The organism is Algoriphagus machipongonensis (assembly GCF_000166275.1).
GTDB lineage: Bacteria > Bacteroidota > Bacteroidia > Cytophagales > Cyclobacteriaceae > Algoriphagus > Algoriphagus machipongonensis.
Window position 1 is genome coordinate 2595415 of sequence record NZ_CM001023.1, and the last position, 57671, is coordinate 2653085.

Below are 57671 nucleotides of genomic sequence, written 5' to 3' on the forward strand. Positions count from 1 at the left end.
TTGGTTCAAAGTGATTCGGTATTAACAGTAGGCTATAGCCCAGCCCAACTAGAAAGTCCCAATTCCAGAATTGGTATTGAATCCGTGCAAGATCCTAATTGGCAAGCGAGTGCCTTAAAAGTATTAGATCGGGTTCAAGAGACCTTGGATTTAAACCAGAGTCCAAATGCCAGACAGGTGATAATGGATTCACAAATTCATGAGGATTTGCCTTATCTAGAGGTCAAAGTTAGTAGCCTGGAAGTGCTTGTTAATTTGAGGGAAATGGCTGAGGTTAGGTACTTCGAACCATTGAGTTATGAGTTCGACTACCAACTTTTGAATCAAGGTCAGGACGCACGGTATTTCTCAGATTCTGGCTGTTCAAATGATCCAGAGCCCAATTTACCTAGTTCCGACTATTCTATTGTTTCACCAAACGCCAAAGCATCTTGGGATTATCCTCAAATGGGAATTTCTCAAGCCTGGACCCAAAGTACAGGAGATAATATCACCATTGGCTTAATTGATACTGGGGTAAGCCCGAATCAGAGCTTATTGGGTTCAGGCTTTGAAAGTGGGGAATCAGCCAATAGAACGATTCAGAAATTCGGGACTTATAAAACCGGCTTTTGGTGGTGGAAGAAGTACGATGGCCCTAATGATCAATGTGGTCATGGAACTGCTATGGCTGGAGTAATTGCATCACCAAGAAACAGTGTTGGGAATATGTTGGGCGTTGCTTATGATGCCAACCTTATATCTGTTCGTGGCACCAGTGATGTCATTGTGAATTCCGGTAATGAAAAAGATGGGGTGGCCGAGGCATTGGTATTATTAGGTAAGAGATCAGATGTAAAAATAATTAGCATGTCTGTAGGTGATGTATTCTCTAATTCCAAAGTTGCGGATGCCATTCGATATGCCTACAACCGTGGAAAATTAATTATGGCGGCTGCTGGAACATCCACTTCTTTTACCAATTGGTATGGAGTAATCTTTCCAGCTAATATGAATGAAACAGTGGCTATCACTGGAGTGAAAGAAGGAGCAGGATATCAGCGTTGCAATACTTGTCATTCCGGTTCCCAAGTGGATTTTACAGTCATTATGGAAAGAGCTGGTTCAGAGAATAAGCCATTGAGTTTGGCATTTTCTGGTAATGACCCTTCCACCGTCGGTGGTTCTTCTGTAGCCACTGCCACTGCCTCTGGAATTGCTGCATTACTATGGTCTCAAAATCCTGGATGGAGTAGAGCCCAGATTTTGGATAGGTTGACTTCAACTGCTGATTTATACCCCAACAAAAATTCTCAGTATGGATGGGGGAATCTGGACGCTGGAGCGGCATTGGGGGTTTATTAACAAAGATAACGTCTATCTCGCTGAAGGCATATTTCAGCGACCGAAGGAAGCTGTATCTCGCGAAACCTAAAAGAATAAAGAAAGATAGCTCCGCAGATATATAAGATATTGGTAAAGCCAAGATAGGTTCTATCTCGCCGAAGGCATATCTCAGCGACCGAAGGAAGCTGTATTTCAGCGAAGCAATTTTTAAAAATAAAAAAGCCCTGAATCAACCGATGATTCAGGGCTTTCCATTAAAATTTAGACCTTAAAGAGTCTTCGTTATTTTATCAATTTTTTTTGAAAGGGAAGTAATTGCTTTTGCATAGCGAGAATCCCATTCATCTAATTTCTCAGTTCTATTGATTGCCACCTCATATTGGATACCGGGAAGAATCCAGGAAGCATAGCCAGAGAAAGGATCATTACAAACGTATAGGGACTTATACCATTCTCCATAATACATTCCTTTTGGATCTATCCAGCTTTTCTCCAAGCCAATCAATTCTTCATTGATTTTCTCCAAATCTTTATCTGAAACATTACCACTAATCATGGCAGCATCCAAAGCTTTTTGATATTCCATGGAGCTGGCCTCTAACATTTCCAAGGCTTTACTAGACTTTTCAAATTTCTCAAAATCTGGTGCAATGGTCTGAACCTTTTTCAATGCATTTTCGAAGTGACCTTCCAGATCCTGCGCATATCGAGGAACATCGTAAGGGATCACATCTCCATTGGCTAATCTCAAGGCTACCAAGCCAAATACTTGCGCTACGGTTCCTCCCAATTTAAAACTTGGTTCTACAAACTTGCTGTAATAATGGAAGTTGTCATAGTTAGAATGGTAAGCGGTCAAACCACCTGTTCCGCCACCTAAACTAGGAACACCAACATGCATGTAAAAGGCAATATGATCTGATCCACCGCCTAGATTACCCATTCTTGGTTCATCATTTTTACCTGCCCAAACCTCATAGACGGTTTTAGATGAATCTGGAAAAGCAACATCTTTTGCAGCATCCATGATGATCTTTTTCAAAGTTGGAGCTGCAGAAGCGCCAAAGTTTCTACCATTCACCCCTCCGTCAAAGTTCATATAAGCAATAGCATTTGCTTTTAACTCATCTCTCATATGTTCTACCCATTCAGTAGAACCAATTACTCCTTGTTCCTCGGCATCCCAATGACCGATCATTATAGATCTCTCAGGGGCTTTTCCTTCCTTCACCAATTTACCAATAGCCTCAGATAGGGTAAGTAGCATGGCTGTTCCAGAATTTGGGTCAGTAGCACCAAAACTCCAAGCATCAAAATGGGCACCTAAAATGATCCATTCGTCAGGGTATTTGGAACCTTTGAAAGTACCCACCACATTATTGGCACGGATAAAATCAACTGGCTGATCTACCATTACTCTTACTTGAAGGTCTTCTCCACCTTCGATTTTATAGTCGAAAGACAATCCACCTTGCCATTCTTCAGGAACGTCCTGTCCTTTCATTCTAGAAAGAATCTCTTTTGCTGCACCATATCCAATAGGAGTTACTGGGATGGTATGAAAGTCTACATCTTTAGGATCTAGTCTATCTACCTTTACAGGCCCGTCTAAAGGCAATGCAGGCTCATTGGGTGTCAAGGGATCTCCTGTCCAATCCAAGGTCAACATGGACCCTCTTTGGATGGTAGTTTCATTGTAATAAGGTCCATCAGGATAAACATCACCTCTGGTGTAGCCATTGTCTTTAGGATCGGTATAAACTACCAATCCAATTGCTCCTGCTTCTTCAGCATACTTTGCTTTATAACCACGGAAATTACCTCCGTAACGAGCGATAGCCACTTTTCCAGTAAGATCAACGCCCATTTCCTTGAGTTTTGCAAAGTCTTCTCGGGTACCATAGTTAACATAAACAACTTCTGCTGTCACATCACCAGATCCTGAGAATGCATTGAATCCTAAATACAATCTATCATCCGCAGAAAAGGGATCTTCCTCCAATATGGCTTCCTGCTGTGATAAGGTCATTTTTACAGGAGAAACAATTTCCAGATGCGATTCACCCGGGTGATTGGGAAGATATACATCATAAGGATATAGCTTCACATCCATTCCTGCCTCAGACATGATTTTGGACATGTATTGCTGTACCAGTTCGTTTTCTGGAGTCCCAGCAATGTGAGGGTTTTTAGTGATTTCTTTCAGGTGTACTTTGAAACTACTAAAATCTACAGCCTCTAGAAATTCACTTTCCAAAGCTTTTTGCTTCTCCTGATTTTTCTGGAAAAAGCCATCCTGAGCTTGGGCTGTAAACGCCAAAGCCAAGGTCCCAAAGACGAGGGATCTTTTAAGGTTGAAATTTAGTTTAATCATTTTTTAAAAGTTCTGAGACGGAAATTACTCCATCTGATTGATTGTTGATGATTCGTTTGGTTCTTAGGTATCGATTGAGTTCATACTCATCGAAATTGGGGCTATTTGGGTCAAAACTTGAAATTCGTACTCTTCCTCGGCTATGGATAAATTCACCATTTCCTATCCACATACCTACATGGACTACGCGCTCTTTTTTCTCTTCTGTGCCTTTCACTCCGAAGAATAAAAGATCTCCCACCTCAAGCTTATCCCAGTTTTTGTCTACATCTATCAGTTCTCCTTCATTTACCTGTTGGGAGGCATCTCTAGGGATTATTTTTCCATTGAGGTAATAGATCGTCTTGGTAAAACCACTACAATCTACTCCTTTTATAGATGTTCCACCCCATAAGTAGGGCACACCCATCATTTGCTTGGCAGTGGAAATTAATGCTTCTGGTTGGGTGCTTCTGGTTTCATTCCAGTGCTCCCAAGTATCTAAGTTGGAATTGTCTACCCACCCAGATCTACCATCAGGAAGGGTTACATGAGTCATTTCTTTATGGATTTCTCCCACTACCAATATATCTCCGGCAACTAGATCTGAAACCATTTCAGATTTGCTTTCATCTTTCCATACATGGCCTGTCAGAGAGGTGAAAACTACTTTGGGAAGAGTGTACCAAGTCTCTAATTCAGCTTCTGTCATTTGATGGATTCCAGCTCTATCCACCCAAGAAAGGTATCCATCTGGTGTTTGTACCAAAAACCATCCATCATCTTCCTTCAGGACTTTTAAGGGTGTTCCCATTAAGGCTTGGGTACCTAGCTCAGCAGAATGTCTGGGATTACTTCGGATATTGGCAACGGAAATAGTGACTAAGGCTCGGGTTTGATCTCCCAACTCTGCCTCGGGCATTTGTTCTACAGCATTCGTGTAGGAAACTCCCTTTTCATTGAGCTCAGCTAAAAAGTTAGCAAGCCCAACAATTTGATCAGTTTCTCCTTTTAAGGAGTCGTTTTCAAATGTAAGGTCCCATCGTGCCACTCTACGGTCTGGAGCAAGTTCAGCCCTATAGTTTTCAATTAATTGGGTTACTTCTTCATTGTGCTTTTCCTGGCAGGCGAAACCTAGATAGAGTAGGGGGATGATCAGTATATAACTCTTCTTCATGCTGAAATATACTTCAAAAGAAAACCACAAGAAACCCCAACATGATAATGTGAGGCTTCCTGTGGTTTATTTGGTTTTATTCTTATTTATTTATGCTCTTCTAAACCAGGAGATCTATCCAAAAACTCCTGATATAATCTGATGTGTCTGTTTGACATTGGGATTCTATATCCGCTAATGAAAACATGGATGATGTCAGACTTGGTCTCGAAAGGATCACCTGTTGCCACAATTAGGTTGGCTACTTTCCCTTCTTCAATTGATCCATACATATCAGATACACCGAAGATTTCAGCGGGATTGATCGTCACTGCCTTCCAAGCTTCTTCTTTGCCCATGCCATAAGCAGCAGCAAATGCAGCGTGGAAAGGTAAGTTTCTTACATTCTCCTCTTCATTGGTTCGGATGGCAACTTTCACACCAGCTTTCGCCAGTTTTCCAGGGTTTGCATATGCCGCATCGTATCGATCCGACTCACGAGTAGGTAGTTCCTGAACAGGACCGGCAATCACAGGAATACCAGCTTCTGCGATTTCATCAGCTACTCTCCATCCTTCAGCAACACCAGAGAAGATAAATTTACCTTCTTTACCCTCAACCCACTTAATGGCGTTTTGGATATCTCCAGCAGCATTAACTTCAATCATTAATGGTAGTTCACCTGAAGTCACCTTGGCCATTTGTTCGATTTCTGGATAGTACTCTAGCTCCGCACCATTTTCTTTCAACTTGGCGAAAGTCTTCGCTTTTTCCCAAACATCATTTGCCTCTTTCAAGGCCTTTTCATTATCCTTTTTGATGTCATCATCTGATCTTCTATCCCATCTACCTCTTCTGGCAGAAGAAGGAAAGTTCATCACTACAGCTTTGAAACCACCGTACATTTGATCTGGAGTATAACCCAAAAGGTTGATCAAAGCAGCTGTTCCTGGGAATAAACCTCCTGAAGGAACCGTCATTACAGTAGTAACACCAGAAACTCGAGTTACAGGAATTTCCTGTGAGTTGGGGTTAACTGCAGTAAGTGCCTGCATATTAGGAGTGATATTGCCCACTTCAGCATAATCATTCGTCTCTGCAACAGAGCTTACTTCTACCAAACCTAGACGGGTACCACCATCAATCATCCCAGGGTAAATAAATAGTCCTGAGCAATCAATTACCTCAGCACCATCAGCGCTGACATTGGTTCCCACCTGAATGATTTTTCCATTTTCCAATAAAACGGATGCATTCTCCAAAGTGCCTTTAGTGATAGTCACCACCGTAGCATTTTGAAGTAAAAACTTTCCTGTTCGAGGTTTTACAAATTCCCCGTCAATTTGAGCCATTGCCATGAAGGGCAAAAAGGCCATCAGGAAGGCGAAAAAGGCTTTTGTTATTCTTTTCATGTCTTCTTTTGATTAGGGGAATTAATAATTGGTATTGAATAAAGTTTCAGAAATGTCAGAGAAATTCAACTCAACACCCTGCAAACATCTATGATCTTCTTCAGATAAGAATATAGGCTCTACCATATCTGTAGGGCTTACTTTCAATCGCTGATCATCCTTATCTTCTTCTATATCAAAGTATTTTACACCATCAACATAGGTCTGTTGAGGAATCGCATATACAGAAAGTGGATGACCTTCAAAAATCACCAAGTCGGCCTGCTTACCTTCTTCAATAGAACCTACGATATCTGAAATACCCAATTGACGGGCTGGATTCATAGTAATCATAGAAAGTGCTTCTTCATCAGTCATTCCACCATATCGTTGCGTTTTAGCAGCTTCATGGTATAGGTGACGGATCAATTCAGCTGAATCAGAGTTGATAGAAGTGATTGCACCATTTTTTGTCAAAATAGCTGCGTTGTATGCAGTAGAATAGTACACCTCAAATTTATAAGCCCACCAGTCTGCAAATACAGATGCTCCCATGGTGTACTCAGCGATTTCCGGAGCCACTTTGAATCCTTCATTGGTATGTTGGAATACTAGTTTACTGATACCGAAATCACGTGCTACATTGATCAACATATAAATCTCATCTGCACGATAGGAGTGACAGTGAATGATGATCTTTCCATCTAAAATATCCACCAAAGTCTGTAGTCTTTCGTCATATTCAGGAGCCTCAGCAGTACTTCCTTTTTGAGAAGAGGCAGAATTATAATCTTCCCAAGCTTTCTTATACTGAAGTGCTTCACTGAAGCCATTTCTTAGAATTGCTTCAACACCCATTCTAGTTCTTGGCTGAACGCCTTTTCCTCTACCATGAACACGTGTTGGGTTTTCACCCAATGCAAACTTGATAGTTCTTGGAGCATCTTGCATGATGATATCAGCAGGATTAGATGATCCATAGCGGTGCTTCAACGTTACATTTTGACCACCTACTACATTGGCAGATCCGTGCATCGCGTGAGAAATAGTTACACCACCTGCCAAAGCTCGGTAGAGACCAATTTCATATGGATTTACCATGTCGCGCATTCTTACTTCTGCTACGATAGGAGCAGTCGCTTCATTTACTACATCCAATGCTACGTGAGAGTGTGCATCAATAATACCTGGCATTAAGAATTTGCCTGTGGCATCCACCGTTTCCACTCCAGAAGGAGCAGATATATCTTGACCGATTTTTTTGATGATACCATCTTCAACCAAAACATCAGAGTTTTCTAAGGTTCCGTTGGTAACAGTTAAAACCGTTGCATTTTTTATCAAAACGCTACCCTTTGGCGTTTGAGCTGAAGCAAAGCTAAAACTCAATCCCAAGAAAGCAGCTAGAAAATATTTGAGCTTTTTCATGTCTTTACTTGTTTGCGATTAGGGTTGGGTTAAGTGTAGCGCTGAATGGGAAAGTCCCAAATTGACCTACATTCATGTTGCCTTCAAAACTGCTTCCATCTACTTCTCCAGAAACAGTTACTGTTAATGACATGCCTCCAGCGGCCACATCAAAATCAAAAGATAGGTTTGAACCATCAACAGTTACATTTTTAATGTCTGACTTGGCAGTTCCATTTCCTGAAGGGTCATCATAGGTGATTGATCCGGTAAAATCGGAGCCATCTTGACTGATTTCTAAAACTCCTCCTGATTTTCCAGCAGGAGATTCAGATGTATAGTCCCAGTTTCCGGCTACTTCTACCTTATCACCATCACTGCTATTCTTTTTCTTCTTTGCTTTAGTTTCATAATCATAAACATAGCCATCCACAACGACATGTTTCACTTGACTGTCTTCGCTAAATAATGAATCAGTAGTGATAACCAGATTTGCCAATTTACCTTTCTCTATACTTCCAGCAATTCTATTGATACCTAAGATAGAAGCAGGATTAGTGGTCAATGCTGCCAATGCAGCTTCTTCAGATAGCCCATTTTCTATTAGGGAAGCCAAAGTCTTTTTCACATCTCCAGCTTTCGTGTTTACCACAGAGAAACCAAATGCGATACCTGCTTCTTCTAATAATGAAGCCTGCTTTAATGCACCTTCGTATGCTTCTTTTACTCTAGCATATTCTTCTTTTACAGACTCCTTAGCATCCTCTTTTTGAGCTTTGATTGCTTTATCATCAGGAACTTCAAGGCTGATCAATACTGGGACATTTGCTTCTTTCAAAACATCTATCACGGCAGAATAATCATCTAAACCTGTAAGAATCAATTTAAAACCCAGTTCTTTCTGAAGGCTAATTGCTCTTCTCACTTCCAGGTCATTAGATGCCTCAAACATCACTGGTACTTCACTGTTGATGACATCCATCATAGCAGAGTAAGTAGAAGTTTGCTCTGGGCGTGTTGAACCTGATACAGTCTGGAATTGATCAGCTCGTTGTTTGGTAAGCTTGGTGTTTTGATACACATCTCTAAACTTAGCCATCACACCGACAGCAGTACCTGGATAAACACCTCTTGCGCCACTAAAATTTGCAGCTAAGGCAGAATTTGTTTTTAGGACATTGGTAGAATATTCAGAACCCAATAGAACAATAGCGGCTTTACCAGCTAACATCCCACCATCAGGTAGAATTTGAGCAATTGTAAAGCCTGCCTTTCTAAAATCTTCTACTTGGCTGGATTCAGCTGAATACTGATCTAAAGCCGATCTCCAAGGTGTAACTCCTGCAAAAACATCGGCAGGGTCAGTAGGATTAAAATCTTTGGGTCTTTCAGGGTCATCTGGCCTGGTGATACCAGCTTCACTTGCCCCTGCAATAAACCCTGGGTAAATAAACAAGGAGTCTCCGGGAACCACTTGTGCTTCCATAGGTAAGCTTAAGTTGGATCCTACTCCTGCTATTACTCCGTCCTTGATTAAGACGGTAGCTTTGGTTCCTGCTTTACCGGGTGCGGTAATAACAGTAGCATTGATTATGGCATAAGTACTAGTTACTCGTTTCTTTCCACTGGGGTCGCTTTGTGCAAACAAAGAACCTGTAGAAATCCATCCAGTAACCATTAAGCCAAGAACACATGCCTTTAGTAGTGTTTTTTTCATAAAGTTGATGGTTTTTCCTTGTAGCTAAGCTAACAAATGGCTCATCACAATCCTTTGAGAATTATTTTTTATAAGTATTTTTTTGATCAATGGCTAGTAAAGAGGGGTGAAGGACTTTTTTGAGTGTAGGAAATACAAAGTGCAATGAAAAAAATTATGTGGTTGGTAAATCCTTGTTGTATTTATAACTAGTATATTAACTTTAAGCACGAGTTCACCCTTAGAATATGAAAAAAATCCTGATTATTGAGGATGATTTATTGATTTCCAGTCTTGTCCAATTCCGTCTTAAAAAAGACGGTTATGAGACCCTTCTTGTCCAAGATGGAAATGAAGGTGCGAAGGCTATTGGAAATTATGATCCTGATCTTATTATTACAGATGTGATGATGCCTTTTAAAAGTGGAATCGAGATTATTCACTTTGCCAAAAAGACTAAGCCGGATACCCCTATCATAGTCCTTAGTTCTCTTGGTGAGGAGGAAAAAGTAGTATTGGAAGCTTTTAATTTGGGAGTTGCAGATTTTATCCCAAAGCCATTTAATCCTAATGAGTTGGCGATTAGAGTAAAACGTGTACTGAAATAATACTGCATGGCAAAAACCTTTACCAAATCAATTCTATTTGTGTGGTTTATTATTGGCTTCGAAGTAAATAGCTTCGGTCAAGACAGTTTGCCTTATTCTGACTCCACAAGTTTTTTTCAATTTCTGAAACTGCAGGATAATATACCTTCCTTAAAATTCAGATATAAACTCAATCCTAATTCTGATACATCAGAAATATTGGGGGATTCTACCTTAAATTTTACGGAGGATGGAAATGGAAATTGGACTTCTGCTGCCTTTGAAAATTATTCGAATTGGTATCAGGCAGGGGAGGAATATTTAGAAAGGGATTCTGCTCAATTAACTCCTGACTTTTTAATCTATGAGGAGCCCTCCAATTTAGAGGCAACACAGGATTATGTCGATAACCTTTGGAGGAATAAAGATATTTTCATTCCTGAAGAAGATCTTGAAATAGGGAATAGTTTAGTCTTGTTGGCAAATGAAATACCCTACAAGCCAATTATTGATCAGTTTAGGTTTTTTACTGATTATAAGCTAGTTATAGTAATTAGTTTAATAGGTATTTTCCTTGTATTAGCTACAGTAATGATCCTATTTATGATCATTATCAAAACCCAACAATCCAATAGGGAAACAAGAATTTCAGCTTTTGAAAATCAAATTATAGGACCACTTTCGGAATTACTTTTTGAAAAATCTATTGAGGAAATAGAGCAGATGAGTACAGAAGAAATTTACCAGATTTTTCCTGAAAAAGACTTCAAAAGAAAGCTTTTCAAACAAGCTCTGATTGTTAAAATAATTTCTTTAAATAAAAAGATGAAAGGGGAGTTTAAGGAAAAATTAAAAGCTCTTTATAAAAAGTTTGGCTTGGATGTCGTATCCATTAATAAGCTTAAAAGTCGTCAGTGGGCAGAGGTTACAAAGGGCCTTGTCCAAACAAATGAAATGGATTTAATTGAGGCATTACCCTTGATAAAGAATCTCACAAACTCATCAAATTTTTATATCCGGTCACAGGCTATCGCAACTCAGCTCAGTTTATCAGAGAAAGTAGATTTAACTACGCTGAAAAACCAAACTTACCCTTTATCAAGATGGCAACAGATGAATTATTTAAGAATCATCAAGTATTTGCACATCCAAAAATCGCTAAAGATTGAAACTTTGTTTGAGAGTGAAAATCAATCTATCAGACTATTTTCCTATAAGCTAATCAGACTTTTAGGGAGGATTGATTTGCTGGAAAAATTGGCTTCATTAGCTCCTGAAGTAGATGATGTAGAAAAAATTGAAATTTTAAAGACCTATCAAATAATAGGCTTTCACAATGAGTCGGCCTTTGTCAACCAATGTCTTCGATCTGAAAACCCTGATTTAAGGAAAGCTGCAGCTAATGCAGCCGGAATAATTGGAGACCAGGCTTCTGCTCATATTTTGATAGAATTACTTCAGGATACGTCTAGTTTCCATCTGAAAATGCTTTATCTAGATAATCTACAAAAGATAGATTCAGAGCTTTTCCAGCAAGTGGTAGGCCAATCTCCTGATGAAGATTACAAGCGAATTCATACACATTTATTAGACCCTCTATTGCAAAATGTATAGTTTCTTGTTCTATTTTCTGATGGAGGCATTAGGCATCTTTTTCCTTCTCATCAGCTTTACAGTGATCATCATCTATTTCGTGACGATGATTCTTAGTGCTTTGGAGCTACGGGATCACTTGAGAAAAAATCAATTTGCCGATTATCAAGATATAATTACCTCTCCTATAGCACCAGGAGTGTCTATCATTGCTCCAGCATATAATGAAGGTCAAAGTATTGTCCAAAATGCAAAGAGTCTTATGTCTTTACATTATGGGAAATTTGAAGTGATCATTATTAATGATGGTTCAAAGGACGATACTCTACAAAAACTATTAGAGGCATTTGAGCTGGAGAAAACCGAATTCGCTTACGATTATCAGATTGATTGTAAGCAGGTTAGAGGTGTTTACAAATCTAAAAACAGGTCCTACAGTAAGTTAGTTGTAGTGGATAAGGAAAATGGGGGGAAAGCAGATGCTCTCAATTCTGGAATCAATCTAGCCTCATTAGAAATTATTGCCTGTATTGATGTGGATTGTATTTTATCTCATGATTCCATCACGAGAATGGTTCGACCTTTTATGGAGGAAACCAACAGGAAAGTAATTGCAGTAGGAGGTGCTATCGGAATTGCCAACAACTGTGATGTTCAGGATGGAACAGTGACCAAATATAGATTGCCTACAAGCCTTTTAGGTAGGTTTCAGGTAATTGAATATTTCAGGGCTTTTTTGATGGGAAGAATGGCCTGGACACGCGTAAATGGGTTGATGTTGATTTCTGGAGCTTTTGGCTTTTTCAACAAAGATCTGGTGTTGAAAGTAGGAGGTTATTTTCCAAAGACCGTAGGTGAAGACATGGAGCTGGTGGTAAGGATGCGAAGATATATGGAGGAACAAAAAATCCCTTATCGTGTAGGATTTGTTCCAGACCCCTTATGCTGGACTGAAGTTCCTGAAGATGAATCCGTTTTAGCAAGGCAGCGAAATCGTTGGATTCGTGGAACCATAGAGACGCTACAACTTCATAGACCGATCAGGTTCAATCCCAAGTATGGAATTTTAGGAATGTTGGCTTATCCATTCTGGAATGTCTTCGAAAAGATGGCTCCATTGATTGAATTGTTAGGTATTCTATATACGCTAACTTTAATTGTATTAGGTGATTTTAGTGCTTTCTATTTCTTCGCCTTATATACCATGCTGTATTTATTATCGCTATTGGTGTCTTCATTTAGCATTTTATATGAGCAAGTAGCCTACCATAATTATAAGGATAAAAAGGACCTTCATAAGCTTATTTACATTGTATTGATCGAGCCATTTGTCATTCACCCCAAAGTCGTGTTTTGGGGAATTAAAGGTCATATAGATTTTATTAAAGGTATTGGCGGATGGGGTCAAATGATCCGTGTTGGCTTTAAAAAATCTGAGGACAGGAAAAAATTAGAACCAGAAATGAAACCCTGAGTTATGAAAAAGATAGGTTTATTAATTCTTTTTGGCTTGGTCTACATCTCGCCATCGTTGGCTCAGGATTCATTTGATCCAGATGAATTACTGGTGGAAGCCAGAAATTTAATTTTTGATGATAAATACCAAGAAGGAAGAAAGGTCGCTTTCCGTGCCTTAGAGAAATATCCTGACTATGCAGATATTCTGATTTTAGTAGGTAGAAGCTATGCTTGGGAAGGTAAAAATGATTCTGCATCCATTTATTTGGAAAGAGCCATAGTAGCCTCTCCAACTTATGCAGATGGTTATTCTGCGTATCTGGATAATTTGATGTGGGCGGACCAATATGAAAAGGCAGATGAGATTGTTTCTAGAGCTAAATCTAATTTTGGAGAGGATTTTCCAGATGCCTTACGATACAAGGAATCCAGGCTTTATTACTTTCAGGACTCCTATGATGAAGCTTACGAAATAGCAGAAGAATTGTACGATGAAGGCTATGATCAAGATGGGATTTTAGGTTATATCAATACCCTACAGCGGTTTAGGCGAACCAATGCGGTGGGTTTAACCTATGACAATGATTACTTTTTTGGAGATATAGCACCTTGGAATACCTTTTCATTGTATGGCCGAACAAGGACTAATCTCACAGGGTCTTTGATTGCAAGAGTAACGCAATCCTCCAGATTTGATTCAAAAGGAACTCTCTTTGAAATTGACGCTTACCCTTCTTTAGGCGAGAACGCTTATGCCTATGTTAATATTGGGGGATCTGGAGCTAGCTTCTTTCCAAAATTAAGATTTGGTACATCTATTTATTACAGCTTGCCCAAGGCTTGGGAAGTTGAGGGGGGATATAGGTATCTAGGCTTTTCAGAAGTGACACATATTTTCACGGCCTCGGTTGGTAAATATGTAGGAAACTGGTGGCTAAATCTTCGAGCAAATGTGATCCCAGATGAAGGCTCCGTAAGTACTTCAGCAAATTTCCAGGCTAGGTATTATTTCAAAACAGCAGAAGACTACTTTAGTCTGCAATTGAGCTCGGGAGTTTCTCCTGATGAGGAAAATAGAGATCAAACGCAGTTGCTGAATTCTTATAGAGCTAGAATTGGCTACCAACAACTATTGACCAGTAGATTTATGATTTATGCTTATACGGGTTATAGCCGAGACGAGCTTTCTGCCACCAATATTAGAAATGACCTCAATTTCACATTGGGTGTAGAGTATAGATTTTAAACAAATGCCCCATGTTATCTGAAGAGTTAAAAATCTTACTCCGCCGTTTTTTTCCTATTTTGGCATTCTTCATTTTGGCGCCCTTACTAAGTTATGGGATTTGGTGGGTTTACCCGGAGAAAGAATTGAAGGTTCTTATAATGGATAAGACTGTTTTAGGTCCAGATTTGGTGGAACACAGCAGTATTTTTTGGGTATTGAATCACTTAAAAATTGTCAAAGAAGATCAATCATTTTACCATAGAGAAAGCGATTATTTAGGCTATTATCCTGCTGAAAGTACTGCTGAAGCAAAAATCAAAGATCTTTCATCTTTTTCCCAAGAGGATATTAAAAAACAGGTTGAAGGGCTTGATTTGGTGTATTATACAGATACCTATGGGGTAATGGCTACTTTGAATGAAAACTCTGCAACTGAGCTAATCCCAAATAAGATTTATGGTGGTTTAGATCAGAATGATCTTGCATTAATCAGGGAAGTTAAAGAACAGGAAAAAACCTTGGTTGCAGAATTTAATACAATGGCGAGCCCAACGTCCAAATCGGTTCGAACAGAATTCGAAAATTTAATGGGATTGCAATGGACGGGTTGGATTGGTAGATACTTTGACGATTTCGATACTTTGTCAAACCAGGGGATTCCAACATGGGTTAGGACTCAATACAAAAAACAACATGAGGGTGAATGGCTTCCAAATGGACCTGGCTTACTATTTATCCATGAAGATGGTAAGATAGAGGGACTTAGTTTTGAAAGCGACTACCTCAATAAAATCCCATTGATTCGTACCCAAAGAATCAATCCAATAGGAGAGAACCTGCCCGAAATTGTTCCTTATCCAGACTGGTTTGATGTGGTGTTGATCGAGAGAAATTATAATGTGATTTCATATTATGACATATCACCTACGCCCGAAGGTTTGGAAAAGCTACGTGAAATGGGCCTTCCCAGATTTTTTCCAGCGGCTGTAGTTAAGGATAATGGAAAAGGAAAAATGTATTATCTCTCAGGAGACTTTTCAGATCTTCGTACAAATTTAGGATCCCATAAATTCACTGGGTTACCCTTTTTTTGGAAAGGGTTACACCTAGCTTCTGATCATACTGATCGGGAAAGCTTCTTCTGGAATTATTATTATCCATTAACCTCCAAAATTCTTCAAATTAGCTCTAAATCAACGGATTAATAATTTATCAATTTTCAGGGAGTAGCTTTTTAGTCTGAATCACATAGTTGTTCTTGTTCTTAAATTCTTCAAATTCTCCTACCATCCGATTGAGGTTTTGAGTATCGCTGATCGGGTCTATATTCAAGCCATCGGTCACTAAGAACAATTGATCCTGAGAAAGAAAATATTCTCCATGGATGTAATCCAACAATTGATTTTTATTCCTCATTAATGGCATGGCAATATTTGACTGGAAAACCTGAGAAGTATCCATAACCTGTCCTTGCCAGATAGTTTCCTCCGGAAGACTGATACCTACTTGATTTTGAAGAAATGACAATAGGGAAGGTGTAATTTCAAAATGTGAGGTAACTCCTTTAAAACTTTCAGGTCTGTTTAGCATAGGAGAATAAACAATCAGAGGAACCCAAAACCTATCTAGCCTTGAGGCCATCGGGATTTCTGGTAGTCTATGGTCGCCGGTGATAATGAAAATAGTATTCTCAAATTCAGGTCTTTTTTTATACTCCTGTATGAACTCTTTAATCGCATCATCGGCATACAGAATGGTCATATAAATGTCCTCATAGGACAAATAATCTTCAACTTCGTCACTACTAAGACCTAGCACATTGGAAAGGTGATTTCTGAGTTTGGGTTTGTAAACGTCTGGTTGAGGGACAATGTAAGGGTCATGAGAAGTTTGTGTTTGAAATATCCTTACTTGAGGTAGTGAGTCAGATGGAGGTAATTTTTGTAATCCATTTTGAAACATGGCCTTATCTGGATATCCCCAAGAAAAACCTGTGGTAGAAGGTGTTTTCTCGAACTCAGAACTATATTCCCTCATATCCACAATTTGATCCGTATTTTGGTATTCTAAGAAGCTTCCTTCATTGTCAAAATTCTTATCTGAGCCAATAAAAAAATCAACCTCATAGTCATTGTCCTTTAATACACTTAATAAGGATTCATGATTAGGGTAATCAGGTGCGAAATCCAAAAATCCATTTTGCCCAAAGGGTAAGCCTCCAAATACTCCCGGCAATAAACCAAATGTTCTACCGGTGGAAGAAATAGCATTTTCCCAAACAAGACTGGATTCCGCCAAAGAGTCTAAAAAAGGAGTGAAGCTCCCTAAATAAGCACCTTCACCTGAATATCCACGGCCTAAACTTTCTACCAAAATGAATACAATATCAGGCTTTCTTGAAAGGCTATCGAAGAATGGGCTTAATACATCTGGATATCTAGCTTGATGCAAAAATGGGTAGGAATCATCTGTAAAATCCTTTTTAACCAATAGATCATTTCCTGATGGCCTTAGGTAAAAATCAAAGTAATAATTATCATCAAACATGAGATAATTAAAAGTTGCTTGACCGATAAAATGAGTTTTATTGATTTCAACATTGCTTTCATTTTCACTTGCGGTAGACGTATCTACAATAGGGAAAAAAGTGTATGCAATAATGAATAAATAGGTAATCCCTGAAATCGTCAAATAAGCTTTTAAAGGTAGGTTAATAAACCTAATCCCTAGGTGTAGTATTGCTCCTAGTAAAATTGCTCCCAATACTCCACCAAGAATTACTGGAAAACTGAGATCCACAGAAGCTCTGACAGTTTGTTCAAGATCCTTCCAACTATAGCCAAATACATCGCTTCCCAATGGGAGCAGAGTTTTCATGAAATAGGAAACTAAACCTATTTGAAGGATTACGGCTAATACAAAAAGGATCAAGCTCACCCATTTTGCCAATGGAATAGAAATGATGCTAAAAAGGAGATGGAAAACGAGAATCAGCCCAATAAAATAGAAATACCAGCCTATGTCCTCAAAAAGACTAGGGATAATCACATCTTGTAATCCAAAATTGAGCGTATGATTGTCGAAAATTAATTTTAATTCTAAAATCCTGATTATCAACATCAAGAAAAGAAAGACTATAGCAATTCCCCAGAAATTTCTCAGGACTGCATGGACTTTTACTGGAAGAGCTGATCTGATTTCAGCTTTTTGGGCCATATTTTATCGATAACTTTTTAAGTGAAGACTCAAAAGATAGGGCAAAATCGGGTATCTTCAAGCTGTTAAACCCATAATATGAGTAAATCAGATCTCTTATTTGAATTATATTCCAATTTGAGCACAACAGGTGCGCTTACTTTTAGTTCAAAGTCATTAGTCAATAAAATGCTTTCTTATTCTGACCTTTCTCAAGCGAAAGTAGTCGTAGAATTAGGAGGAGGTGATGGAAGCATTACCAAAGGTATCGTAGATAAACTAGCTCCCGATGCCAAGTTATTAGTCTTTGAAATAAGTGAATCTTTCTGCAAAGCAATGGAAAAGAAATTTTCGCAGGATAATGTGCAAATCATTAATGATTCTGCTGAAAACATCCATAAATACCTAGACGGCGAAAAAGTGGATTATATATTCTCATCCTTGCCCTTTAGTTTTATTGCTCCGGATATTCAAGATGAAATTTTAAAGCAAAGTAAAATTTCCTTAGGCCAAACAGGCTTTTTTATTCAGATCTGCTATTCTTATCTGTTGAGAAAACTTTTTAAAAAGCATTTCAGCTCCGTAGACACCAGTTTTACGCTTAAAAACTTACCTCCGGCTTTTGTGATGGTTTGTAAATAAAGCTTGCCATGAATATCCTGAAAACAGCCATTTTGGACATGTGTAGAAGGAATAAAAATTCATTCTTTCCGGCAGTGAACGTGATCCGTCAAATGTTTCCAATGGACTGGAAAGCCTTTATTCCCGAGCTTCAGGAGGTTTTGATCAGCATGCATAAAGATGGTGAACTTGAAATGGATCAAACAATCGATCAAGGCATATTAACAGAAGACATTAAAATTCGATGTCTTTCTAAACCTAAATCTTGATTTTACTGTTACTGTAGCTTTAAAACGGAATGATATGAATGAGGAATTAAAATTACCAGTAACTACCACCCAAATTCCCGAAGGCTTAGAGCTTATTACTCTAGGAGGCGGTTGTTTTTGGTGTACAGAAGCTGTATTTCAACATTTAGAAGGTGTTGAAAAGGTGATATCGGGATATTCTAATGGATATGTTGAAAATCCGTCTTATCGTGAAATTTGTTCAGGAACTACAGGTCATGCTGAGGTTGTACAGGTTTTCTTTGATCCAGATAAAATCTCCCTCAGAAAAATCTTGGAAGTCTTTTTTGCCACTCATGACCCAACTACGGTAAATCGTCAGGGAAATGACACAGGACCTCAATATCGTTCAGCTATTTTTTATACTACCGTGAGCCAGGAGAATATTGCGATGGATTTAATCAATGGATTAAATAATCAGGATATCTACGATAAAAAAATTGTCACTGAAGTAGCCGAACTACAAAATTTTTATCCAGCAGATGACTATCACCAAGATTACTATAATTTAAACGGACATCAACCTTATTGTCAGTTTGTAATCAAACCAAAAGTCAATAAGTTGGAAAAGTACTTTAAGGATTTGATGAAAGAATAATCAATTTAATATGCTAACAAAAAAGCGAACCAGAGCTCAGGAATCGAGAGCGGCCATTGAGAGAATGTACATCACCATGCGCCATCTATTCACCAGAGGAACATATAAACCAATGGGAATATCTGGAGAAAGCTTGGTGAGCGCACTAATGGTCTTGAGTCCGGAAATTTATGGTTCGGTCACAGATACTGAAAAATTGGAGTTGGATGGTCTTCTTTATGTGATGGAACGACTTCCAAGAGGAATAGAAGAGTGCCGTTACATTCGTTTGATCAGCAGAGAGGGATATGAAACTTCGCATCTTAAACCAATTATCCCAGCCAAAAGAAAGAGAAATTGCTATCGTTTAGACGAGCAGGTCATGTATGTGGAAATGACCAGAGGAAGATCAGATATATATGATATCCTGACGCATTTAACTTTTCTGTACATAGAATCCCGAAAAATCCTGAATAACAGCACTGATCCCAAAGGGAAAATATCTCAAAACTGGATCATGTTAGAGGAGTTGGTAAAAAAAGAAGCGTCAGGAGAGCCTTTTGAAAAGGAGGCTGCAAGTGCCTATTTAAGTCATATAATTGGAAGAACTTTCGAAGAAACTGTCGCTGCAGTGGAGAAGTTTGAGCAATCAAAAAACTCCAATAGTCTCTATTCAATCGTTTATCATTTAGGTCGATTAACCCTAGATGAGCATACAAAGAATTTAGATCGGGAAATCTCTTTTTCCGCAACCCTTAGAGAAAGAATAGGACATCATGTTTATGGTGAATTATGGGCTAGAAGGATTAAACTGGCGCTTGAAGAACATAGCTTGATAAAGCGCCCTATCCATGTGGTTTCTGCCAATCTGCATTCCGTATTGAATACCATTTATGGCTATCAATTATTGAATTATAAGGACTTTGATGAGCTTGAGAAGATCGTTCAGGATATCAGTGTCAAAGCCAAAGGAAACAAGGGGAAGGCTATCTATGATCATGCTTTAAAACATGGTTTTATCGACTTACCAGATGAATCAGGAACCAATATTGGTGTACAGGTCATCGATACGGCAAAACTCAAAAAGGATGCATTAATTCCTGGGGTGGTCTTACCAAAAGAAAAGGAAAAAAGACCCGTATTTGTAGTAATGGATTATGCATTTGGGGAACAGGCGTATGAATGTTTTGATGAGTTATTGAAGCCTTTTAAGAAGGTAGAAAATGATATTCCTCTCAATGTAGTGTCTACCAGTATTATGGGGAAGGCAGGTATTTTGTATGGAGGGAAGGGAGATCTAATGATCCCTAATTCGCATATTTTCGAAGGAACCGCAGATAATTATCCTTTCAAAAATGAATTGAAGAAAGCTGATTTTGAAGGTTTTGGCTTAGGAGTTTATCAAGGTTCTATGATCACAGTTTTAGGTACATCCTTACAGAACAGAGATATACTAACCTATTTTATGGAGTCAAGCTGGAAAGCTGTAGGATTGGAAATGGAAGGTGCACACTATCAAAAAGCTATTCAATCGGCTTCCAAAATACGAAGGAGTATTCGTCACAATGTAAAGGTATTGTATGCCTATTATGCCTCTGACAACCCCTTAGAAACGGGAAGCACTTTAGCCTCAGGAGCATTAGGTATGGAAGGAGTAAAGCCGACTTACTTGATTACCTATAAAATTCTGGAGAAATTATTTTCCTAAAAAAGCCTGGCAGCTTTTTAACAGCTCACATTATTTTTGCGTCATTTTATTGAATTCAAAATTGATCAATGATGCATAGAAATTTTGTTCACCTACTTTTTATTGGTGCTTTTATCCTAGGTACTCAAAGCTGTGGAGATTTGCAGGATCTCGATAAAACCGAAGTTTATTGGGATCAAACTGGCTGTGCAGATCCGTGGAATCTTTCCAACAACTCTTCAGATGAGGAATTAAAATCTGCTATTCTGGACTATTTAAAGGTTGAAGGAATCAAGAAAGCTAGGATTACAAGAATTTCTAATGAAGCGGAAGCTCAAGTGTGTTATGCCTGCTTTTGTACGACTGGAAAGCGATTTCATTTAGAAGTACCAATAAATCAAAAAAGTAAATTACTATCACTTGGATTTAAAGAATCTTAAGGAAACATTTAAAATAACAAAAGCCACCCAATCCCGGGTGGCTTCTACTTTTATTGTAAGTTGGATTTGATTGGGGGAGGTCCTGGAGGAACCATCCCTTTGTATACATAATCACCTAAGTTTTCTTTAAAATCAGCTTTTACTGCTTCAACTAATTCAGGGTTTTCGAATAGATCCACCATGGTCATGGATAGTGCTTTTGCTGCGTAAGCCATTCCTTTATGACCTATAGACATGCCGCCGGCAGCTACTACAGCCCAAGAATGCCAAGGCGTTCCGTTTGGAGCCGTGGTGGCAGATAGACGAATCGTAGGAACCACATAACTCACATCTCCCACATCGGTACTTCCTCCCATGCTATGTACAGCAGTTTCTTCCATGGGTTCTATTTTAGAAACCAAACCGTTTTCAGGTTTGCCGGTAGCTTCCTGAATTTTTTTGGCAAATTCCTGCTCTTCCTCTGTGTAAGAAATTGGGCCTAAAGTTTCCAGGTTTTTCTGTAAAGCCGCAGAACCGGTTCTATTGACCAATACTTCATGAATACCAGAAATAAGGTTTACCTCATAATCTACATTAGCCAATATTGCTGCACCTTCAGCCATTTCCTGAACACGCTCATATACTGGCATTAGACCCTCCCGGCTGCTGTCTCTTACTCGAACCCATATTCTACTATAGTCAGGGACCACATTGACCACTTGTCCTGCATCTTGGATATGGTAATGAATTCTAACGGTGGGCTTGATATGCTCTCTGTAATAATTAATTCCGGAAGTATAAAGCTCCAAAGCATCAGAAGCTGATCTTCCATTCCAAGGATCTGCCGCAGCATGTGCCGCTTGACCTTTGAACTCCACCTGAAAATCTACCAAGGCCAAACCTTTTTGTACGGCTGCTTTGGTTTCAGCTGCTGGATGCCAATCCATGACCACATCTACATCTTCAAACAAGCCGGCACGAACCATCCATAGTTTACCAAAGAATTTCTCTTCTGCTGGTGTTCCATAGAAACGTACAGTTCCTTTAATTTTACCCTCTTCAATTAGATCTTTGATGGCAGAGGCAGCTCCCAAAGAAGCCACTCCGAAAAGGTTATGCCCGCAACCATGTCCTGGAGCATCTTCATGCAAAGGACTCTTGTAAGGAACTTTATTTTGAGAGAGGCCTGGCAAGGCATCAAACTCTCCTAAGATTCCTATTACAGGCGATCCTGAACCATACTCAGCAACAAATGCAGTAGGGATTTCAGCGACTCCCCGAGTTACTTTAAAACCTAAACTCTCTGCATAATCCGAAAGTGCAGCTGCGGATTGTGTTTCCTGGAAAGCAATCTCCTCAAAAGACCAGATTTGATCACTCAAATTGGTTAAATCTGAATACCGGTTTTCAATAGATTGAATCGCATCCTCTTTTAAAGGATTTGGTTTGTTTTTTTTCTGTCCATAAACAGACGCACTTACCAATAAAATTGGAATCAGTAAGAGGTTTAAATACTTTTTTTTCACTTTGTAAAGGTTGATTGGTTAATATTTCTTGAAGGGTTATTTTGGGTTAAGTTGATTACCAAGCGATTCCATAATCATCTCCATAATCGCTGGAACCTCCCCAGAAACTACCATGTTTCCAGTCAAACCAGATCGCATTAAGCGGCCCAGAAGTTTTATTCCAAAGTTCAATTTGATAGCCTCGGTCCACAAGCTCTTTATTCACCCAAGCCGGAGTATCTTTTCTTAATACAATTGCCCCAGGACGTACCTCATGATTCCCAAAAGAACTTTGCATTTGGTAGGAATTGATGTTAGCTGCTTCTGTTGCTTCCTGAACATCCATCCCAAATTCTACCATATTTAAAAAGAGTTGTAATAAATTTTGGTCCTGAGAATCACCTCCCTGTACCGCAAATGCCAACATAGGTTTTCCGTCTTTTAATGCCAAGCTAGGAGTAAGGGTTACTCTTGGACGTTTTCCTGGTTCAGGAAGATTATATGGGTTCAAATTTTCATCTAAGACAAAACTTTGCATACGTTGAGATAACCCAACTCCTGTGTTCCCAGCAACTACAGCCGGAATCCATCCGCCACTAGGTGTGACAGAGACCACCCATCCTTCAGCATCCGCTGTTTCTACAGAAGTGGTTCCACTTTGGAAAGCTTCTATAAATGCTGGATCTAAAGATGAATTGAGTTGGTCAGCAGGTAGACTAGCTAAAGCTTCTTTATTTTGATTGAGAATATCAGAGTATGGATTGGTTCCTCCTTGAAAAGGGTAGGGGTCTCCAGGTCCAATTTTCGGGTCATTAATTTCTTTGATTAGTTTAGCTCTCTCTTTTGCATATTCCTTAGAAAGTAAACCTTCCATAGGTGAATCTACAAATGCAGGATCCCCATAATAAAAGTCCCTATCTGCAAAAGCCAAACTCATGGCCTGATATAAGGTGTGGATATAATTAGCAGAATTATAGCCCATTGACTTCAAGTCAAAGTTCTCAAGAATATTTAAAGATTGTAACAAAGCCGGACCTTGAGTCCACTCTTGAAGTTTGTATACATCTATTCCTTTGTAATTGACATGAAGTGGTTCCTCAATTTTTACTTTCCAATTTGCCAGATCACTTTCAGTAAAGAGTCCTCCTTGTTCACGAGTACCTCTTACAATCTCCTTTGCTATATCTCCTTTGTAAAACCTGTCGTAAGCGGCGTATATAGCTTCCTTTCTAGATTTTCCTTCGGCTAAGGCATTTTTCTCTGCTTCTACGAGTTTGGAAAGTGTTTCATACAAATCCTCTTGAACAAAGATTTCCCCTACTTCTGGTGCTTCTCTTTCCTCTCCTAAGTGTGGCAAAAAGATCTTTTTGGAATAAGGCCATTGCTTAATTCTCGCTTTTTGAGCTTCCATCGCATTGGCAGTTTGAGCTTCCAGAGGGTAACCTTTAGCTAGATCCATAGAAGGTTTAAGGATTTGTTCTAAGCTCATGGTTCCGTACTCTGCCAACATGGTCATGATACCACCGGGAGTTCCGGGTGTAGTCGCTGCCAATGGACCATACTGCGGAGGGTAATCCATCCCTTGAGATTTATAGAAATCTACGGTGGCACCTGTAGGAGCATATCCTAAGGCATTAATGGCAATCACTTTTTTGGTATGGGGATTATAAATAAGTGCTTGTGTTTCCCCTCCCCAGGAAAGTACATCCCACATGGTGGATGTGGCAGCAATCATGGCACATGCAGCATCTACGGCATTACCACCCTGATTGAAAATGGTAGCTCCAGCGGAAGCACCTAAAGGTTTACCGGTGATCGCTACCCAACTTTTACCATGAAGAATGGGTTTGTTATTCGGAGTTGTTCCAGCGCCAAGACCGGGTAATCCTTGACCTTGGAGATTCCATGAGAGAAGTACTAAGACAAAAATGTAAAGTTTTTTCATAAGGTATGGTGGTTGATTTAATTGGTTTCATCTAGTAACTGGCTAATAATTGGCCTAAAACCAGGGAATTGTGCGTTGTAATGGGTGAATAGCTGAAATAGTCCACTGGGATCCTTAAGATCTATGCTATTTTCATTTGTATAAGCTTCCATTTCTTCTGCCTGATCTTCAAAAATTGCAAAGATTTTCTTTCTCCTAGAAGGCAACTCAATAATATCTTTATCCTCAAGGTAATAGTAGGTATTTCTTTTTATGATTTTATCGTTTCTTTCTCCTACCATTAAGGCTTCATTGTAATTGGATTCCTTAAATACTGCTTTCGTTCTACGCATTAAAGGAAGTTCTCCATCTACTAAAACCTCAAAAAAGCCAGAAATAGGAGCTCCTTCTTCTTTAAAGTCCATTCCATTGACAAAATACCTTGGGACTTTATAGGTAGAATCAACCCATACAAAATTCTGAATTCTTAACCCTGGCATTACAGAAACCATATTATTTTCTGGCTCCATCAATTCAAACATATTGGAAACTATATTGTATCGAACCCGAAACCCTTCCAGTAGTTGCTGGTCTCTATAAAGTAACAAAGAGGCAGTGTTCCACTTGGTGTCCAAATAATTATTGCCTTCCACTTTTTTGGCTTCTGGCGGAATTCCATAAACCATATTTCCCCCAATCATATTGGGGCGATCATTGAATAAATTTGTGATGTTATTGGCTCGAATCGTTTTTTGGAGTGCAGCGCCAGTTCCTTCAGCCCCAAATTTGACGAGAAAAATATCTCCTAGATCCAAGTCACCATTAAGTCTTACAACTTGCTCATACTTATTATATCCAGGCAAGGTGAGGCTCAATGTATATTTATCTTCTAAAACCCTTTCGATTTCAAAATTTCCACCTCCTTTGGTAACTTCTCCAAAGGCTGTCCCTTTTAAGGTTACACTTACCCCATTTAAGAATTCTTTGGAACCGGAATCTAATACCCTTCCCTTTAATTGAAATGTTTGTGAATAGCTGAGTTGGCCATAAAAGACAAAAACGATTGTCAGAAGCCAGGTAAAGTATTTAACATGGTTTTTAAACATCTCTTGCCTTTTTTTTAGTTTCAATAGAAATATAACCCAATTGGCTGAATGTTTCCAATATTAAATAGGATACTGGATCAATTGCCAGATTATTCACCTGAAAAAGCCAATTTTTGGGTTTATGAGTGAATATGATCTATATTTGGTTAAACAAACTGTTTGTTTACCAGTTTTTTACCATTTGAAAATCACACCAACCATTGGATTTCTCTTCTTTTAACTTCGAAACTTCATTACAGGAAGGTCTTGATGCAATGGGTTTTGAACAACCCACGCCCATTCAGGAAAAAGCAATACCCGTAATATTAGATAATAAAGACTTAATCGCTTGTGCTCAGACCGGTACAGGAAAAACAGCCGCTTTTATCCTGCCTGTATTAAATAAGATCTCTAAATCAGGATCAGACAAATTAAATACCCTAGTACTAGCTCCTACGAGAGAGTTGGCCATTCAAATTGACCAGCAAATTCAAGGCTTTTCTTACTTCTTGGGAATCAGTTCCATCCCTATTTATGGAGGTGGAGACGGAATCGTATGGGAGCAACAGAAGAAAGCATTGGAAACTGGTGCTGAGATCGTTGTGGCTACCCCAGGAAGATTGATTGCTTTGCTCGCTGGAGGAAAAATGGACTTATCTTCTCTTGAGCACTTGATTTTAGATGAAGCCGACCGCATGATGGACATGGGCTTTTCTGATGATATTTTAAAGATTGTCAACTACCTGCCAAAAGAAAGGCAAACTATCTTGTTTTCTGCGACAATGCCTTCTAAAATCAGGCAGTTTAGCATGAAAATCTTAAAGAATCCGCAAGAGATATCTATTGCCATCGGTAAAACTGCCGCGGGAGTAACCCAGGCTATGTACTCGGTTTACGATGGTCAAAAGGAAGATTTGGTAAAAAATATTCTTTCTCAAAAAGCCTATGAGGCAGTGATTATTTTTGCTTCTACAAAAGAAAAGGTAAAAGGTTTATATAAAAAGCTAAGGAAGGACTTTGAAGTTGAGGCATTTCACTCCGATTTAGAACAGATTGAGAGGGAGAAAATAATGTCCGGGTTTAAAAATAAGTCCATCAAGATTCTTATTGGTACAGATATTATCTCCCGAGGGATTGATGTTGTAGGGATTGAATTGGTAATCAATTTTGATACGCCAAGTGACCCAGAAGATTATGTGCACCGAGTTGGGCGAACAGCCCGTGCAGATAAAGAGGGCGAGGCAATTACATTTGTCAATCCAAAAGATCAATACAAATTCGCCAGAATTGAAAAGTTGATTGGAATGGAAATCACTCAAATTCCATTACCTGATGGGTTTGATGAGGGACCAGTTTATCAAGGTGAAAAGCCTAAATCTTCTTCTGGTAAATCTAAAGGCAAATCAGGAGGGCATAAAAATAACTCAAAAGGAAACTATAAATCCTCTGGTAAAAAGAAGTTTCCTCCAAGACAATAGACTGACGCTCCAAACACAAATCCAAAGCAATCTCACCAAGAAAATAAGCCTGTGACTCCAAAAAATGACCCAGGAAAGGCTTCTAATAATGCTGAGAAAAGCAACAAAGCGGGTAAATTTGGTCCAAGAAAAAATGTTGTAGACTCATAAAGTCAATTGCATCTTAAGTTGTTATTCCAAAGTACTTCAAGTAAATTGAAGTACTTTTTATTTTTAAACAACCTTTTATGCAGTTTGTAAAATACAGATCAAGGGGAGCTGCTGTATCATTTTTACAGGAACTATTAAACAAAGTAGGCTATTCTTTAAATCCATCCGGATACTTTGACTTAACAACCGATGCTGCTGTTAAAGACTTCCAACAAAAACATGATTTGGTTGTAGATGGCAAAGTAGGGGTTAAAACCTGGACTATATTAATCTCGAAAACCAACCCAGCAGGGACCATAGGTAATAAGTTTTTGAGTGAACAGGACTTAATCGATTTTTCCATTAAATACGAACTTGAACTAGCAGCAGTAAAAGCTGTAAATGAGGTGGAAAGTAGTGGAATTGGTTTTTTAGTGAATGGGAAGCCCAAAATTCTATTTGAAGGACATGTCTTTTGGAGACAGTTGAAATCCAGAGGAATAGATCCTAACCAATTAATGCATGAGTCTAATGCAACGATACTCTACAGGAAATGGACAAAAAAGCATTATTTATCAGGAGTTTCTGAATATGAGCGATTAGACCAGGCTTGTAGGTTAGGAAATGACCCTAGAATTAAGGAGGCTGCATTAGCTTCTGCTTCATGGGGAAGCTACCAGATTATGGGTTATCATGCTACCAACCTAGGATATCCATCTGTTCCAGACTTTGTAGAAAAGATGCATGAAAATGAAAGGCAGCATCTTATGGCATTTGGGAGGTTTATTAAGACTTACGGCTGTTTGGCTGCCCTTCAGAATAAGGAATGGGCAAATTTTGCTCAATGCTATAATGGCTCAGGATTTGCAGAAAATAAATATGATTTAAAAATGAAATCGGCATATCAAAAGTATTTAGAATAAAACCCAAATTTTAGAATGTTATTACGTGAATTGATTACTCTATTTGAAAGGGATATCGATCGATTATATAATGAAATTGAATCCTACACCGATGAATCTGTCCTGTGGAAAACTGAGGGACATATTAGCAATTCGGCTGGAAACCTTTGTTTACACTTATTAGGTAACCTTCAGGCATTTGTAGGCCATGAATTAGGTGGTTTTGAATATACCCGAAATAGAGAGTTTGAGTTTGAAGGCAAGAATGTTCCAAAAACTCAGCTATTGCTAGAAATAAATAATCTGAAGCGTATAGTGATCAGCAGTTTGGAAGGTCTGGACGAATCCATGATTCCTAAGGATTATCCTAAAGAAGTTTTTGGTAAACCTATGAGCAATGAATACTTTCTGATTCATCTATATGGGCATTTTAATTACCACTTAGGTCAAATAAATTACCATAGAAGGTTACTGCATCCATAAAAAAAGAGGCTGTCTCAAAAACCTGTAATTTATCATCTCTTGCATCCATGAAAAGGATTTGGATAGAAGGATTGATTTAGTCTATCAAACCACATTTCGTCTTCCAACCTTCCTTCAGTCTGGTACTCAATCCGACAAACTGCTTTTTTAAGACAGCCTCTAACTATTTTAGTATAAGGTTCTGAACCTTATAGTACCCGGAATATTTTTCAATGCATCTATTGCATCAGGAGAATAAGCTTTGTCAATATCAGTAATTACATATCCGATTTTCTCATTGGTTTTCAAGTACTGCCCAACGATATTGATTTCATAATTAGCCAACACTTGATTAATTCTAGCTAGCACTCCAGGTTCATTTAAGTGAATATGAATTAATCGATGCGCATCATTAAGGAATGGCAACTGAATGTTAGGGAAGTTGACAGAATTGTAGGTATTACCTGTATTGATATACTCCATGATTTTTCCTGGCACAAACCGAGCGATATTTTCCTGAGCTTCCAAAGTACTGCCTCCAATATGTGGAGTTAATATAGTATTTGGTAATCCTATCAGATCAGAAACGAAGGGCTCGGAATTGTTTTTAGGTTCTTCTGGAAATACATCCACTGCACAACCAGCTAAATGACCCGATAGAATCGCTTCTTTCAATGCAGGGATTTCCACGACATGGCCACGGCTAAGGTTGACCAAAATGGCACCCTTTTTCATCTTCCCGATACGTTCTTTATTGATCAGGTTTTTGTTGTCTTTCCTACCATCTACGTGAAGTGACACGATATCACAGGTACTAAGAAGTTCATCCAATGATTCGAGCTTAGTCACGTTTCCTAATGCCAAACGCTCGATTACATCGTAATAAAAAACGTTCATCCCCATATTTTCCGCTAAAACAGATAATTGGGCGCCGATATTTCCATATCCTACAATACCGAGTTTTTTACCTCTCACCTCAAAACTTCCAGAAGCTGATTTCTCCCAACTTCCTTTGTGCATAGCCATCGTTTTATCAGGAAAGCTTCGCATAAGGAAAATGATCTCTGCAATAGCCATTTCCACAACGGAACGAGTATTACTAAAAGGCGCATTAAAAACTGCAATTCCTTTTTCCTGGCAGGTTTCCAAATCAATTTGATTCGTACCAATACAGAAAGCCCCAACGGCGATTAACCTATTGGCATTCTCCAATACCTTTTTAGTAACGTTGGTCTTTGAGCGAATTCCTAAAATGGATACTTGCTTGATTTTTTCACAAAGCTCTTCTTCATTCATGGCTGAGCTTACCACTTCTACATCATAGCCTTCTTCCTTCAGCAATTCTACCCCGATAGGGTGCACATTTTCCAAAAGCAAAACTTTAATTCTGCTCTTTGGATAAGAAAATTTCTTGTTCAACTTATTGATATATAGTATTTCATCTAAACTCGGAGCTATGTGATCCGCTTGTTTGGTAACTCTAGGTCTAGAAACATTTTCAGTAAAAGCATAAAACTTATTTGCAAGACCAGAGGCTTTGATTTCATAATCGGTATAGCCATCACCAATCACATAAATGTCTCCATCCAGATTGATTTTCTTGATGGTTTCAGCTTTCCCATTGTTGGAGGAAAGTGGATTTTCCCTATTGAAATCTACAATATTTCCATTTTCATCATAAACGAATTCATTCCCAAAGACATTCTCCTTTTTGATTCCATAATCTGCTACAATAGGTATGATGAAGTCTTTAAATCCATTGGAAATAATGTAAATATCATTCGCGTTTTCCTGAAGGAATTCTTTGTTTCTCTCGAATGACTTGGAGACTTTCTTCTTAAGTGCAGCAATTAAGTCATCAATCTGAGCTTGGCTCGCCTGAAGGATTTCTAGGCGTTGTTCTAGACTTTCTCTAAAAGTCAAAGAACCTTCCATTCCCTGGTCAGTAATGTCCTTAATAGCTTGAAGTTTAGTATCTCTTTTTGGGTCGTTTTCCAGACTGATTTCGCCTAGAATATCCAGTGCTTCTACTTGTGTAAAAGTACTGTCAAAATCAATGATAAATTTTTTGGTTTGAGGCATGAGTAGGGTCTATTTTACGAATTGCTCATAAAATTAACGGATTGTTAATGAATTGGAAGGTTTGTTGCCAAAATTGTTTTGAAAAGTTTTGTGAATCAATTTTTTCGCAATCGATTGTGTGTGCTATCTAATTCTGAAAGGCGATTTTTATTTTAAAATTTCAAGGTGAAAATATTTCTATTGAGCATTGCTAAAGCTATTTTTATGAAAAATTACAGAGATGAAAAGATCAACACTACTTTATACCCTTCTCATATCAGGAACTTGCCTATTCTCTTGTGCAAGTAAGGATGATTCAAAATATGCAGATTTAGCAAGTCATGAAATGGGAAAAGTGGTCGGTGAAGCCGAAACTGTTCCAGGGATCTATGGTGAGAAGTTAGCTGATAACATCAACTTCACCCAATTGCCAGAAATGGTGGAGAAAGTGGAAGCAAATGGTTCCTTTGAAGCCACTATTCAGGGTGAAATTAAAGAAGTATGTACTAATAAAGGTTGTTGGTTGACCATGGATTTGCCTAATGGCAAAAGCATGAGAGTGACCTTTAAAGATTACGGCTTTTTTGTTCCAACAAATAGCCAAGGATTTCCAATCATTCTTGAAGGTGTAGCCACTCTTTCTGAGACAGATGTAGAAACACTCCGTCATTATGCAGAAGATGAAGGATTATCCAAAGAAGAGGTTGAGGCTATCACCGAACCAAAAAAGGAGATCACATTTGAAGCTACGGGAGTAATCATTCCAGGAAAAGCATAAAATATGGCGATTGCATTAGATAACCTTCGTGTTGGAAGTGTTTACAAAATGGTAAACATGGGGGAAACGAGGAAATTGCAAGTGGTTGACAGATTAAGCAGGGAAGATTTCAAAGTGAAAGACCTGGATACTTTGGAGTATTATACCATTTTTGAATTGCTTCAATGGGGTAAAGGCAAGGATTATGATTTAGATGAATTGAGGTAAATCATACTTTTTGTGATCATGTGATTTTGGGCACAAAATACTTGTGCAATAGATTTTAGCTTTCCAAAAAAAGATTAATGAGTAAAATTAGTAGCGTTCAGTCCATATTAAAAGCGAAATGTCCACAATGTAGAGAGGGTCATTTATTCCCCGTTTCAGTTTTTAGTTTTAAGAAATTATCTGCGATCAACCATAATTGCTCTGTTTGTCAGGCAAATCTTAATCCTGAACCTGATTTTTATTATGGAGCCATGTATATCAGCTATGCCTTCTCGGTAGCACTTGTCATCACTGCATTAACAGCTATTAATATCCTGATTGAGGAGCCTGAGCTATGGATGTATTTAACTACGGTCCTTGTAGGAAACTTAATTTTGTTTCCGGCTATGCTACGCTATTCTAAAGTTCTCTATCTATATGCCTTAGGTAAATTAAAATATAGAGGATACTAGAAAGCATTTGTAAATGCTGTTTTCAATTTATTTCAACAATCTGAGCGTTAAAAGTATTTTTTTAGAATAAATAGGCTTAAGAGCAGTCGATTGTTTACAAATCATGTTTTTTTATGTAAATCAAACAATTAGGACAGGGTTGTGTTTCCTTAAGAATTACCTAAAAATCAATAGAATAGTATCTTCAGGTTAATTTTGTGAATATTACTAACAAAAGTAGAAGCTTTACTAAACAAAGTAAAAATTCTCTCGTAGAGTAAATACTCTAGCAAAAAAAATGGAATACATTCTAAAACATTTGAAAGTTGAGGTGAGCGACCAGCTCTACATCAAGGAACCCTTTAGTTCTGAATTGGGAACTGCGATTGTCAAGGAAGGTTCTAAACTTTTACTTGAATTGGGGATGGAACATTTTACTTTCAAGAAACTTTCTGAAAAAATAGGAGGGACGGAGCCTGCCATTTACAGATACTTTGAAAACAAACATAAGTTTCTGTTATATCTCACGGCATGGTATTGGGCTTGGATGGAGCATAATTTGGTCTTGGCTACGGCAAACTTAGAAGATCCTTATGAGCGATTAGGAATTGCCATCAGACTATTGGTTAATGGCCCCTTGAAACTTCAGAATGATTATTTAAACCCAAATGAATTAAGACAAATAGTTATTAATGAATCATTAAAAGGTTATTTAACCAAAAGTGTGGATTTGGAACATGAAAGTGGGGTCTTTTCTCAATTATATCACTTTAGTGATCGTATCTCTGCGATTATTACGGAAATAAGCCCTACCTATAAACATCCAAAAACATTGGTTTCTACAGTAATGGAAGCAAGCCTTTTACAGGCATTTCATATATTACACTTACCTAATATGACCGAGTTTAGCCTAGAGAGTAATGGGAAATTCCAATTCTTTTACCAAATGGTCACCAAAACGATAGTAAATGATTAGTAAAGGTATTTTTACACCCCTGAATAGGTTTTTTAACCTTCTGAAGGAAGAGAAAAATCAAGTATATGGTATTTATTTTTATGCCATATTAAATGGTCTTGTAGCCTTAACATTACCATTGGGAATTCAAGCTATACTGAATTTCATTCTAGGGGGAAGAGTTACCACCTCCTGGATTCTTTTGGTGATTGTAGTAGCCTTAGGTGTAGCCTTTGGAGGATTTCTTCAGATTTCTCAATTACAGATTACGGAGAAATTACAACAACGTATTTTCTCAAAATCAGGCTTGTCACTTGCCTATCGCTTACCAAGGGTTAAAACAGAGAATTTACATGGTGAGTATGGTCCAGAGATCGTCAATAGATTTTTTGATACGATCAACTTGCAAAAGGGGATTTCAAAACTTCTAGTGGATTTTACCACTGCTTTACTACAAATGATTTTTGGTCTACTTCTATTATCATTTTACCATCCTACCTTTATTCTATTCGGTATTATCTTATTTGGTCTTTTAGCGATCATCTTTTATTACACCAGCCCAAAGGGAATGGAAACAGCACTAAAAGAATCTACTTATAAGTACCAAACTGCCTATTGGCTTCAGGAAATTGGTAGGACGCTGAACACATTCAAATTGGTAGGAAATACCAGGTTACCTATCCTTAGAGCAGATAAGTTAATCCAGCGATATGTAGATTTTAGAACGAAGCACTTTTCTGTTCTTATTTTTCAGTATAAGATCATGATTGTTTTTAAAGTACTGATTGTAACAAGTTTGCTTGTTGCCGGTAGCTTTTTGTTAATCAATGAACAGATCAGTATTGGCCAGTTTGTGGCAGCGGAAGTGGTAATCATTTTGGTAGTAAATTCAGTGGAGAAGCTGATCTTATCATTAGAAACTGTTTATGATACACTTGTTGCAGTGGAAAAATTGGGGGTGGTGATGGACTTGGATTTAGAGCGTAGTGAAGGGACAGACAAAGTAGTGGTTTCCAAACCGGAAGGATTGAAGTTTGGGATGCAAAATGTGGTTTTTCATCCTCAGGATTCCAACAGTCCTATCATTCGTGATATTTCATTAGAAATTCCAGCAGGCAAAAAAGTGGCCGTTACAGGGAGAAGTGGTAGTGGGAAAAGTGCCTTATTAGCACTACTATCTGGTCTTTATGAAGATTATAAGGGTACTATTGAAGTCAATGACCTTTCTATAGATATGATCCAATTAGAAAAATATAGATCCATGCTAGGTGACTGCTTAGAAGTTGGTGAGATTTTTCAAGGGACAATAAAGGAAAATATTCTGGTAGGGAGAGATGTAGAACCAAGCCATTTTGATTTCATTTTGGATTTGGTTGGGTTGAGAGATTATATCTACCAACTACCACAAGATCTTGACTCTGAACTCCAACCCGAAGGTAAGGGATTGCCAAAATATTTGGCCCAAAGTATTTTAGTAGCCAGAAGTCTGGTGGGAGGCCCTAAAGCAATCATGATGGAAAATGCACTTCGCTATGTTCATCCAGAAAATAAAGAAAGGCTGGTCAATTACTTAATGAATGGTAATTGGACTTTGTTAATGATTACAGAGGATCCAGCAATTCTGGAAAAAGCCGAAGAGGTATTAGTGATGGATAAAGGAAAGGTTTTGTTCCAGGGACCTTATAAATCCTATTTAGAATTTAGAAATAAGAATAATTAAGCCATGCTGAATATTTCCAGCAATAAAATCAAAGACAAAATTCCTTTTAGTGGAGCAAAAAGTCTCATGATGACTTTGCCAGAAAAGGAAAGCCAGAAGAGAATCAAACTGCTGGCTTGGTTGATTGCGATCGTATTTATTTCCTTGTTTCTACCTTGGACACAGAGTATTCGTTCCAAAGGGTATGTGACGGCAGTGAAACCTGAACAGAGAGCACAAACTATTCACTCTATCATTGCAGGTAGAATAGAAAAATGGTATGTCTCAGAGGGCGCATTTGTGAGTAGAGGAGATACTATTTTGAGAATATCTGAGATTAAGGATGAGTATTTTGATTCCATGCTTTTACCCAGAACACAAATGCAGGTTGATGCAAAATCACTTTCCGTGGAAGCATATAAAGAGAAAGTAGGAGCACTTCAAGCGCAATTACAAGCATTGAGAGAAAACAATGTTCTTAAGATTCAGCAAGCTGAGAATAAACTTAAAATGGCTGAATTGAAGGTTCAATCCGATAGCATTAAGTTTCAACAAGCAAAGGTGAATTTTGATATTGGACAAAAACAGTTGGATAGAGCTGAACAATTATATGCCGAAGGTCTACGGTCTTTGACAGATTTGGAATCAAGGAGACTAAAATTTCAAGATGTTCAAGCTAAATTATTATCTGTTGAAAACGACTATTTGATTAGTCAAAACGAGATGATTACAGCTAGAATTGATTTGAATACTATTGATAATGAGTTTAGGGATAAAATAGCAAAGACTCGATCTGAAATATACACTGCTATGTCATCCCAATATGATGCAGAAGCCAGTACCACAAAGCTAGAGAACCAATATTCCAATTATGAAGCTAGAACGGGTTTTAGATACATTCTAGCACCTCAAGATGGTTACTTGGCCAAAGCAATACAAGTCGGAATTGGAGAGACAATCAAAGAAGGTGAACAAATTTTAAATATTATTCCTTCTGAAACAGATTTAGCTGTTGAAATGTATGTGCAGCCGGTAGATTTACCTTTGATAAAAACTGGAAATAAGGTCCGATTTATCTTCGATGGATGGCCAGCAATTGTTTTTTCTGGATGGCCTAAAATTTCCAATGGTACTTTTGGCGGAGTAGTTATTGCAATTGACCAATACGCTGGCACCAATAATCAATACAGAGTTTTAGTAGCTCAAGATCCTGAAGAGGAACCTTGGCCTGAAATGCTAAGAATGGGTTCTGGGGCTGATGGTATTGCCTTGCTGAATGATGTTCCAGTTTGGTATGAGTTATGGCGTCAGTTAAATGGTTTCCCTGCTGACTATTATACCCGAGATGAAAAAGAAGCTGCCGCAAATAAGAAATAATGAGATCAATTTTAATCACTTTACTTCTTTGTGGATTTTTCTTTAATTCCAAAGCTCAGGAAATTGACACCTTGGCTTATGATTCCTTCATGGAATGGGTGCTAGAGTATCATCCAATGGCTACCCAGGCAGAATTGAATACTGTCATGGGAGATATGGAAGTGAGAACGGCGAGAGGAGGGTTTGATCCCATGATATATGGAAACCTGGATAAAAAATCCTACAATGAAACTCTTTACTACGATAAGAGAGAGGCTGGAATCAGTATTCCAACATGGGCAGGAATTGAATTGAATGGATCTTATGAACAGAATACTGGGAAATATTTAAACCCGGAAAGCAATGTCCCTAATGATGGGTTGTTCACTGCTGGTGCCTCCGTAAATTTAGGCCAAGGCCTTATTTTAGATCAAAGAAGAGCCGCTTTAAGACAAGCGCAACTGTACCAACAATCAACAGAGTCTCAAAGAAGGCAGATGCTGAATTCACTTTACCTTCAGGCAACTGATATGTATTGGAGATGGGCGCTAGCCTATTCAAATCAAGAAGTATTAAAGGAGGGGGTAGAATTAGCTGAAATTCGTTATAGAGCTGTCAAATCCAGTTTTAAGTTTGGTGATGTGGCAGCAATCGATACGGTAGAGGCTTTTTCTCAATTACTCAACAGACAATATAAACTTCAGGCAGCCCAGAATACACTTTTCGCCACTACGCAGGAGCTAAACACATATTTATGGGATGAGGAAGGAAATCCAATCAATCTAAATGAGGAGATTTATCCTGAAAGGCTAGAGGCTGATTTCACGACTATTGTAAATAAAGAAGAGTTAAGAACCATGGTGGCCTCACATCCGGAACTCCAAATTGCAGATTTCGAGTTGGCAAGTTTGGATGTGGAGAGAAAGTTAAAAGCTCAACAGATTATTCCCGTGGTAAAATTGAAGTACAATTTCCTGACAGAAAGTTTAAATGACTTCGACAATGCAGGATTTTTTGAGAATAATTATAAATGGGGGATCTCTGTTTATACTCCCTTGTTTTTAAGGAAATCTCGAGGATCATTAGGATTGGCAAAAGCAAAAATTGATTTCAAACAAAATTCTAGAGACATTAAAGAAATTCAATTGAGGACGAAACTCGAGAGTGAATTAAATAATCTGGAAAACCTAAACTCTCAAATTCTAACTTTTGAGCAGAATGTCTTTAGTTTGGAAGCTTTACTTCAAGGAGAGGTGAGAAGGTTTGAAATAGGAGAGAGTAGTCTATTTTTAGTCAATGCAAGAGAAGTATCAGTATTTGACTCTAAATTGACTTTGAATGAATTGATCTCAAAAAGAAAGATCGCCAATGCCAAAACCAGGTATGCTGCAGGTTTGGGTTTCAATAATTAAAACACTAAAAATCAATTTATTATGCCGGCTTATGTTTTAGTAGAAGTGGATATACATGACCAGGATATTTACGAGGAGTATAAGAAGCATACACCTGAATCAATAGCAGAATATGGTGGGAAATTCATAATTCGAGGTAACCCAATTCAAGTTTTGGAAGGAGAGTGGAATCATGATAGGCTAGTGATGCTTGAATTCAAAGATCGGGAGACTGCAGAAAAATGGTACTATTCTGAGAAATACACCAAAGCAAGAGAAATCCGTTCCAAAGGATCGAAAGCAAACTTTTTTATTGTTGATTTGAAATAATTGGCATTTAATTTGGTATAAAAAGCGTATTATTGCCCATAAGGTTTTGAAATCACCCAAATCACACCCTTTTCAAAACTGGTTGGAAAAAATAATTATGTTTTACCCACAACCAACCTTAATAAAAATATGAAAAATTTTATGTTTAAAAGACTTAGTTTTCTAGGTCTTACAGGACTTCTATTTGCCTCTTCTTGTATGAGTGATCTTCAGGAACCAAATCAAATTGAGGCTTCTAAATCACAAAATGAAGTCGCTTTTGCAGAAGCTAATGTTTCTGATGTCAATGCAAGGAAAGCAGTAGAAAGAAATTATTTTGAACGCTTTACCAACCAAATCAGTCTTATACCTGTAGAAGGTTTTATTCCAGATTATGGTGCTCCAGCTTATTATCCAGGTGCCGGCTTAGGAAACTCTTCTCATATGGGGAAAGCTTATTCTTTCTTGAACCAATTTGCAACAGTAGGAGCAGAAGGTTTAGAAACGAAAGGTAGACCTGTTACCCAATTCTATGGAGAGGAACTTGCAGCTTTAGGCTTAACAAATATTCCTGATGAAGTAAGCTCAATTACAACAGATGGAAAAGGAAACTCTGTTTGGTTCAAAAATATTAATAACCAGGTAAGTCCTGTAGGTCCCGATAGAATGGAATTTGTAGCAGAAGTTGAAATAATTAATGGTACAGGTAAATTTGAAGGAGCAACCGGAACTGCAACCGTGAAAGGTCATTTTAACCCTTTGAATGGGAAAGGAATGAGTACTATTTCGGGACGTATAATCTACTAAACTTGTTATTCAACTTTCATTAGTTTGAAATTTATTTAAATCAAAAGAGCGCTTTCCATAAGGTAAGCGCTCTTTTTTTGAGGTTATAGCTTAGCTTTTTCTTTATAAAGATACTCCTCGTTTCCAAGGGATAAAGTCATAGTTCTTTTTCTGCTCTGCTTTGGTTTTTACTCTACCTGAAGCCACATCAACAATTAATTCCAATAGCTTATCTCCAGCAGATTCTATTGTTTCTTCTCCAGAAATAATTCCACCTGTATTAAAATCAATGATATCTGGCATTCTTGCTGCTAGTTTGTCATTTGTAGAAACTTTGATTACAGGACAAACAGGATTTCCAGTTGGAGTACCTAAACCTGTTGAAAACAAAATAACATTGGCTCCACTACCTGCCAATCCTGTGGTGCTTTCCACATCATTCCCAGGTGTGCATAATAAGTTCAAGCCTTTTTCTTTGATATACTCAGTATAATCAAGAACATCAGAAACAGGAGCAGTTCCTCCTTTTTTCGCGGCTCCGCAAGACTTGATGGCATCAGTCAATAAGCCATCTTTGATATTGCCAGGACTTGGATTCATATCAAAACCACTTCCCACATTTTCTGCTGCTCTGGCATATTCATCCATTAATCGAATGAATTTATCTGAAATCTCTGGGGTTTTGCATCGGTCAATAAGTGTTTGCTCTGCACCACATAATTCAGGAAACTCAGATAATATGGCTGCACCCCCTAAAGAGATCACCATATCCGAAACCTGTCCTAATGTTGGATTGGCTGAAATTCCAGAAAAACCATCAGATCCACCACATTCAAGGCCAATAACCAATTTAGATAGGGGAGCAGGTGTTCTAGGGATTTTATTTGCTTCTACTAAACCTGCAAAAGTTTCCTTCACTGCTTTTTCTAATAATACCTTCGTGGTTCCTTCTTCTTGTTGGTCACAGACAATAACAGGCTTAGAAGCACCTTTTTGAATTTTACTTAAGCTCTCTTTCAAAATGGAAACCTGGGCATTTTGACAGCCCAAACTTAAAATAGTAGCACCTGCCACATTCGGATGGTTGATATAACCTGCTAATAAAGCGCAAAGTGTATCAGAGTCTCTACGGGTGCCGCCGCAGCCTCCTTCATGGGTTAAGAAGCGAACCCCATCAATATTTTCAAATACTTTTGAGTTGGTATCTTGTAATGGAGCCGAAACCGATTCCGTAAATTTTTCCTGTTGATAGGCAGCAACTAAGTTTCTAACCTGGTTTTCGTAAGGATTATCTACTGCAAACCCCAAAGCCTTTTCAAAGGCATCCTGCAATAATTTAACATTGGTGTTTTCACAAAATACCATTGGCATAACAAGCCAGTAATTTGCTGTACCTACCTGACCATCAGCTCTTTCATAACCCATGAAAGTTTTATCACTCCATCTTTTTACATCAAGAGAAGACCATTCGTAAGTAGCTCCAGATTCCTTAAAGTCTCTGATTTTATGCTTAATATTTGCAAGGGTAACAGCCTCTCCGGCTTTGATTTCCTGAGTAGTTTCACCGACAATTGTCCCATACATCAAAATATCTTCACCTACGGATAAATCCTCTAATGCAAACTTATGTTTAGAAGATACTTCACTGATAATTTGACCTTTAGCCCCATTTAAAGCATAGCTATCACCAGGTTTAAGATCAGTTAATGCCACCCCTACATTATCAGCAGGGTCTAAACAAAGTGCTTTGTTTATCATATGTTAAATTGCTTATCTTAGTTTTCAGCTTTGAAATTATAGAAAATAAATTCTTCCATGAAAAAAATTGTTTCTTTAGGCGAAGTAATGCTTCGTCTATCACCGCCATCCAATGAGCGATTTTTTCAAACTCACCAGCTTCAAATGGAATTTGGAGGATCTGAGGCAAATGTAGGAACTGCTTTGGCATTTTGGGAACATCATGTGATTCATTTAACAACTTTTCCAAATCATGAAATTGGAAAAGCTGCCGCAGCTTGTTTAAGAAAAAATGGAATTGACACCCAGTTTATTCAATTCGAAGAAGGTAGAATAGGGGTGTATTTCCTTGAGCAGGGAGCCATCCAAAGAAGTTCTAAAATATTATATGATAGAGCTGATTCAGTATTTACTAAAGTCGATTACAAAAATTTTAATTGGGAAGAGATTTTAGAGGGTACGGATGCTGTTCATTGGTCTGGTATTACTCCAGCTTTATCGCAAGAATGTGCTGACTTTACTCTGCATGTTCTCAAGGAAGCAAATAAGAGAAATATCACTGTTTTTGGTGATTTGAATTATCGAAGCAATCTCTGGAATTATGGCAAAAAGCCACATGAAATCATGCCTAATCTCATGGCCTTGACTCATGTAATGATTGCAAGTGATAGAGACTTTAATAATTGTTTAAATACAGAATTTGATGATTTTGAGTCAGCTAAGGCTGGAGCTTTTAATAAGTTTGAAAACCTTAAATACATCACCAAAACCAACCGCACCTCTATTAGCTCCTCTCATAATAGGATCTCTGCAAGCCTAAGTAGCAGAGAAAATATTTATCATTCGCGAGAGTATGATCTTACTCCAATTGTGGATAGAGTTGGCACGGGCGATGCCTTTGCCGGAGGTTTAATTCATGGTTTATTAACTAATGAACCTCAGTTTGCCATAGAATTTGGGATGGCAGCAGGAGCATTAAAACATAGTGTGCCAGGTGATGTTTTGCTTTGTTCAGAAGAAGAAATACTAGAAATTGTAGCCGGAGAATCCATCGGAAAAATCAAAAGATAAAAATGAGAAACCCAACACCCTTTATTAAAAGAATGTATAGTGCCGGTGTGATGCCGATTTTTTTCAACCCAGATGAAGCCAAATGCCTTAAAATGCTTGAGATTGCCTATGAAGGTGGTATTAGAGTCATAGAAATGGTAGATAGAGGCGCTGAGGCTAAATCCATTTTCCCGGCCTTAAGAAAAGCGGCAGATCAAATGCCAGGTTTATACCTTGGAGTAGGGACCATATATACGCCAGCACAGGCTGAGGTATTTTTAGATATGGGTGCTGAATTTATAGTCGCACCTGTTATGAATCCCAAATTGGGAGAATATTGTAAGAAGCTAGATATTCCTTGGATTCCAGGTTGTGGTTCAGTTTCGGAAGTATATTTCGCTCAGGAACATGGAGCAGAATTGGTTAAGATTTATCCTGCCAATATTTTGGGAACTGACTTTGTCAAAGCAGTTCATGCGGTATTGCCTACGGTGGAATTAATTCCTACTGGTGGTGTCGAGCCTAAGATTGAAAATTTGAAGTCCTGGTTTGATTCTGGAGTGTGTTGTGTCGGAATGGGCTCTCAATTATTCCGGAAGGATTTAGTCGAAGCTGGAGAATTTGGGAAATTGAAAGAGACGATCAAACATACCATGGATTTGGTCGAATCGTTAAAAGCATAAAAAAAGCGGGTTAGAAATTCTAACCCGCTTTTTTTATAAGTCTGGTTGTGGTGTAGTTCTCAAATAAGGTTTGACCACTTTATGTCCTTTCGGGAACTTAGAAGGGATTTCCTCATTAGAAATTGCAGGTGCAATAACCACATCTTCTCCTTGTTTCCAATTCGCTGGAGTTGCTACTGAATAATTTGCAGTTAATTGTAAAGAATCAATAACTCTTAGTAATTCATCAAAATTTCTTCCAGTACTTGCTGGATAAGTGATGATTAGCTTGATTTTTTTATCATTACCTATCACAAAAACAGAACGAACTGTAAATTTCTCATTGGAATTGGGGTGAATCATATCATAAAGAGACGATACCTTTTTATCCTCATCTGCGATGATAGGGAAGTTAACCGTACAATTTTGGGTTTCATTGATGTCTGAGATCCATCCTTTATGGCTTTCCAGCCCATCCACACTTAGTGCTAAGACTTTTGTGTTTCTTTTTGCAAACTCATCCTTAAGTTTTGCGACTGTTCCAAGTTCAGTGGTACAAACTGGGGTATAATCGGCAGGGTGAGAAAAAAGGACTCCCCATCCGTCGCCCAGATACTCATAAAAATCAATTTTCCCTTCTGAAGTTTCTGCTGTAAAGTTTGGAGCAACATCTCCTAGTCGTAAAGCCATTTTATTATTATTTAAAGTCTATAGATTATGTAGGTTAAAACGATACTAAAAACTTTCAGTTCCATTTTTTTCGAATAATTAAACTGAATTATGCACAAAAAATTTCTAAGGCTAAGAAAATGAATGGATTAATAAATTGAGATCCATTTTACAGGGTTGATCACAAATAAATTACGAAAAATGTCGCAACACATTAGTCTACTTATTCATGAACTATCGTAAATATTTTAACATATTGTAAATGCCTTAATCCAAATATTAAAACGAAACATTCTTAATGAAACAAGGAATAATAATATTCCAAAAAAATGCTGTCCTAGGAAAGGTCAAAACTCGATTAGCTGCAAGTTTGGGAGATGAAATGGCTTTATCCATTTATAAAAAGTTACTAAAAAGGACCCATCAACACCTAGAATCACTTCCCATTGATAGAATAGTTTATTATTCTGATTATTTAGAAAATGAGCCGAAAGACAGTAATCAGAAATACTTTGTTCAACCGGCTGGGAATCTAGGTCAAAGAATGAATAAAGCCTTTCAAGAGCAGTTTAACCAAGGATATGATCAACTATTGATCATTGGAACAGATTGTCCTGATATCACCTCAGAACTTGTAGAAAAAGCATTTTCTGCATTGAAGAAGAATAACTTTGTAATAGGTCCAGCCGAAGATGGAGGGTACTATTTATTGGGAATGAATAAATTTTCACCAGAGTTGTTCGTTGATATCCCTTGGAGTAGTGCTGCAGTTTGTGAAATGACAAAAAAAGCAATTTTAAAGCTAAATAAAACCTACGAGACATTGCCCGTTTTATCAGATGTGGACAATGAAGAAGATTGGGAAAAAGTAAAAGACAAATTTTAAAACTACAGGAAAAGAGTTAAATGGTAGAGAAATCTATTTACTAATTCCTAACTTTAACTATATGACATTAAAGCATTTATTTTCATTAATTTATCTCTTCTTATTATTGGCAATATCATCCAATAGTTATGCACAGGAGCAAAGCATTACCCAAGGATATGATATCGTGGTAGCTGGCTTTAGAATAGGGGATATGACTGCACAGAAGAAGGTCAATGGTACCCAAAAAAGTTATGAGATAAACAGCTTGGTTGAATTTTGGTTTTTCGGTAAAGTCCATGTGGAGTTTATCCAATCTGCTGATTATGAAAATGGACAATTGATGGAGGCTTATACCCATTCCATTTCCAACCGGGGGGATTTTGAAACATTTGTTAATTGGGAAACTGATCACTATGAGGTAAATGCCAATACTTACAAGTTTGAAAACAAAGAGCCTATAAACCAAAAAGTATATTCCAGTCCAGCTACCTTATATTTTGAAGAACCTAAAGATGGAGATGTGCTTATTTCAGAAAACTTTGGCATGTTGACGCAGGTCGTTGAAGAGGAACCTGGGGTTTACGCAATTGATGTTAATGGCAACACTAATACATTCTATTATGAGAATGGGGTTTTACAAAAAGTGGTCTTGGAAAATTCAATCAAAAATTATGTGATTAGGCGTAAGGATGATTGAAAAACCATCCATATCGATCATTATTCCCACTCTAAACGAAGAAGAAAACCTCAAAACGCTCATTTCCCATATTCAACAATTTTCTTCTGATCATGTTGAAGAAATCATTGTCTCAGACGGTGGGAGTACGGATCAAAGTATTCAGGTGGCAAAATCACTTGGTGCTACTGTTATTATTTCTCCCAAAAAAGGAAGGGCAGCCCAGATGAATTATGCTGCAAGTCATGCCAAATCCTCTATTTTTTATTTTATCCATGCAGATGTGAAACCGGTCAAAGGATTTGACCTAGATATCATCAAAAATTGTAAAATGGGGAAAGTTGCTGGTTGTTACCGATATAGGTTCGATAAGTCTAATTCTTACTTAAAGCTTAATTCTTGGTTTACTCGATTTAATGGAATTTTTACTGGTGGTGGAGATCAAACCCTTTATATTACGAGAAGATTTTTTGAAGAATTGGACGGATTTGATGAAAAGTATAGCATTATGGAAGATTTTGATTTGGTCAGAAGAATCAGAAAAACTTCGCAGTTTCATATAATCCCAAGAGAAATCACAGTTTCTTCAAGGAAATATGAATCCAATAGCTGGTTGAGAGTGCAAGTTGCAAATTTGGCCGCTTTTATACTTTTTTTAATGAAATCAAATCCCAATTCGATCAAAAGTCTATATTGTAATCTCATTAATAAAAAGAAGGCTGTTAGTAAATAAATCGGAATGAACAAAGCAACCATTAATGGTATCCAGCAAGTAGGGATAGGAGTAAAGGATGCCAACGAAGCTTGGAAGTGGTATAGGAAAATATTTAAGATGGATGTTCCGATTTTTCAAGATAGTGCAGAAGCAGCGCTGATGACGCGCTACACTGCAGGAAAAGTTGAAAAACGGCATGCAATCCTAGCAATGAACATGCAAGGCGGAGGAGGTTTCGAAATCTGGCAATTCACCTCTCGCACCCCAACAGGCCCCACTCAGAATGTTACTTGGGGTGACTTAGGAATTTTGGCTGTGAAAATTCGTTGCAAAGATATCCAGTCAACGTATTCTTTTATGGAGTCTGAAGGTGTGGAACTGCTTGGTAAACCTTCCAAAAACCCGATTGATGTTTGGCATTTTTATTTAAAAGATCCATACGGTAATATTTTTGAAATAGAGGAAAACAAATCCTGGTTTTCTCAGAATAATGACCTCACCGGCGGTGTTTCAGGTGTTGTAATAGGTGTTTCTGATACTCAAAAATCAATTCCCCTTTACCAAAGTAATTTTCAACATTCTGAGCTTTTATATGACGGTTCGGATGTATGGGAAGACTTTTCGCCTTTATTGGCAGAAAATGAAGCCATGTCACGGGTCATTTTGCAAAGTTCGAATAAAAGAACAGGTGCATTTGGACGCTTACTATGTCAAACGACTGTAGAACTAATTGCAGTTAAAGATTCCAAAAGAGAGAAAATCTATGATGGAAGGCTTTGGGGGGATTTAGGTTTTATCCATGTTTGTTTTGATGTGAGTGGAATGAAAAACCTTCAATCATGCCTACAGGATAGCGGCTTTCCATTTACAGTGGATAGTAACAATGGATTTGATATGGGGAAAGCTGCAGGACATTTTGCCTACATAGAGGATCCAGACGGAACATTGGTGGAAATGGTAGAAACCCACAAAATTCCAATTATGGAAAAATGGGGTTGGTATCTGAATCTAAAAAACCGCAAGCAAGAGAAAACACTTCCAAATTTCATCGTGAAAATGCTTTCTCTCAATCGGGTAAAATCCTGATCAGTTATCCAAAACTTTCATAGCAAGATTTAGAAGTCGGTTAGAATAACCTGCTTCATTATCATACCAGCCAATTACTTTAACCATATTTCCTTTGGAAGAAGTTAATTGGCTGTCTATGATGCAAGAATGTGGATTACCTATGATATCAATCGACACGATTGGATTATCTTCTACCTCTAAAAATCCTTTTAGATAAGTGCCAGCAGCTTTATTAAAGGCATTATTTATTTCATCCAGACTTACTTCCCTATTCAATTCCACAATAAGATCTGTTAAAGATCCATCTGGAACGGGAACTCGCATGGCCGAGGCCTCAATTTTTCCTGCGATTTCAGGCATTACAATGTCCAAAGCTTTGCCAGCATTCGTTGTCGTAGGGATAATAGAGTAGGCCGCAGCTCTCGCACGTCTTAGATCACGATGAGGAGCGTCATGTAAGTTTTGATCGTTGGTATAGGAGTGCACAGTCGATGCATAGCCTTTTTTCAAGCCAAATTCATTATCCAGGACCTTGACCATAGGTGCAAGGCAATTCGTGGTACAGGAGGCATTAGAAATGATTTTCTCTTCTCCGGAAAGAATATGATCATTCACTCCCAAAACAATCATTTTGATACTGGGGTCCTGAGAAGGGGCTGAGATTATTACTTTCTTGGCTCCAGCAGTTAAATGTTTTTCTGCTCCCAAACGATCGGTAAATCTTCCCGTACATTCAATCACCAAATCAACATCCCATTCTTTCCAAGGCAATTTTTCTGGGTCAGAACATCCAAACAACTGAATTTCCTGATCTCCCACTTTCAAATTACCGTCCACCAAGCCTACAGATTCTTTAGATTTTCGATGGATAGAGTCATATTTCAAAAGATGAGCAATTGCTGAAGGCTCTGCTAAATCATTGATTGCTACAAGGTTTAGATGCTTGTTTTCTAAGATTAATTTAGCGGTATATCTGCCTATTCTTCCAAAACCATTAATGGCGATTCTTTTTCCAGAAGTAGAGTTCATTGTATTCAATTGGTTATTGGAGTCAAAATTATGCAAAAGACTTGGGATAGCAGAATAGAAAATTTTATTCCTTTTGACTCAGTCATTTAGCAAAAAACCAAAGAAATTTTGGCGCTCGGATTGGTATTCTAAAATGTACCTTCTATATTTGCACAACCATTTGAAAAAGCAAGTTTTCAACAGCGCAAAATGGTCCGTTCGTCTAGGGGTTAGGACGCATCCCTTTCACGGATGAAACACGGGTTCGATTCCCGTACGGACTACAAAATGGCTGATTATTAGTTAGTTAGCTATTTATTTGAAAATGTAGTGCCCCCAAGGTCCGTTCGTCTAGGGGTTAGGACGCATCCCTTTCACGGATGAAACACGGGTTCGATTCCCGTACGGACTACAAAGACTCAAAGCTCAATCACCGCTTAGTCTTATTACATTTTTGTTTTATGGTTGTTAGTGGTTAAAGTGAACAAAATCCCGATCCTTGATCGGGATTTTTGTTTTTCAGCAGATCTTTTTTTTAGCGGCAAACTTCACTCATCAATTTTCCTTATTTTGGGGTCTCAATAACCTTAAAGACTCAACCCAAGATGAAAAAGACCTATGCCAATTTATTATTGGCCACAACGTGTACTCTGATTTTTTCCTGTCAGAAGGAAGAAATTGACTTGAGAGAAAAAACACTTACCAAAGATCAAATTGCTTCCATGGCAGATGCCGCCAATAATGAAGTCAGTCCTGTTTTGGCTGATGGGTTGGATCTTTCTATTTGGGCGGTGGATTCGTTGGTATATGATCCTATCTCTATTCAAGTTACCGATGACGGTAGCCTATACTATACGAGAACCAACAGGCAAAAAAATTCAGAATTTGATATTAGGGGTCATCAGGACTGGGAAATCGAATCTATCAGTCTTCAAACGATTGAGGATAAAAGAGCTTTTCTAAGGAAAACGCTTTCTCCAGAAAATTCCGATAAAAACACATGGTTAGCTGATGTCAATGGTGATGGGTCCCATGACTGGAGAGACATGACTGTTGAGCAGGAAGAAATTTACCGTATTGAGGATAAGGATGGCGATGGAATGGCTGACTATTCTCAATTGATGGTAAAAGACTTCAATGATGAGGTTACTGATGTTGCAGGAGCTTTATTAAAATTGAATGACAACCTTTTTGTGGGTGTAGGTCCTGATGTATGGAGATTATCCGACAACAATAATGATGGAATCATGGATGAGAAAGAATCTATTTCTCATGGATATGGAATTCACATTGGTTTTGGGGGACATGGAATGTCAGGATTGGAAATGGGCCCTGATGGAAGAATTTATTGGGGAATAGGAGATATAGGCTTTAACGGTAAAGGTCCAGATGGAACCGAATGGAAATACCCTAACAGAGGAGTGGTAGCAAGAGCAAATCCCGACGGAAGTGATTTTGAGATTTTTGCTATGGGTGTGAGAAATACCCACGAATTTACTTTTGATCAATATAATAACCTGATTTCTGTTGACAACGATGGGGATCATGGTGGAGAAAGTGAAAGATTAGTCTATTTGGTCAATGGCTCCGATACAGGTTGGAGAACTAACTGGCAGTTTGGAAAGTATAGAGATCCGAAAAACAATATCTATAAAGTTTGGATGGATGAGAAGTTGTTTATTCCAAGACATGAAGGTCAAGCAGCATACATCACACCACCTATCCTGAATTATGTCAACGGACCTACAGGAATGGTGTATAACCCTGGAACAGCTCTAGGAGATAAATGGAAAAACACCTTCTTCGTAGCTTCTTTTGTGGGGAACCCAACAGCCTCAGGGATCCATGCTTTCAAATTGGAGCCTGATGGAGCCAGTTTTAAGCTTGCTGAGACGGAAAAAGTAATGGGAGGAGTATTGGCAACCGGATTAGATTTTGGGCCTGATGGGGCTTTGTATTTTGCCGATTGGATCAATGGTTGGAACACCAAAAATTCGGGGAGAGTTTGGAAGTTGGATGATACTGCCGGAAAGAATTCTGAAGCCAGGAAAATTACAGCTCAGGTCTTGAAAACAGATTTTACAACTCTCACAGATGATGCTTTAGAAGGCTACTTAGGAGATGAGGATATGAGAATCAGAAGAAAGGCTCAATTCGAACTCGCAAAAAGAGGAGAAGATGGCTCAGTAGTTTTCAATAAAGTTATTAATCAGCAAGGAAGCCAGTTGGCAAGAATCCATAGTATTGTCGGAATTAGTCAATTGGCAAGAATGGATGACATGGCCTATGCAGATGCTTTAATTCCATTGCTACAAGATCAAGATTCAGAAATCAGAGCCCAAGCAGCTAAATGGCTTGGGGATATTAAATATGCTAAAGCTGGAGAAAATTTATTACCTCTTCTTCAGGATTCAGAGATTAGAGTTCGCTTTTTTGCATCTGAGGCACTTGGGAGAATAGCATATGAACCTGCGATTGAAGGGCTGATTCAAGTCCTAAAAGATAATAATGACGAAGATGCCTATTTAAGACATGCTGCCAGTTTGGCTTTAGCAAGAATAGGAAAAGTAGAGCCAATAACTGCCTTATCAAATGATCCTTCTGCTGCCGCTAGACTGGGAGCTGTATTGGCATTACGAAGACTGGCTGATCCAGGAATTACAGCTTTCTTAAATGATTCTGATGAGTATATCGTTACAGAGGCAGCTAGAGCAATCAATGATGACTTTTCTATAGAGGAGGCCTTACCAGCTTTAGGAGACTTGTTGCTAACCACTAATTCTCAAAATGAACCATTGATTCGTAGAGCGATTAATGCAAATCTCCGAGTTGGAACTGACAAGGCATTGGAGAATTTAAAGAGGTATATCGCAAAAGGAGGGATTGATCCCATATTAAAAGCAGAGGCAATCGCCACAGTAGGCTCATGGGCTAAACCATCAGTTCTGGATCGGGTAGATGGAAGAAACCGTGGTGAGATTGAGAGAGATTTGGCAACAGTTCAAAATTCAGTAGGAAGTACCTTAATTGCTGCTTTAGGAAATAGTGATGCAAACATTAGAATAGCAGCTGAAAAAGCAATTGGGAATTTAGAATTGAAAGAGGCTAACCCTAAGCTATTAGCTTTACTTAAAAGTGACCCTGTTGATGAGGTTAGGGAAGAGGCTATAAAGGCATTGGCTAAGACAAATGCAGAGGATATTTCTGAGCCTATTGAAATAGCCATGAATGACCGATCCAAGGAGGTTAGAGTGGTTGGCCTTGATTTATTGACCAAAACTGAAATATCAACAGATTTGATGGAAAAACTCTTGCAAGACGTTATCCAAAACAAGTCGACTGAAGAAAAACAAGCTGCTTTATTGAGCCTTGGAAATCTTCCAAATTCTGCAGATTTAGCGCTTTGGGATGTTCTTTTGGAAGACTTGAAAAATGACAAGTTGCCAAATGAAATTATGATCGAATTGGAAGAAGCGGTTGCTGAAACTGGTTCCGCTGAACTTCAGTCAAATTTTGATGCTATCCAGCAAGAAAGAACGAATGGTGACCTTGTAGCCCTTTATAGTGGCGCTCTTGAGGGAGGTAGTGTCTTTTCAGGTAGAAGAATTTTCTTCCAAAATCAGACTGCCCAATGTATCAGATGTCATGGATATGATGATATGGGAGGAACTGCTGGACCACACCTAAATGGTGTTGCCAACAGGCTATCAAAAACTCAAATTTTGGAAGCTTTAATTGACCCAAGTAAAAGACTTGCTCCAGGATTTGGATTCGTTCAGCTTGTCTTGAATGATGGTACCAAAGTAAATGGAACCTTGATGGAAGAAAAGGAAAATGGAATTGTAGTTAAGGAAGCTTCTCAACCTGAAAAATTGATCTTGAACAGTGATATTTCAGAAAGGAAAAATTCACCTTCCAGTATGCCTGATATGAAAGCTATATTAAGCAAAAGAGAGATTAGAGATCTTGTAAGTTTCCTGAATACTATGACTAAAGAGTGGGAGTAAGGAGACAATTTTACCTATAAATATTTTGAGGGTCATCATTTAAATGGTGACCCTCAATTTTTTACTAATACTAAGTATTATCAGACTCATGTTACAACGACACCTTTTGAGTAGCATTTATCTGGGGTTGAGTCTATAAAACACCTATGGAAGGATTTTAAAATCAAAGGACAAAGGGAGAGTAAGCCTGCGCTATTAATGAAAAATCAACTTAAAGGATTTACTTAAGGAAATTCTGTAGCAAGTATCTCGATCTAATCAAAAACAGAAAAAGCCAGCAATCATGCTGGCTTTTCTATATGTATTAATAATAAAATTTAGTTTAAGAATTCGTCAAATGTTAGGCTGACGAAGTACATGGTACCAACTGTCGGGTTACCCCAAGCTTGTCTGTATCCCTTGCTAAACAAATTGGAAGCTCCCACTTTCAAAATAGACTTGATACTTTTCAGTTTATAGCTTGCCTGAGCGTCAAACGTTCCGAATGCAGGCATCACTGATAGTTGCTGGGTAGAAACTGCCGGTGAGACAAAAGAAGATTGCCAAGCAAATTCTCCTTGCCATCTATAAGCCAAAGCAAATCCTAGATTTTCTACAACTTCTCTATTGGCAAAATTGATCACGTAACGGTAATCAGGGGTGTTAAAACTTGGCTGGAATCCTGTTTCTACCAATTCATCTAGATTAGATAAAGTGTTGTAAGAAACGTTACCACCGATGGTATATCCTTTTGGAAGTTTATAATCTAAACTTGCAGCCCATCCCCAAGATTTGATAGTCTCGGTTCTATTCACAGGAGTAGAGTAGATGTTTCTAGCTCCAGCAATTGCTCCAATTAAGTTTAGACCTGTCATTGCATTTGGACCTGCTAAGCCAGCATCTGTGGCATCCTGAACCAATACTTGGTTTCCATTGAAGTTTTCAAAACGGTTGAAATATGCATAAGCATCTACCAATAGTTTATTTCCCCAAATTCCTTTATAACCTACTTCAAAGGATTTCACTCTTTCAGGCTTAAATTCTTTGATATCGTAAGGTTGAAGTAAGCCTACGTTTGCTTCTGCAGCTAATAGACCTATTATTTGTATAACTGCTGCTTGAGCATTTGCCGGATCTATCAAGCCTTGGCTAATCCCATCTGCTACAATTTGTTGAGCTTGGGATTGGATGGCAGGATCTTGAGCTGATTGCTGAACTGCTCCACCATAATTAGTGACATTTGCTAAGGTATATCCTGGGTTGGCATTTAAATTATACCGATCCGCAAACAAGGGGAGTCCACCGATCAACCTTGCTTGTGGTGTGTTGAGGTCAATGTACTGATCTTGATTGGTTGGGATACGGAATCCAGTTTGATAGGAAGCTCTAAAATTATGATTACCTATTGTGTAAACACCTGATACCCTTGGAGACCATTGCCCGGCGAAATTTTCATTTTTATCATATCTCGCAGATGCGGTCAATTTGAAATGATCATTGAATAGTTTCTTGGATCCTTGAATGTATCCACCATATTCATTGATTTTGAACTCGTCACCATTTTCATCTAAGGCGAAAATCGTCCCATTTGAATTTAGATCATAAATTCTATAATTGGCTCCAACAACAAATTCTGCAAATTCAATTTGCTCGGAGAAATTATAAGAACCTTCAAAATGGTAAAGATTAGAACTATCCACAAATTGAGCTCCAACACCATTCTGATCTCCAGGAATTGGTCTAGATGTAACATCCGCTAATGCATTGTTAAATTCTGAAGTTCCAGGCATATATCGACCTTGATCGGCAAAAGCTCTAGCTGCCAAATGCGCTTGATCTGCTGGAAGCCCACCTTGAATTGCCTGAGCGTAGGCACCTACATACTCAGGGAACCATTGCGTACTTGCTTTCCAAGCTTCGTTGATACCTTGAGCTGCTGTTCCCACTGCATAGGCATCTCCTGATCTTTCCTGGGTGGTATAAGCTCTTAAATACCAATTAGAGCCTCTTAACTCAGCCTTATACTGTCCAATATTAAAGTTCTTTAGAGAATAGCGATCTGCTCCTGTATAAACAGAAGTGCCAAATCCTAAATTTCCTTGAAGGACAGCTTCTACGCGGTCATTAATTCTATAATGAAGAGCTGCATTCATTTTGATGGATTTGGTCCCATAATCAGCCAAATCTCTCTCCATGTAACCTGTTCTGGAAACTGCTGTATTTGGAATAAGCTGAAGTGCTGCTGAAGGCAAAAATCCCGCATCCACCATGGATTGAGCCACAGACTGCATATTTACATTGGTCTCATCTCCATAGATATTCACTCCATTATAAGCTGGATTGTTAAGTGGAGTTCCTGATTCAATTGTCGAACCATTTAAAAGAGATTGGTCACGGAAATCATTTGCCTGCCAGTCATCTGCGGTTAAATATTCGAAATTCACTTTGAACGCAAACTTATCACTGATTGCTTTGGCATATCGGGCACTGAAACTATAAAAACCAGTTGCTGCCTTGGATCTTTCATCTTCAGCCATGATGCCAGTTTTCACATTGGCAGATAAGCCTTGGTATAGGAATGGACTTTTAGAATTCATTAATAAAATTCCATTGATCGCATTTGGACCATAAAGCGCTGATGAAGCTCCAGGGAGTAATTCTACACTCTCAAGGTCTAGTTCAGAGATACCGACGATGTTACCTACTGAGAAATTCAAACCAGGAGCCTGGTTATCCATTCCGTCAATAAGCTGTACGGTTCTTACGTTACCATTGGCATTAAATCCTCTTGTGTTGAAAGACTTAAATGTCAAAGACTGCGTGCTCATTTCCACGCCTTTCATATTGTTCAAAGCATCATAGAAACTTGCTTGAGGCGCATCTCTAATTGCGATAATATCCATTTTCTCCACTGAAACAGGGGACTGCAATACACTTTCCTCCATACGAGAGGCTGAAACGACTACTTCCTGACCCAATATTGTGGTTTCTTGTAATTGGATATTAACGGTGCTTTGAGTCCCAGTTATTTCAACTTCCTGAGAATCATAACCTACCATTGAAAAGACTAATGTCAATGGTGGTTCCTGGTGTACTTCTAAGGTGTACTTCCCTGCCAAGTCGGAAATTGTTCCGACTACTTTTCCTTTTACTAAGATGTTTACACCGACCAAAGTCTCTTCTGTATCAGCATCTGTGATAACTCCAGTGATGGTGGTTTGGGCCAATACTTTGGTGGAACTTAGGGAAACCAGAAGGAATAGCATAAAAACTATCCTCTGTTTTATTTGGGTATAATTCCTCATGGGCATTATTGTTAAGTGAATTTTTTAATAGGGGTTTTAAGCTAGGGTGGCTTTATTTGTGTGGAAATTAAGGCTATTTATTAGAGAATTTACAGATTTAGAATAAAATTTAATAGTCTAGTTTAAAAATGAAAAAGTGGTCAAAATGGAAACTAGCGGTATTTTTAAAGGAAACTTGAAAAATTTGAATGCTTCATTAATGAAAGTAGGTGAATGATCAGATTTTGTTAAAAATTCCAAAAATTGATTTTTTTTTAATTGATTTAGGTCAAACAAAAAAAGCTCGTTTTAAACGAGCTTTTTTTTTGAATAAGGTATTATAAAACCTATTTCGTGTTTTTATTCTCTTCATTGACATGAGTTACCAATCGATCACAAAGCGCTTTTATTTCTTCTGACATGTATTCATCTCCAGTACTGTTTAAAATCGTTTGTCCCATTCCACCTAGGATATCAATATAAAATCGCTTCATTTCAACCATGGACATTTCTTCCGTCCAAAGATCAATTCTTAAGGTACTTTGATTCAGATTGTCCCAAATGTTAAGGCTGATACTTTTTGTGGACTCTTGGCCATGACTTTCTTTATCTGTGGCATCCCAAGTGATCGCTTTAGGTAGACTTTTCTCGTCTAATTCAATCTGAAATTTAATGTCTGACTTTTTCATTTTTGGTGATTTTTCTGATAAACCAAAGGTAACTCCCCGGAGTTCATTTGATCCTCAATTTATTCGAATTTCATTTCTGGGACTTCATCAGGTATTGTAAGTTTCCCAGCAGTTTTAGCTTTAATTTCCTCAACACTCACCCCACGAGCTCTTTCTTTTAAAATAAATCCTTGTTCCGGATCAACTTCCAATACTGCTAAGTCCGTGACTATTTTCTTGACACATCTTAGGCCAGTGATCGGAAGACTACACTCAGGAAGTAGTTTAGAATTGCCTGACTTTGAGCAATGTTGCATTGCAACAATGATGTTTTCTGCAGAAGCTACTAAATCCATAGCTCCCCCCATACCTTTTACCATCTTGCCAGGTATTTTCCAATTGGCAATATCTCCCTTTTCAGAGACTTCCATGGCTCCAAGAATGGTCAAATGGACATGCCCACCTCGAATCATAGCAAAAGATTCTGCAGAATTGAATAGAACCGAGCCCTTGAGCATGGTGATCGTTTGCTTTCCAGCATTTATTAAATCAGGGTCAATATCCTGTTCTTTGGGAAAAGGCCCAATTCCCAATAACCCATTCTCTGATTGAAGTACTACCTCCAAATCATCAGGGATATAATTGGCAACTAGGGTAGGGATCCCAATTCCTAAATTGATATACTGCCCATTTTGAACCTCTTTGGCAATTCGTTGAGCGATTTGATTTTTACTTAACATGTGCTTTTGGGTTTAATTGGAAACAGTTCTTTGCTCGATTCTTTTCTCGTAATCTTTCCCCTGAAATATTCGCTGTACATATATTCCTGGACAATGAATTTCATTGGGGTCTAATCCACCAGCCTCAACTAGTTCCTCAACCTCTGCAATGCAAATAGCACCTGCTGCTGCCATGATAGGGTTAAAATTCCTTGCTGTTCCCTTGAAAATCAAATTCCCAGCGGTATCACCCTTCCATGCTTTGATAATAGAAAAATCAGCTCTAAGCCATTTTTCCATCAAATAAACTTTTCCTTCAAACTCACGGGTTTCTTTTCCTTCAGCTACTTCTGTCCCAACTCCAGCAGGTGTAAAAAAGGCAGGGATACCTGCGCCTCCAGCACGTACTCTTTCTGCAAGGGTTCCTTGGGGAAGAAGTTCTACTTCCAATTCACCCTCTAATAATTGTCTCTCAAACTCTGCATTCTCACCTACGTAGCTTGAAATCATTTTTTTGACCATATGCTTCTTTAGCAAGAGGCCAATACCAAAATCGTCTACCCCTGCATTGTTAGAAACTATGGTAAGGTTATCAATATCCCTTTTGAGCAGCGCAGCAATACAATTTTCAGGAATTCCTGATAAGCCAAATCCTCCCATCATCAGCATTGCACCAGATGGAATATCTTGGACGGCTTCCTGCGCATCTTTTACGGTTTTATTTATCATGTTAAATGGGTTTATAATAAAGACTTCGCCATTTTTTGATCTATGGCTAGTTGATGTTTTAGCTCATCTAAATTCTCAAATTTTTGTTCTTCTCTCAAAAATCCTTTCAAAAAAACTGTGATCTGCTTATCATAAAGGTCTCCCTGAAAATCAAATAAATGAGCCTCTACTGTCTTTTTAGTACCTCCAACGGTAGGACGGTTACCAATATTCAACATCGCTTTATATAGAGCTCCATTCACCACAGCTTCTACTGCATAAACTCCATCTCTAGGGATAAGTTTATAATCATTGGGAATGTGAATATTCGCTGTAGGAAAGCCAATGGACCTTCCGATTTGCTGGCCTTTTATTACCAGACCATTCAATTCATAAGGTCTTCCCAAGTATTTGGAAGCTGTCTCGATCATCCCGTTTTCTAAGGCATGACGGATTTTAGTGCTGGAAACACCAATTTCCTCAACATCTTGGCGAGATATTTCCTCTAGGTCAAATCCAAACTCATGGTAATGTTGCTGTAAATACTCAAAGCTTCCTTCTCTGTTTTTTCCGAAACGATGATCGTATCCAATGACCAGTTTTTTAGTTTTGATTTTATCCACCAAAACCCGCTGAATGAATTCTTTAGAACTCAGCTGAGAGAAATCTTTTGTAAATGGAATGGTCACCAAATGATCAATTCCAAAGGAGCGAAGCAATTTGGTCTTTTCCTCAAAAGTACTGAGCAAACGAAGGTTATGCTCCTCAGGATAAAGCACTAATCGAGGATGTGGCCAAAAAGTAATTAAAACGGTTTCTCCCTGGATTTTTCTGGCTATTTCCCTGATCCTCTTTAAAATCTTTTGGTGTCCCATATGAACTCCATCAAATGTCCCACTGGTTACAACTGGATTGGGGATTTGAGGAATGTCGCTTAGGCCTTCGTAGATTTTCATGAACTTTAGGTTTGCTGAGGTCTTGCCTTTATTTCTTCTATCAAGGAATTTAATTCATGAGCTTCAGATAGCTGAAAGTCTCCGATTCTAGTTCTAATTAAAGAGCTCATATAGGCTCCAACACCTAATTTCTCACCTAAATCTCGGGCAAGGCTACGAATATAAGTTCCTTTGGAACATGAAATCCTAAAACTGACCACGTGGTTTTCAAACTTAGTGATTTCGAATTCCCTCACTTGAACAGGTCTTGGCTCCATTTTCACATCGATGCCTTTTCTTGCTGATTCATAGACCCGTTTTCCCCCAACTTTTATAGCTGAATGCATAGGAGGGACCTGAAGGATGTCCCCAGTTAATTCTGCAACCGCAGCTTTTACATCATCAATTGTCAAATGGGAAGGATCAGCAACGGGAGTGACAGGTTTTTCCAAATCAAAAGATTCAGTGGTTTCTCCCAA

At 38.3% G+C, this 57671-nt stretch carries 49 protein-coding genes and 2 tRNA genes (2 of these 51 only partly in view); 32 read left to right on the top strand and 19 right to left on the bottom strand.

What is annotated here, in order from left to right; translation table 11 throughout:
• Window positions 1–1344 carry the 3' portion of a S8 family peptidase gene (locus ALPR1_RS10925; protein WP_008200687.1) on the top strand. 222 nt of this gene lie to the left of the window's left edge, so only the last 1344 of its 1566 coding nucleotides appear in the window; its start codon lies beyond the left edge, outside the window; it ends in the stop codon at window positions 1342–1344.
• Between the two features lie 250 nt (window positions 1345–1594).
• On the opposite strand, the gene ALPR1_RS10930 is transcribed toward ALPR1_RS10925, so the two are convergent.
• The 5 genes from ALPR1_RS10930 to ALPR1_RS10950 form a co-directional block, all read right to left on the bottom strand.
• The gene (locus ALPR1_RS10930) at window positions 1595–3700 is read right to left on the bottom strand and encodes a M28 family peptidase (protein WP_008200688.1); all 2106 of its coding nucleotides are present in this window, start codon (window positions 3698–3700) and stop codon (window positions 1595–1597) included.
• The gene (locus tag ALPR1_RS10935; protein WP_008200689.1) at window positions 3693–4856 is read right to left on the bottom strand and encodes a C40 family peptidase; all 1164 of its coding nucleotides are present in this window, start codon (window positions 4854–4856) and stop codon (window positions 3693–3695) included. The genes ALPR1_RS10930 and ALPR1_RS10935 overlap by 8 nt, the downstream gene beginning before the upstream one ends.
• Before the next feature lie 86 nt (window positions 4857–4942).
• Window positions 4943–6247: an amidohydrolase family protein gene (locus ALPR1_RS10940; RefSeq protein ID WP_008200690.1), complete on the bottom strand. Its 1305-nt coding sequence runs from the start codon at window positions 6245–6247 to the stop codon at window positions 4943–4945.
• A gap of 21 nt (window positions 6248–6268) precedes the next feature.
• Entirely contained in the window at window positions 6269–7654 is a 1386-nt protein-coding gene (locus ALPR1_RS10945; RefSeq protein ID WP_008200691.1) for an amidohydrolase family protein, read from the bottom strand.
• A 4-nt stretch (window positions 7655–7658) separates the two neighbouring features.
• Window positions 7659–9350: an amidohydrolase family protein gene (locus ALPR1_RS10950; protein ID WP_153231801.1), complete on the bottom strand. Its 1692-nt coding sequence runs from the start codon at window positions 9348–9350 to the stop codon at window positions 7659–7661.
• 227 nt (window positions 9351–9577) lie between these two features.
• Here ALPR1_RS10950 and ALPR1_RS10955 point away from each other — a divergent pair, with 227 nt between their 5' ends.
• From ALPR1_RS10955 to ALPR1_RS10975, 5 genes are read left to right on the top strand one after another with little or no spacing between them, the layout of a single operon-like run.
• Complete coding sequence (locus tag ALPR1_RS10955) at window positions 9578–9937, top strand: response regulator transcription factor (protein WP_008200693.1); 360 nt, start codon at window positions 9578–9580, stop codon at window positions 9935–9937.
• A 6-nt stretch (window positions 9938–9943) separates the two neighbouring features.
• Entirely contained in the window at window positions 9944–11530 is a 1587-nt protein-coding gene (locus tag ALPR1_RS10960; RefSeq protein ID WP_008200695.1) for a ligand-binding sensor domain-containing protein, read from the top strand.
• Window positions 11523–12983, top strand: a complete 1461-nt coding sequence (locus tag ALPR1_RS10965) for a glycosyltransferase family 2 protein (protein ID WP_008200697.1) — start codon at window positions 11523–11525, stop codon at window positions 12981–12983. The genes ALPR1_RS10960 and ALPR1_RS10965 overlap by 8 nt, the downstream gene beginning before the upstream one ends.
• A 3-nt stretch (window positions 12984–12986) precedes the next feature.
• Window positions 12987–14213, top strand: a complete 1227-nt coding sequence (locus ALPR1_RS10970) for a YaiO family outer membrane beta-barrel protein (protein ID WP_008200699.1) — start codon at window positions 12987–12989, stop codon at window positions 14211–14213.
• An 11-nt stretch (window positions 14214–14224) separates the two neighbouring features.
• Window positions 14225–15400 carry a hypothetical protein gene (locus tag ALPR1_RS10975; RefSeq protein WP_008200701.1) on the top strand — a complete coding sequence of 392 codons (1176 nt, stop codon included), beginning with the start codon at window positions 14225–14227 and terminating at the stop codon, window positions 15398–15400.
• 7 nt (window positions 15401–15407) lie between these two features.
• Here the strand turns inward: ALPR1_RS10975 and ALPR1_RS10980 are convergent, their stop codons facing one another.
• Entirely contained in the window at window positions 15408–17411 is a 2004-nt protein-coding gene (locus ALPR1_RS10980; RefSeq protein ID WP_008200703.1) for an LTA synthase family protein, read from the bottom strand.
• Between the two features lie 78 nt (window positions 17412–17489).
• Here ALPR1_RS10980 and ALPR1_RS10985 point away from each other — a divergent pair, with 78 nt between their 5' ends.
• The 5 genes from ALPR1_RS10985 to ALPR1_RS11005 all read left to right on the top strand — a co-directional run bounded on the left by ALPR1_RS10985 (window position 17490) and on the right by ALPR1_RS11005 (window position 21002).
• Window positions 17490–18032 carry a class I SAM-dependent methyltransferase gene (locus ALPR1_RS10985; protein WP_008200705.1) on the top strand — a complete coding sequence of 181 codons (543 nt, stop codon included), beginning with the start codon at window positions 17490–17492 and terminating at the stop codon, window positions 18030–18032.
• Between the two features lie 8 nt (window positions 18033–18040).
• Entirely contained in the window at window positions 18041–18280 is a 240-nt protein-coding gene (locus ALPR1_RS10990; protein WP_008200706.1) for a hypothetical protein, read from the top strand.
• Window positions 18281–18314: 34 nt separating this feature from the next.
• Window positions 18315–18896, top strand: coding sequence for a peptide-methionine (S)-S-oxide reductase MsrA (msrA, locus tag ALPR1_RS10995; protein WP_008200707.1), 582 nt, complete (start codon window positions 18315–18317; stop codon window positions 18894–18896).
• 10 nt (window positions 18897–18906) lie between these two features.
• Entirely contained in the window at window positions 18907–20583 is a 1677-nt protein-coding gene (locus tag ALPR1_RS11000; RefSeq protein ID WP_008200708.1) for a DUF6909 family protein, read from the top strand.
• A gap of 68 nt (window positions 20584–20651) precedes the next feature.
• Complete coding sequence (locus tag ALPR1_RS11005; RefSeq protein ID WP_008200709.1) at window positions 20652–21002, top strand: hypothetical protein; 351 nt, start codon at window positions 20652–20654, stop codon at window positions 21000–21002.
• 50 nt (window positions 21003–21052) lie between these two features.
• Here the strand turns inward: ALPR1_RS11005 and ALPR1_RS11010 are convergent, their stop codons facing one another.
• From ALPR1_RS11010 to ALPR1_RS11020, 3 genes are read right to left on the bottom strand one after another with little or no spacing between them, the layout of a single operon-like run.
• Window positions 21053–22507 carry an amidohydrolase gene (locus ALPR1_RS11010; RefSeq protein WP_008200710.1) on the bottom strand — a complete coding sequence of 485 codons (1455 nt, stop codon included), beginning with the start codon at window positions 22505–22507 and terminating at the stop codon, window positions 21053–21055.
• Window positions 22508–22562: 55 nt separating this feature from the next.
• Window positions 22563–24431, bottom strand: coding sequence for a gamma-glutamyltransferase family protein (locus ALPR1_RS11015; protein ID WP_008200711.1), 1869 nt, complete (start codon window positions 24429–24431; stop codon window positions 22563–22565).
• Between the two features lie 17 nt (window positions 24432–24448).
• Entirely contained in the window at window positions 24449–25516 is a 1068-nt protein-coding gene (locus tag ALPR1_RS11020) for a carboxypeptidase-like regulatory domain-containing protein (protein WP_008200712.1), read from the bottom strand.
• 200 nt (window positions 25517–25716) lie between these two features.
• Between ALPR1_RS11020 and ALPR1_RS11025 the strand changes: the two genes are divergently transcribed.
• The 3 genes from ALPR1_RS11025 to ALPR1_RS11035 all read left to right on the top strand — a co-directional run bounded on the left by ALPR1_RS11025 (window position 25717) and on the right by ALPR1_RS11035 (window position 28487).
• A complete protein-coding gene (locus ALPR1_RS11025) occupies window positions 25717–26973 on the top strand; it encodes a DEAD/DEAH box helicase (protein WP_008200713.1) in 1257 nt (418 codons plus the stop codon).
• A 227-nt stretch (window positions 26974–27200) separates the two neighbouring features.
• Window positions 27201–28025 (top strand): N-acetylmuramidase domain-containing protein, encoded by an 825-nt coding sequence (locus tag ALPR1_RS11030; protein ID WP_008200714.1) that lies wholly within the window; start codon window positions 27201–27203, stop codon window positions 28023–28025.
• A gap of 15 nt (window positions 28026–28040) precedes the next feature.
• Window positions 28041–28487 (top strand): DUF1572 family protein, encoded by a 447-nt coding sequence (locus ALPR1_RS11035; protein ID WP_008200716.1) that lies wholly within the window; start codon window positions 28041–28043, stop codon window positions 28485–28487.
• 168 nt (window positions 28488–28655) lie between these two features.
• Here ALPR1_RS11035 and serA read toward each other — a convergent pair whose 3' ends face one another.
• Complete coding sequence (serA, locus tag ALPR1_RS11040) at window positions 28656–30548, bottom strand: phosphoglycerate dehydrogenase (RefSeq protein ID WP_008200718.1); 1893 nt, start codon at window positions 30546–30548, stop codon at window positions 28656–28658.
• A gap of 220 nt (window positions 30549–30768) precedes the next feature.
• On the opposite strand from serA, the gene ALPR1_RS11045 reads away from it, so the two are divergent.
• The 9 genes from ALPR1_RS11045 to ALPR1_RS11085 all read left to right on the top strand — a co-directional run bounded on the left by ALPR1_RS11045 (window position 30769) and on the right by ALPR1_RS11085 (window position 38460).
• The gene (locus tag ALPR1_RS11045) at window positions 30769–31305 is read left to right on the top strand and encodes a DUF4920 domain-containing protein (RefSeq protein WP_008200721.1); all 537 of its coding nucleotides are present in this window, start codon (window positions 30769–30771) and stop codon (window positions 31303–31305) included.
• Window positions 31306–31308: 3 nt separating this feature from the next.
• Window positions 31309–31512: a hypothetical protein gene (locus ALPR1_RS11050; protein WP_008200723.1), complete on the top strand. Its 204-nt coding sequence runs from the start codon at window positions 31309–31311 to the stop codon at window positions 31510–31512.
• A gap of 77 nt (window positions 31513–31589) precedes the next feature.
• Window positions 31590–31964, top strand: coding sequence for a DUF983 domain-containing protein (locus ALPR1_RS11055; RefSeq protein WP_008200725.1), 375 nt, complete (start codon window positions 31590–31592; stop codon window positions 31962–31964).
• 277 nt (window positions 31965–32241) lie between these two features.
• Window positions 32242–32919 (top strand): TetR/AcrR family transcriptional regulator, encoded by a 678-nt coding sequence (locus tag ALPR1_RS11060; protein ID WP_008200728.1) that lies wholly within the window; start codon window positions 32242–32244, stop codon window positions 32917–32919.
• The gene (locus ALPR1_RS11065) at window positions 32912–34618 is read left to right on the top strand and encodes a peptidase domain-containing ABC transporter (protein ID WP_008200730.1); all 1707 of its coding nucleotides are present in this window, start codon (window positions 32912–32914) and stop codon (window positions 34616–34618) included. Before ALPR1_RS11060 ends, ALPR1_RS11065 begins: the two co-directional genes overlap by 8 nt.
• Window positions 34619–34621: 3 nt before the next feature.
• Window positions 34622–35974, top strand: a complete 1353-nt coding sequence (locus ALPR1_RS11070) for an HlyD family secretion protein (RefSeq protein ID WP_008200731.1) — start codon at window positions 34622–34624, stop codon at window positions 35972–35974.
• Window positions 35974–37365, top strand: a complete 1392-nt coding sequence (locus tag ALPR1_RS11075; protein ID WP_008200732.1) for a TolC family protein — start codon at window positions 35974–35976, stop codon at window positions 37363–37365. The genes ALPR1_RS11070 and ALPR1_RS11075 overlap by 1 nt, the downstream gene beginning before the upstream one ends.
• A 21-nt stretch (window positions 37366–37386) precedes the next feature.
• Entirely contained in the window at window positions 37387–37674 is a 288-nt protein-coding gene (locus ALPR1_RS11080; protein ID WP_008200733.1) for a DUF1330 domain-containing protein, read from the top strand.
• A 129-nt stretch (window positions 37675–37803) separates the two neighbouring features.
• Window positions 37804–38460 carry a hypothetical protein gene (locus tag ALPR1_RS11085; RefSeq protein WP_008200734.1) on the top strand — a complete coding sequence of 219 codons (657 nt, stop codon included), beginning with the start codon at window positions 37804–37806 and terminating at the stop codon, window positions 38458–38460.
• A gap of 102 nt (window positions 38461–38562) precedes the next feature.
• Here ALPR1_RS11085 and ALPR1_RS11090 read toward each other — a convergent pair whose 3' ends face one another.
• A complete protein-coding gene (locus tag ALPR1_RS11090) occupies window positions 38563–40197 on the bottom strand; it encodes a UxaA family hydrolase (protein WP_008200735.1) in 1635 nt (544 codons plus the stop codon).
• A 57-nt stretch (window positions 40198–40254) separates the two neighbouring features.
• Between ALPR1_RS11090 and ALPR1_RS11095 the strand changes: the two genes are divergently transcribed.
• The gene (locus ALPR1_RS11095; RefSeq protein WP_008200736.1) at window positions 40255–41247 is read left to right on the top strand and encodes a sugar kinase; all 993 of its coding nucleotides are present in this window, start codon (window positions 40255–40257) and stop codon (window positions 41245–41247) included.
• Window positions 41248–41249: 2 nt separating this feature from the next.
• Window positions 41250–41909: a beta/alpha barrel domain-containing protein gene (locus ALPR1_RS11100; RefSeq protein ID WP_008200737.1), complete on the top strand. Its 660-nt coding sequence runs from the start codon at window positions 41250–41252 to the stop codon at window positions 41907–41909.
• 33 nt (window positions 41910–41942) lie between these two features.
• Here ALPR1_RS11100 and ALPR1_RS11105 read toward each other — a convergent pair whose 3' ends face one another.
• Complete coding sequence (locus ALPR1_RS11105; protein WP_008200739.1) at window positions 41943–42578, bottom strand: peroxiredoxin; 636 nt, start codon at window positions 42576–42578, stop codon at window positions 41943–41945.
• A gap of 277 nt (window positions 42579–42855) precedes the next feature.
• Between ALPR1_RS11105 and ALPR1_RS11110 the strand changes: the two genes are divergently transcribed.
• From ALPR1_RS11110 to ALPR1_RS11125, 4 genes are all read left to right on the top strand, one after another.
• Window positions 42856–43443, top strand: a complete 588-nt coding sequence (locus ALPR1_RS11110) for a TIGR04282 family arsenosugar biosynthesis glycosyltransferase (RefSeq protein ID WP_008200741.1) — start codon at window positions 42856–42858, stop codon at window positions 43441–43443.
• Window positions 43444–43504: 61 nt separating this feature from the next.
• Entirely contained in the window at window positions 43505–44122 is a 618-nt protein-coding gene (locus tag ALPR1_RS11115; RefSeq protein WP_008200743.1) for a DUF6134 family protein, read from the top strand.
• Window positions 44115–44834, top strand: a complete 720-nt coding sequence (locus ALPR1_RS11120; RefSeq protein ID WP_008200744.1) for a TIGR04283 family arsenosugar biosynthesis glycosyltransferase — start codon at window positions 44115–44117, stop codon at window positions 44832–44834. Before ALPR1_RS11115 ends, ALPR1_RS11120 begins: the two co-directional genes overlap by 8 nt.
• Window positions 44835–44840: 6 nt before the next feature.
• Window positions 44841–45902, top strand: a complete 1062-nt coding sequence (locus ALPR1_RS11125; RefSeq protein WP_008200745.1) for a VOC family protein — start codon at window positions 44841–44843, stop codon at window positions 45900–45902.
• Here ALPR1_RS11125 and gap read toward each other — a convergent pair whose 3' ends face one another.
• Window positions 45903–46913 carry a type I glyceraldehyde-3-phosphate dehydrogenase gene (gap, locus tag ALPR1_RS11130; protein ID WP_008200746.1) on the bottom strand — a complete coding sequence of 337 codons (1011 nt, stop codon included), beginning with the start codon at window positions 46911–46913 and terminating at the stop codon, window positions 45903–45905. It lies immediately after the preceding gene.
• Window positions 46914–47104: 191 nt separating this feature from the next.
• Here gap and ALPR1_RS11135 point away from each other — a divergent pair.
• The 3 genes from ALPR1_RS11135 to ALPR1_RS11145 all read left to right on the top strand — a co-directional run bounded on the left by ALPR1_RS11135 (window position 47105) and on the right by ALPR1_RS11145 (window position 50899).
• A tRNA-Glu gene (locus ALPR1_RS11135) sits at window positions 47105–47176 on the top strand.
• Between the two features lie 56 nt (window positions 47177–47232).
• A tRNA-Glu gene (locus ALPR1_RS11140) sits at window positions 47233–47304 on the top strand.
• A 193-nt stretch (window positions 47305–47497) separates the two neighbouring features.
• Window positions 47498–50899, top strand: a complete 3402-nt coding sequence (locus ALPR1_RS11145) for a HEAT repeat domain-containing protein (protein WP_008200747.1) — start codon at window positions 47498–47500, stop codon at window positions 50897–50899.
• Window positions 50900–51216: 317 nt separating this feature from the next.
• Here ALPR1_RS11145 and ALPR1_RS11150 read toward each other — a convergent pair whose 3' ends face one another.
• The 6 genes from ALPR1_RS11150 to truB form a co-directional block, all read right to left on the bottom strand.
• Window positions 51217–54144: a TonB-dependent receptor gene (locus ALPR1_RS11150; RefSeq protein WP_237701523.1), complete on the bottom strand. Its 2928-nt coding sequence runs from the start codon at window positions 54142–54144 to the stop codon at window positions 51217–51219.
• Between the two features lie 365 nt (window positions 54145–54509).
• On the bottom strand, window positions 54510–54851 hold the full coding sequence (gene gldC / locus ALPR1_RS11155; protein WP_008200749.1) for a gliding motility protein GldC: 342 nt from the start codon (window positions 54849–54851) through the stop codon (window positions 54510–54512).
• A gap of 59 nt (window positions 54852–54910) precedes the next feature.
• Entirely contained in the window at window positions 54911–55570 is a 660-nt protein-coding gene (locus ALPR1_RS11160) for a 3-oxoacid CoA-transferase subunit B (RefSeq protein WP_008200751.1), read from the bottom strand.
• A gap of 12 nt (window positions 55571–55582) precedes the next feature.
• Window positions 55583–56278: a CoA transferase subunit A gene (locus ALPR1_RS11165; RefSeq protein WP_008200753.1), complete on the bottom strand. Its 696-nt coding sequence runs from the start codon at window positions 56276–56278 to the stop codon at window positions 55583–55585.
• Between the two features lie 11 nt (window positions 56279–56289).
• Window positions 56290–57213: a bifunctional riboflavin kinase/FAD synthetase gene (locus ALPR1_RS11170; protein ID WP_008200754.1), complete on the bottom strand. Its 924-nt coding sequence runs from the start codon at window positions 57211–57213 to the stop codon at window positions 56290–56292.
• A 5-nt stretch (window positions 57214–57218) separates the two neighbouring features.
• Window positions 57219–57671: the 3' portion of a tRNA pseudouridine(55) synthase TruB gene (truB, locus tag ALPR1_RS11175; RefSeq protein WP_008200756.1), read on the bottom strand. The gene runs 228 nt beyond the window's last position; only the last 453 of its 681 coding nucleotides appear in the window; its start codon lies beyond the right edge, outside the window — the gene reads right to left on this strand; it ends in the stop codon at window positions 57219–57221.

Coding starts and splice junctions, on each gene's coding strand:
- ALPR1_RS11100 (WP_008200737.1), top strand. CDS start 41,250: ATGAGAAACCCAACACCCTTTATTAAAAGAATGTATAGTGCCGGTGTG.
- ALPR1_RS11080 (WP_008200733.1), top strand. CDS start 37,387: ATGCCGGCTTATGTTTTAGTAGAAGTGGATATACATGACCAGGATATT.
- gldC (WP_008200749.1), bottom strand. CDS start 54,851: ATGAAAAAGTCAGACATTAAATTTCAGATTGAATTAGACGAGAAAAGT.
- ALPR1_RS11105 (WP_008200739.1), bottom strand. CDS start 42,578: ATGGCTTTACGACTAGGAGATGTTGCTCCAAACTTTACAGCAGAAACT.
- gap (WP_008200746.1), bottom strand. CDS start 46,913: ATGAACTCTACTTCTGGAAAAAGAATCGCCATTAATGGTTTTGGAAGA.
- ALPR1_RS11120 (WP_008200744.1), top strand. CDS start 44,115: ATGATTGAAAAACCATCCATATCGATCATTATTCCCACTCTAAACGAA.
- ALPR1_RS10990 (WP_008200706.1), top strand. CDS start 18,041: ATGAATATCCTGAAAACAGCCATTTTGGACATGTGTAGAAGGAATAAA.
- ALPR1_RS11090 (WP_008200735.1), bottom strand. CDS start 40,197: ATGATAAACAAAGCACTTTGTTTAGACCCTGCTGATAATGTAGGGGTG.
- ALPR1_RS10945 (WP_008200691.1), bottom strand. CDS start 7,654: ATGAAAAAGCTCAAATATTTTCTAGCTGCTTTCTTGGGATTGAGTTTT.
- ALPR1_RS11160 (WP_008200751.1), bottom strand. CDS start 55,570: ATGTTAAGTAAAAATCAAATCGCTCAACGAATTGCCAAAGAGGTTCAA.
- ALPR1_RS10970 (WP_008200699.1), top strand. CDS start 12,987: ATGAAAAAGATAGGTTTATTAATTCTTTTTGGCTTGGTCTACATCTCG.
- ALPR1_RS11125 (WP_008200745.1), top strand. CDS start 44,841: ATGAACAAAGCAACCATTAATGGTATCCAGCAAGTAGGGATAGGAGTA.
- ALPR1_RS10950 (WP_153231801.1), bottom strand. CDS start 9,350: ATGAAAAAAACACTACTAAAGGCATGTGTTCTTGGCTTAATGGTTACT.
- ALPR1_RS11015 (WP_008200711.1), bottom strand. CDS start 24,431: ATGAAAAAACTTTACATTTTTGTCTTAGTACTTCTCTCATGGAATCTC.
- ALPR1_RS11020 (WP_008200712.1), bottom strand. CDS start 25,516: ATGTTTAAAAACCATGTTAAATACTTTACCTGGCTTCTGACAATCGTT.
- ALPR1_RS11070 (WP_008200731.1), top strand. CDS start 34,622: ATGCTGAATATTTCCAGCAATAAAATCAAAGACAAAATTCCTTTTAGT.
- ALPR1_RS11065 (WP_008200730.1), top strand. CDS start 32,912: ATGATTAGTAAAGGTATTTTTACACCCCTGAATAGGTTTTTTAACCTT.
- ALPR1_RS10985 (WP_008200705.1), top strand. CDS start 17,490: ATGAGTAAATCAGATCTCTTATTTGAATTATATTCCAATTTGAGCACA.
- ALPR1_RS11115 (WP_008200743.1), top strand. CDS start 43,505: ATGACATTAAAGCATTTATTTTCATTAATTTATCTCTTCTTATTATTG.
- ALPR1_RS10980 (WP_008200703.1), bottom strand. CDS start 17,411: ATGGCCCAAAAAGCTGAAATCAGATCAGCTCTTCCAGTAAAAGTCCAT.
- ALPR1_RS11085 (WP_008200734.1), top strand. CDS start 37,804: ATGAAAAATTTTATGTTTAAAAGACTTAGTTTTCTAGGTCTTACAGGA.
- ALPR1_RS10935 (WP_008200689.1), bottom strand. CDS start 4,856: ATGAAGAAGAGTTATATACTGATCATCCCCCTACTCTATCTAGGTTTC.
- ALPR1_RS11165 (WP_008200753.1), bottom strand. CDS start 56,278: ATGATAAATAAAACCGTAAAAGATGCGCAGGAAGCCGTCCAAGATATT.
- ALPR1_RS10960 (WP_008200695.1), top strand. CDS start 9,944: ATGGCAAAAACCTTTACCAAATCAATTCTATTTGTGTGGTTTATTATT.
- ALPR1_RS10940 (WP_008200690.1), bottom strand. CDS start 6,247: ATGAAAAGAATAACAAAAGCCTTTTTCGCCTTCCTGATGGCCTTTTTG.
- ALPR1_RS11000 (WP_008200708.1), top strand. CDS start 18,907: ATGCTAACAAAAAAGCGAACCAGAGCTCAGGAATCGAGAGCGGCCATT.
- ALPR1_RS10975 (WP_008200701.1), top strand. CDS start 14,225: ATGTTATCTGAAGAGTTAAAAATCTTACTCCGCCGTTTTTTTCCTATT.
- ALPR1_RS11145 (WP_008200747.1), top strand. CDS start 47,498: ATGAAAAAGACCTATGCCAATTTATTATTGGCCACAACGTGTACTCTG.
- ALPR1_RS11150 (WP_237701523.1), bottom strand. CDS start 54,144: ATGCTATTCCTTCTGGTTTCCCTAAGTTCCACCAAAGTATTGGCCCAA.
- ALPR1_RS11095 (WP_008200736.1), top strand. CDS start 40,255: ATGAAAAAAATTGTTTCTTTAGGCGAAGTAATGCTTCGTCTATCACCG.
- ALPR1_RS10930 (WP_008200688.1), bottom strand. CDS start 3,700: ATGATTAAACTAAATTTCAACCTTAAAAGATCCCTCGTCTTTGGGACC.
- ALPR1_RS11005 (WP_008200709.1), top strand. CDS start 20,652: ATGATGCATAGAAATTTTGTTCACCTACTTTTTATTGGTGCTTTTATC.
- ALPR1_RS11075 (WP_008200732.1), top strand. CDS start 35,974: ATGAGATCAATTTTAATCACTTTACTTCTTTGTGGATTTTTCTTTAAT.
- ALPR1_RS11060 (WP_008200728.1), top strand. CDS start 32,242: ATGGAATACATTCTAAAACATTTGAAAGTTGAGGTGAGCGACCAGCTC.
- ALPR1_RS11030 (WP_008200714.1), top strand. CDS start 27,201: ATGCAGTTTGTAAAATACAGATCAAGGGGAGCTGCTGTATCATTTTTA.
- ALPR1_RS11035 (WP_008200716.1), top strand. CDS start 28,041: ATGTTATTACGTGAATTGATTACTCTATTTGAAAGGGATATCGATCGA.
- msrA (WP_008200707.1), top strand. CDS start 18,315: ATGAATGAGGAATTAAAATTACCAGTAACTACCACCCAAATTCCCGAA.
- ALPR1_RS11050 (WP_008200723.1), top strand. CDS start 31,309: ATGGCGATTGCATTAGATAACCTTCGTGTTGGAAGTGTTTACAAAATG.
- ALPR1_RS10965 (WP_008200697.1), top strand. CDS start 11,523: ATGTATAGTTTCTTGTTCTATTTTCTGATGGAGGCATTAGGCATCTTT.
- serA (WP_008200718.1), bottom strand. CDS start 30,548: ATGCCTCAAACCAAAAAATTTATCATTGATTTTGACAGTACTTTTACA.
- ALPR1_RS11110 (WP_008200741.1), top strand. CDS start 42,856: ATGAAACAAGGAATAATAATATTCCAAAAAAATGCTGTCCTAGGAAAG.
- ALPR1_RS10955 (WP_008200693.1), top strand. CDS start 9,578: ATGAAAAAAATCCTGATTATTGAGGATGATTTATTGATTTCCAGTCTT.
- ALPR1_RS11045 (WP_008200721.1), top strand. CDS start 30,769: ATGAAAAGATCAACACTACTTTATACCCTTCTCATATCAGGAACTTGC.
- ALPR1_RS11170 (WP_008200754.1), bottom strand. CDS start 57,213: ATGAAAATCTACGAAGGCCTAAGCGACATTCCTCAAATCCCCAATCCA.
- ALPR1_RS11055 (WP_008200725.1), top strand. CDS start 31,590: ATGAGTAAAATTAGTAGCGTTCAGTCCATATTAAAAGCGAAATGTCCA.